Raw genomic sequence first — 57461 nt, forward strand, 5'->3', positions numbered from 1 at the left:
TGCTCGGCACCCTCGCCGCCACCTCGGTCTGCGCGCTCGCCGGCGCCCGGATCTACCGGGTCCACCAGGTCGTCGAGACCCGGCAGACCGTCGACATGGTGTGGTCCATCGCGGGGCGCCGGCCGCCGCTGCGCGCGATCCGGGGACTGCAGTGAGGGCGCTGGTGCCGGGCGTGCCGGCCCTGCTGCCGTCGTACGCGTCGCTGGAGGACCCGGTCGCCGAGCTGCGGGCGGCCTGTCTCGCCGCGGTCGCCGCGCTCGGGCCGCGGGTCCGGGTCCTCGCCTCCGGTCCGTCGGGCACCCGGGTCGCCGCGTCCCTGGTGGCCGCCGCCGGCGGTCTCGTCGTGGCGGAGGGCGAGACGGGGGTGCTCGTCGTCGGCAACGGCTCGGCCAAGCGCACCGAGAAGGCGCCCGGCCACCTCGACCCCCGCGCCGAGGCCTTCGACGCGGCACTGCGGGAGTCGTTCGCCGACATCGACGCCGAGCTGGCCGCCGAGCTGTGGGCGGACACCGCCTGCCTGGGCGGACTGCCGCCGCTGGCCGAGGCGGAGACGGCCTACGACGACGCGCCGTTCGGGGTGCAGTACTGGGTGGCGCTCTGGCGCTGACGCGCTGGCGTCAGTCCTCGTCCTCGTCCTCGCCCAGCACCGCCTCCAGTCGCGCCCGCGCGCCGTCGAGCCGGCCCTGGCACACGGTGGCCAGCGCCTCGCCGCGCTCCCACAGGGTGAGGGACTCCTCGAGCGTCGTACCGCCGGCCTCGAGCTGACGGACCACCTCGACCAGCTCGGCGCGCGCCTCCTCGTAGGACAGCTCCTCGCTCGGCTCCGGGGGCGTGGTGTCAGTCATGGATCTCCTCGGTCGTGGTGGCGGTGACGTGGATGCGGCCGTCGGCGACGCGGATCGTGAGGGCGGCTCCGGAGGCGACCTCGCCGACGGAGGTGACGACGTGGCCCTCGGCGTCCTGGAGGACGGCGTACCCGCGGCGCAGCGTGGCCAGGGGGGACAGGGCGCGGACCCGGGCGCGGCGGTGGTCGAGGTCGTCGGCGGCCCGGTCGAGCTGCCACTCGAGCTGACGGCGGATCCGGGAGCGCCAGTCGTCGAGCTCGTCGAGACGGGCGTCGAGCAGGGTACCGGGGTGGGCCAGGGCGGGGCGGGAGCGCAGGGCGTCGAGCTGGGCCTGCTCGCGGTCGAGGCGGTGGCCCACGGCGCGGCGCAGCGCATCGCGTGCCCGGTCGACCATCAGCCGCTCCTGTGCCATGTCGGGCACGATCAGCTTGGCCGCGTCGGTGGGCGTGGAGGCGCGGACGTCGGCGACCAGGTCGAGCAGGGGAGAGTCCGGCTCGTGGCCGATCGCGGAGACGACGGGGGTGCGGGCGGCGGCGACGACGCGGATCAGGCCCTCGTCGGAGAACGGCAGCAGGTCCTCGACCGAGCCGCCGCCGCGGGCCACGACGATGACGTCGACCTCGGGGTCGGCGTCGAGGCGGCGCACCGCCTCGATCACCTCCTCGGCGCAGCGCTGGCCCTGCATGGCGGCGTACGCGGTGGTGAAGGCGACCGCGGGCCAGCGCCGGGTGGCGTTCTCGAGGACGTCGCGCTCGGCGGCCGAGCTCGGGGCGGTGACCAGCCCGACCCGACGAGGTACGGCGGGCAGCCGCCGCTTGCGCTCCTGGGCGAACAGTCCCTCCGCGGCGAGCAGCTGGCGGCGCCGCTCGAGCCGCGCGAGCAGCTCGCCGAGGCCGACCATCCGGATCTCGCGGGCGTTGAGGGACAGGCTGCCGCGGTTGGCGTAGTAGGACGGCCGCGCGTGGATGACCACGCTGGCACCCTCGGTCACCGGCGTCGGCAGGCCGTCGAACATCACCCGCGAGCAGGTCACCGGCACCGAGATGTCGGCGACCGAGTCGCGCAGCGTCATGAACACCGTCGCCAGGCCCGGCCGCCGGCTGATCTGGGTCACCTGGCCCTCGACCCACACCGCGCCGAGCCGGTCGATCCAGCCGGCGAGCGCGTTCGCGATCGCCCGGACCGGAGCCGGTTTCTCCAGCGACGTCTCGAGAGCCACGGCCGCGAGCCTATGCCTGCTCGGGGCGGTCAGGCATGTGGGACAGTGTCGACATGACGGCGACGGCGCTCGTGATCGGCGAATCCGTGCTCGACGTGGTCGACGGCGACGAGCGGCCCGGTGGCTCCGCGGTCAACGCCGCGGTCGCGCTGGCCCGGCTGGGGCGGCCGGTCCGGCTCGCCACCGCGTACGCCGACGACGCGGCCGGGGCGCGGATCGCCGGGCACCTGCGGCAGGCGGGGGTGGCGCTCGCGGGTGACCCGCACGTGCTGGCGGCCACCCCGCGGGCGGAGGCGGTGATCGACGCGACCGGCGCGGCGTCGTACACCTTCGACATCGGGTGGCGGCTGCCCGAGGTCCCCGACGAGCCCGCGCACGTCGTCCACGTGACCTCGCTGGGGCCGCTGCTCGACCCCGGCGCGGCCGACGTGCTCGCGCTGCTGGAGCGGATCGCGCCCACCACCTGCGTGACCTACGACGTCAACCTGCGCCCCGCGATCACCGGCGCCCGACGGGAGGTGCTCGAGCGGGTGCTGCGGACCGCGTCCGCCGCGACCCTGGTGAAGGCGTCCGACGAGGACCTGCTCGCGCTGTGGCCGGACCGGTCGGTGGGAGAGTCGGCCGCGGCGCTGCTGGCGATGCCGGGACCGGTCGCGGTCATCGTCACCCACGGTGGTGAGGGCGCGTCCTGGCACGCCTGCTCCGGCCCGGACTGGTCGACCGGCGGCGTCCACGCCGAGCCGGCGGCCGTCGTCGACACGATCGGCGCCGGCGACACCTTCGCCGCCGCCCTCCTCGACCACCTGTGGCCGCTGCTCGGACCCGGCGCCCCCGATCGGCTCGCCGCGCTCGGGTCGGCGGAGTGGAGCGCCGCGCTGGCCTACGCCGCCCGGGCCGCCGCCGTCACCGTCGGCCGGCTCGGCGCCGACCCGCCGACCCGGGCCGAGCTCGCCGCCCCCGACCAATAGGCTTGCCCGGTGCGCCTGCGGATCGACCTCGCCTACGACGGAGGTGACTTCCGGGGCTGGGCGTCCCAGCCGGGCCTGCGCACCGTGCAGGCGGAGCTGAGCGCCGCGCTGACCACGGTGCTGCGGCTGCCGGAGGGCTCGCTGCGGGTGACCTGCGCGGGCCGGACCGACTCGGGGGTGCATGCGCGCGGCCAGGTGGTGCATGTCGACGTGCCGGAGGATCCCGAGGAGGGCTCGCCGACGGCGGCACGACAGGTGACCCAGCTCGACGTACTGGCGCGGCGGGTGAACGGGGTGCTCGACAAGACGGTGCGGGTCCGCCGGATCAGCGCGGCGCCGGCGGGGTTCGACGCGCGGTTCGCGGCGCTGTGGCGGCGCTACGCGTACCGGATCGTCGACGACCCGGCGCGGGTCGACCCGCTGACCCGCAACCACGTGCTGTTCTGGCCGCGCCCCCTCGACGTGGCCGCGATGGACCGGGCGGCGCGCTCGCTGGTCGGGCTGCACGACTTCGCCGCCTTCTGCAAGCACCGCGAGGGCGCGACGACGATCCGCACCCTGCTGGAGTTCGGCTGGACCCGCGCCGACGACGGGCTGCTCGTCGGGCACGTGCAGGCCGACGCGTTCTGCCACTCGATGGTGCGGGCGCTGGTCGGCTGCATGATCGCGGTCGGCGAGGGACGGCACGACCCGGCCTGGGCGGTGGAGATCCTCACCGGACGCCGGCGCGACCCGGGAGTGGTCGTCGTACCCGCCCACGGGCTGACCCTCGAGGAGGTCGCCTACCCCGACCCCGCCGGGCTGGCGGCCCGCGTGGCGCAGACCGCGGCCCGCCGTAGCGCCGAGGAGACCGAGGGGGCGCAGCGGTGAGCGACGAGCACTACTTCTCCGCCGACCCGTCGGTCGCCTTCCAACGCGCCCCGGTCGAGGCCGAGGTGTGGGGACACCGGCTGCGGCTGGTCAGCGGCTCCGGCGTGTTCGCGCAGGGCCGGCTCGACATCGGCACCTCGGTGCTCTTCCGCGAGACCGACCCACCCACCGGCGGCCGGATCCTCGACCTCGGCTGCGGGTACGGCGTGATCGGGCTCGCCTGCGCCGTCGCGGCGCCCACCGCCACGGTCACCGCGGTCGACGTCAACCAGCGCGCCGTGCTGCTGGCCAACGAGAACGCCGCCTCCCTCGGGGTCGCCGACCGCTACACCGCGCGGGCCCCGGAGCAGGTCGACCCGGCGCAGACGTACGACGAGATCTGGTCCAACCCGCCGATCCGGATCGGCAAGGCGGCGCTGCACGAGCTGCTGCTGGCCTGGCTGCCGCGCCTCGCGTCCGGCGGCCGGGCCGTGATGGTGGTCGGCAAGAACCTGGGCGCCGACTCGCTGCAGCGCTGGCTCGGCGAGCAGGGCCTCCCGACCGAGCGGATCGCGAGCGCGAAGGGGTTCCGGGTCCTCGAGACCCGCCGGGCCCGACCGGCCGGTCCCTAGAGTGAGCCCATGCCGACCGAGTTCACCGTGCGCGGGTCGCACTCCGCCTTCCAGCCGCCCGAGCGAGGCACCGCGCAGGTCACCCTGGCCTTCCAGGGCCCGGCGCTGCAGCCCGTCTACGACCGGGTCGTGGGCGACCTGGAGGCGGTCAAGGCGTCGGTCCAGGAGCTCCACGACCCCGCGAACGGGCCGGTCACCTGGTGGGCCACCCAGCACGTGCGGACCTGGGCGCAGCGGCCGTGGAACAAGGACGGCAAGCAGCTCCCGCTCGTCCACCACGCCAGCGTCGGCGTCCGGGTGAAGTTCCGCGACTTCGGCCGGCTCGCGACCTGGGTGGGCCGGCTGGTCAGCTCGGCCGAGGGCTTCCGGCTCGACGGCGTCGAGTGGGCGCTGACCGAGGCCCGTCGCGGCGAGCTCGAGCGCACCGTCCGGGCCCGCGCGGTGCAGGACGCCGCTCGTCGCGCCCAGGAGTACGCCGACGCGCTCGGCCTCGGTCCGGTCCGGCCGGTCGCGGTGGCCGATGCCGGCATGCTCAGCCAGGGCATCTCGCCGATGGGCGGCGGCGGCCCGGCGGGATACCTGCGGATGGCGGCCAAGGACACCGGCTCCGGCGACACCGAGCTGGACCTCTCGCCCGAGGACATCGAGGTCTCCGCGGAGGTCGACGCCCGCTTCGTCGTGGACTGACCTCCGTCGGCGGCGAACGGGGGACGCGGGTCGGCGCGCCGCTGGACATAGGGATACGCCGTATGCATACTCCGTACTCATGTCCATCAAACACGGTCTCCTGGCGCTGCTGGCGCCGGGCCCGAAGTACGGCTACCAGCTGAAGGCCGAGTTCGAGGCCACGACCGGGTCGGCCTGGCCGCTGAACATCGGGCAGGTCTACTCGACCCTCCAGCGCCTCGAGAAGGGCGGCCAGATCGAGGCCGACGGGGTGCCGGACGACGACGGGCGCGTGGTCTACGCGCTCACCCCGGCCGGACGCGACGAGCTCACCGGCTGGTTCCACTCGCCGATCGCGCAGGAGTCGCGACCCCGTGACGAGCTGGCGATCAAGCTGGCGATGGCGGTGAGCACCCCGGGCGTCGAGGCGCGCGAGGTGGTGCAGGCCCAGCGCCGCCAGGCGATGAGCTCGCTGCAGTCCCTGACCCGCGCCAAGGCGTCCATCCCCGACGAGGACCTGGCTCGGGTGATGGTGGTCGACTCCCTCATCTTCGCGGTCGAGGCCGAGGTCAGCTGGCTCGACCGCTGTGAAGCCCGGCTCCGCAAGGCCCGACCCACCCAGACCCCCGAGAAGGAGGCCGTCCAGTGACCGCCAACCCCGTCCTCGAGCTTCGCGACGCCGGCAAGGTGTACGGCGTCGGCGAGACCCTCGTCACCGCCCTGCACGGTGCCTCCCTGAGCGTCGCCCCCGGCGAGCTGGTCGCGGTCCGCGGCGCGTCCGGCTCGGGCAAGAGCACCCTGCTGCACCTGGCCGGCGGGCTCGACGCGCCGAGCACGGGCGACGTCCTGGTCGAGGGCCAGTCGCTGTCGGCGCTGTCCCGCAAGGACCTGGCCCGGCTGCGCCGCCGCTCCATCGGCTACGTCTTCCAGGATCTCAACCTGGTGCCGTCGCTGACCGCGGCCGAGAACATCGCGCTGCCCCGCGAGCTCGACGGCGCGCCCGCCGCCGAGGCGCGGACCGAGGCGCTCGCCGCGCTGGCCGAGATCGGGCTGGCGGGGGTCGCGGACCGGTTCCCCGACGAGATGTCGGGCGGCCAGCAGCAGCGGGTCGCGATCGCCCGGGCACTGATCGGCCCGCGCCGCCTGGTGCTGGCGGACGAGCCGACCGGCGCGCTCGACAGCGAGACCGGCGAGGGCGTGCTGCGCCTGCTGCGGGCGCGCTGCGACGCCGGCGCGGCCTGCCTGCTGGTCACCCACGAGCCCCGGCACTCGGCGTGGGCCGACCGCGTGGTGTTCATCAGTGACGGCGCGATCGTCGACGAGACCATCGCCGACGCGCCCGCCGTACTCGACCTCGGGGCGCTGACGTGAGCGTCTGGAGGCCCGCCCAGCGGATGGCGCGGCGCTCGATCCGCCGCAACCTGGCGCGGTCGGTCCTGATCGCGCTGCTCATCGGGCTGCCGGTCGCGGTCGCGACGTTCAGCGACGTGCTCTACCGCTCCAGCGACTCCCCGGCCCGGTACGCCTACCTCAACCTCGGCAGCGCCGACGCCAAGCTCGTCGTCACCGACGTCACGAGGCTCGAGGGCTTCGAGGTCTCCTCCGAGTGGGAGGGCTATGCCTACGAGGAAGGGGCGCAGAGGCGCGACCCGGCGAGCGTCGACGTCGCCGGCCTGCTGCCCGCCGGCACCGAGATCGAGGAGAGCGACGACGGTGGACCCGAGCTGCTCCTGGCGCGCGGCTCGGAGTACGAGGACGTGTCCCTCCAGAGCGCGGCGATGCCGTCGCGGTTCCAGCCCGACCGGCTGCGGCTGCGCGAGGGCAGGTACCCGAACGCGGGCGAGGTGGTCCTCACCGCGTCGGTCGCCGACGCGCTGGAGGTCGGGGCGGGCGACACCGTCACCGACGACCTCAGCGGCACCCGGCTGCCCGTCAGCGGGGTGGTCCGCGACAGTCACTGCCGCTCCTGTGCCACGGCGTACGCCCTGCCGGGGCAGACGCTCATCCCCGACGACCGGGGGGCCGGGGCGTACGGCTGGGAGCCGGCCCGGCCGACGTACCTGATCGACCTGCCGGCCGGTGTCGACGCCGACGCCCTCGCCGTGAGCCTCGCCGAGCAGGGCGTGGTGCTCTACCCGCGCGACACCTACCTGCACCGCGACCGCTACCGCACCTGGGACGAGCCGGCGCTGAGCGCCGACCAGGTCCGCGGCGCCGCGCTCACGACCCTGATCGTCGGCCTCGGCCTGCTCGAGGTGATCCTGCTCGCCGGCGCCGCCTTCGCGGTGGGCGCGCGCAAGCAGGTCCGCGACATGGGCCTGATCAACGCGGGCGGCGCCTCGCCCCGGCAGCTGCGAGCGGTGCTGCTGGTCCAGGGTGCCACCCTCGGCGTCCTCGGTACGACGGGCGGCGTGGCCGCCGGCTTCCTGGTCGCCCGGCTGGGCTGGCCACTGTGGGAGTGGCTCGACGGCTCGGTCCTGCCGGTGTTCCGGTTCGGTCCCGAGGTGCTGATCGCGGTCGTCGTCGGCGTCCTCTCGGGCGTGCTGGCCGCGGTGGTCCCGGCGGTCGTCGCGGCCCGCCAGCAGCCGCTGGACGCGCTGTCCGGCCGATTCCGGGTCACCGGCGCGCGCTCGCGACGGGCCGGCCTCCTCGGCGCCGCGGGCATCGTGGCCGGCGCGATCCTCGCCCTGGTCGGCAGTGCGCAGATGTCCGACGACTTCGAGCAGTACTCCGAGCTGCTCGCGACGGCCAGGCAGACCGGCAGGTACGTGTCGGCGCCGAGCCCCACCGTCCCGATCGCGCTGGTCCTGCTCGGCGCCGTCCTCGCGATCGCCGGGCTGGTGCTGGCCATGCCGGTGGTCATCGGTCGCCTCGGCCGGCTGGGCGCCCGGCTGCCGCTGTCGGGCCGGATCGCGCTGCGCGACGCCGACCGGCACCGTCACCGCACGGGTCCGGCGGCCAGCGCGATCATGCTCGCCGTGGCCGGCTCGGTCGTCGCGGCCTTCGCGATCACCGGCACCGCGCGGGGCGAGCAGGTGTCCTGGACCCCGCAGCTGCCGACCGGGATGATGCAGGTCTACCCGACCTACGTCATCGGCCCCGACGAGCAGGCGGCGGTCACCGACGAGGCCGCGGCCCGAGCCGCCGCGGCCCTGCCCGGCGGCACCGTGCTGGCGGCCGCCGAGCTGGGCTACCCGACCTCCGCGTCGCGACAGACCCAGGGCGGCTCCGCCGTCGAGCAGATCTGGTTCAACGGCGGCATCGACTGTCCCTCCACCTGCATGAGCTACGGCGCCAGCGGGACGGCGGCGATCGCGGACCCGGCGCTCGCCCGCGCCGCCCTGGGCCGTGACCTCAGCGCCGAGGAGACCGCCGCCCTCGCCGACGGCGAGGCACTGGCGCTGATGCCCGGACTCGTCGGCGGCGACGGCCGGATCACCGCCGACCTCGAGGGCCAGGGGGAGGCCGGCGCCGACGGCGTCCTCGACGAGGAGGACGTCCCGAAGCTCTCCCTGCCGGCCCGGGCGGTGGAGGTGAGCACCACCTACGCCTCGCTGCCCGCCGTGCTGATGAGCGCCGAGACCGCCGCCGAGAACGGGCTCGTGGTGTCCCCGACGAGCCGCTTCGTCGGCTTCGACGCCGACGCGACCCGCGCCCAGGTCAGCGCGGGCCTGCGGGCCGCGGCGCAGGGACACCGGGCGGGTGCGTCCGTCGAGCGGGGCTACCACTCGGACAGCCGGCTCGCCCTCCTCGCCGTGGGCGGCCTGGCCGGGCTGGTCACCCTGATCGGCGTCGCGATCGCCATCGCGCTCTCCGCCGCCGAGGGCCGCCGGGAGCTGACGACCCTGTCCGCGGTGGGCGCCGATCCCGCCGTACGCCGTCGCCTGGCCGGCGCGCAGGCCCTGGTCATCTCGGGGGTCGGCGCTCTGGTCGGGGTGGCGCTGGGGACCTTCGTGTCCTACGCCCTGCGGGCGACCTTCGGGGCGCCGTCGTTCACGGTGCCGTGGGCGAACCTCGCGGGCGTGGGGCTCGGGGTCCCGGTGCTGGCGGCGCTGATCACGGCGGCCTGCACCCGCTCGCGGGTCCCGATGCTGGAGCGGCGGGCGTAACCCGCTCGCCCGTCGGCGGCCTCGTGGCGGAGAATCGACCCTCGTGGGTCATGTGGAGGTCGCCGGCGTCCGGTACGAGCTGCCCGACGGGCGGGTGCTGCTCGACGACGTGTCGTTCCGGGTCGGCGAGGGCGCCAAGGTCGCGCTGGTCGGGGCCAACGGCGCGGGCAAGACCACGCTGTTCCGGATCATCACCGGCGACCTGAGGGCCCACGCCGGAGCGGTCACCCGCTCCGGCGGGCTGGGCGTGATGCGGCAGATGGTGGACCGCGGGGTCTCGACGGGCTCGACCAGCGAGGGGTCGCCGACGATCGCCGACCTGCTGCTCGGCCTCGCGCCGGCCCGGGTGCAGCAGGCGGCCGCGGAGGTCGACCGCTGCGAGCTGGCGCTGATGGACACCGACGACGAGGCCACCCAGCTGGCCTACGCCCACGCGCTCGCCGAGTACGCCGACGCCGGCGGGTACGACGTCGAGGTGGTCTGGGACGTGTGCACCGTGAAGGCGCTGGCGCTGCCCTACGACCGCGCGAAGTATCGCGAGCTGCGCACGCTCTCGGGCGGTGAGCAGAAGCGGCTGGTGCTGGAGTACCTGCTGGCCGGGCCCGAGGAGGTGCTGCTCCTCGACGAGCCCGACAACTTCCTCGACGTACCCGGCAAGATCTGGCTGGAGCAGCGGATCGCGGCCTCGGACAAGACGATCCTGTTCATCAGCCACGACCGCGAGCTGCTCGCGAACGCCGCCACGCACGTGGTCACGGTCGAGCTCGGGGCGGGTGGCGCAGGCAACGGCGTCTGGACGCACCCGGGCGGCTTCGCGTCGTACCACGAGGCGCGCAAGGACCGGTTCGCCCGCTTCGCCGAGCTGCGCCGGCGCTGGGACGAGGAGCACGCCAAGATCAAGGCGCTCGTGCTGCGGCTGAAGGTCAAGGCGGAGTACAACGACGGCATGTCGTCGCAGTACCGGGCCGCCCAGACCCGGCTGCGCAAGTTCGAGGAGGCCGGGCCGCCGACCGAGCAGCCGCGCGAGCAGCAGGTGACCATGCGCCTGTCCGGCGCCCGCACCGGCAAGCGCGCGGTCGTGTGCGAGTCGCTGGAGCTCACCGGTCTGATGAGGCCGTTCGACCTCGAGGTCTGGTACGGCGACCGGCTGGCCGTGCTCGGCTCCAACGGCTCCGGCAAGTCCCACTTCCTTCGCCTGCTCGCCGCGGGCGGCTCCGACCCGGACGTCGAGCACCGCCCGGTCGGCGACGTGCCGATCGCGCCGGTCGCCCACGCCGGCCGGGCCCGGCTGGGCGCGCGGGTGCGGCCGGGGTGGTTCGTGCAGACCCACGAGCACCCCGAGCTGGTCGGGCGGACGCTGCTGGAGATCCTGCACCGCGGCGACGGCACGCCCCAGGGGCGCCAGGGGATGGGCCGGGAGCAGGCGAGCCGGGTGCTCGACCGCTACGAGCTGGCCGACAGCGCCGAGCAGCCTTTCGAGTCGCTCTCGGGCGGCCAGCAGGCGCGCTTCCAGATCCTGCTGCTCGAGCTCTCCGGCGCCACGCTGCTGCTGCTCGACGAGCCGACCGACAACCTCGACGTGCAGTCCGCCGAGGCGCTGGAGGAGGGCCTGGAGGCCTTCGACGGCACCGTCGTCGCCGTCACCCACGACCGCTGGTTCGCCCGCGGCTTCGACCGGTTCTGCGTGTTCGGCGCCGACGGCACGGTCTACGAGTCCGACGGCCCGGTGTGGGACGAGGGACGGGTGGCGCGCGCCCGATAACCCCTTGGCTCCGGGCCGTCCGGATGACACGGTGGGGGTGTCACCCCCCCCGCTGCGGAAGGACGACCATGGCTGCCAACGGCGCGAACGACGATCTGAAGGCCAAGATGCGCGAGGCCCTCGACCGCAAGAACCACAAGGAGCAGGGCGTCCACGACGACGGACCGACCAAGGAGAAGGCCCACGGCTCCGAGGTGGTCGGCGGTGCCCCGAAGATGCACCGCCGCAAGGCCGGGGGCGGTGGCTCCTAGGAGTCGGACCCGAGCTTGAGCTCGGCGCTGCTCTCCTTGCCGCCGCGCAGATAGGTCACCTTGACCTGGTCGCCGGGACGGTAGGCCCGGATCGTCGCGATCAGCGACTCGCTGTCGTCGATGCGGTGGGAGTCGATCGCGGTGATGACGTCGTCCTGCGCGAGGCCGGCGTCGGCCGCGGCCGAGCCCTTCTCGAGCGCGGCGATCCGGGCGCCGCTGAGGGTGGTGTCGCTCGAGCCCGCCGTACCCGCCATGTCGGCGACCTGGATGCCGAGCCGCGCGTGGGTCGGGGTCTCGCCCGCCTTGAGCTGGTCGATGATCGGCAGCACCTCGTCGATCGGGATCGCGAAGCCGAGGCCGATCGAGCCCGACTCGGCGCCCTGGCCCGACGACGTCGAGCGGATCGAGGCGTTGATGCCGACCAGCTGGCCGTCCATGTTGACCAGCGGACCGCCGCTGTTGCCGGGGTTGATCGCGGCGTCGGTCTGGATGGCGGGGTACGCCGTGGCGTTGCCTTGCGCGTCCCGGGCGACCTCGACGGGCCGGTCGAGCGCGCTGACGATGCCGCTGGTGACCGTGGCGTCGAGGCCGAACGGCGACCCGATCGCGACCACCTGCTCGCCGACGTCGAGGTTGCTCGACTTGCCGATGGTGATCGGCTTGAGATCGGCCACGCCCTCGACCTTGACCAGGGCGGTGTCGGTGAGCGGGTCGGTGCCGACGATGGTGGCGCGCACCTTCTTGCCGTCGTTGAACGACACGGTCACCTCCGCCTGGTCGGCCGGGATCTGGCCACCCAGGGTGACCACGTGGTCGTTGGTGAGGATCAGCCCGTCGGTGTCGAGCACGACCCCCGATCCGCTGCCGGCCGCGCCGCCGCCGCTGACGCCGAGCGCCACGACCGACGGCAGCACCGCCGCGGCGACCGACTCCACGCTGCCCGAGGCCGCGGGCGGGTTGCCGTTGTCGACGACGTTGAGCGATGACGAGCCGCCGGCACCGGCCGAGCCGCCGTTGGAGCTGTCGTAGAGGGCCGCCGTGGCGACCCCGGCCCCACCCCCGACGACCAGTGCGCCGGTCAGCACCGCCACCGCGAACCCGGCCCGCCTCGGTCGCCGGTGTGGGGCCGGCGTCCTCTCGAAGGACGGGGGCGGGAACGCCGGAGGAGCGGGCGGAACCGGCGGAGCCGGCGGGGTCGGGGGCAGGGCCTGGGTCATGTCCCCACTGTGCGAGCCGTCCCTGTGATCCGGCTGAGGACGGGGTGAGGAGTTCCTCTGAGGTCGGACTGTGCTTGCGGGGTGGGTGTGGCGGGGTGCAGGTTTCTCAAGGGATGCAGCCACACCTGCGCTTCCCAGTTCAAATATGGCCAGGGGAGCGCACGTTTGGCTGCATCCCTTGAGAAACCTGCAGCCCGAGCCCCGAGCCCCCGACTCAGACCTGCCGCTCCCGCTCCTCCCAGTACGGCTTGCGCAGCTCCCGCTTGAGGATCTTGCCGGTGGGGTTGCGGGGGAGGGCGGCGACGATGTCGACGGACTTGGGCGCCTTGAAGTGGGCGAGGCGCTCGCGGGTCCACTCGACCAGCTCGACCTCACTGGCATCCGAGCCCTCGCGAAGCGCCACGACGGCCTTGACCGACTCGCCCCAGGTCGGGTCCGGTACGCCGATCACGGCGACCTCGAGGACGCCCGGGTGCTCGGAGAGGACTCGCTCGACCTCGGGGGAGTACACGTTCTCGCCGCCGGTGATGATCATGTCCTTGAGCCGGTCGGAGACGAAGACGTAGCCCTCGGAGTCGACGTGGCCCATGTCGCCGGTGCGGAACCAGCCGTCGGGGGTGATCACCTCGGCGGTGGCCTCGGGCTTGTTGAGGAAGCCCTTCATCAGCTGCGGGGTCCTCAGCCAGATCTCGCCGTGCTCGCCCGCGTCGACGTCCGACAACGAGGCCGGGTCGACGATCCGGACCTCGCACTCCGGCAGCGGCTTGCCGGCCGACACCAGTCGCTCGGGGTGGCCGGACGCCTCGGCGGTGCGGTGGTCCTCGGGCATCAGGTGGGTGGCGACGCCGGCGACCTCGGTGAGGCCGTAGACCTGGATGAAGTCGGTGTCGGGCCAGGCCTGCATCGCGGCCCGCAGCAGCGGGGGCGGCATCGGCGCGGCGCCGTAGGTGTAGGTCTTGAGCAGCCCGAACAGCTTGATCGCGTCCGGGCCGGCCTGGAGCACCTGGGCCAGGACGGCGGGCACCAGGAAGGTGCGGTTCGCGCCGGCCATGATCGCGCCGGCCAGCGAGGCCGCGTCGGGCTCGCGGGTCATCACGCTGGGGATGCCGTCGTGGAGCCCGAACAGGACGTACGACGACCCGCCGACGTGGAACAGCGGCATGGCGACCATCGACTTGTCGCCGGGCTCGAATCCCCAGCCGTCGTGGGCGTTGATGGTGTGCCGGACCATGTTGCGGTGGGTGAGCATCACGCCCTTGGGCCGGCCGGTCGTGCCGGAGGAGTACATCACCAGGCACACGTCGTCCTCGAGCACGTCGGGGCCGTCGTCGCACGGTGTCGACTCGGCGAGGAAGCGCTCGTACGGGTCGTCCTCGCCGCCCTCGGGAGTGACCTCGATGATCCTCTCGACCCGGGGCAGCCGGTCGCGGATCGCCTCGATCGTGGGCATCAGCTCGCGCCCGACGAAGAGCACCTTCGCGCCGGAGTCGTTGACGGCGTAGTCGATCTCGTCGCCCGCCGAGCGCCAGTTGATGATCGCGTTGGCGGCGCCGATCGAGCCGGCGGCGAGGCTGATCTCGACGCAGGCCGGGTGGTTCTTGTCGAGGAAGGAGACGACGTCGCCGCGCGCCACACCGAGATCGCGCAGACCACCGGCGGCCCGGTGGACCCGGTCGTGCCACTCCTTCCAGGTCCAGGTGCGGCCGAGATAGGTCATCGCCTCGGCGTCGGGCGTGGCCTCGGCCCAGTAGTTGAGCCGGTCGTCCACGTAGGTCGGCTCGGGCGGCGTGGCCGGCGGCCAGGCCCTGGTCGCAGGGGCGGGGGACTCGGACTCCGTCGTCGCGCTCATCGCCAGATTGTGGCCCACATCACAAATCGGCACAACGCGCCGCGCATCGGGCGGTCACCTCGCGTTCACCTGCGTCGATGAGGATCGAGAGGTGAACCCCCTGCTCCGCGGCGCCGAGGCACCCGCGCCGCGCACGCTCGTCGACATCCTGCGTCGTACGGCGGCCGACCACCCGGACGCGATGGCGCTCGACAGCGGCAACGACACGGTCACCTACGCCGAGTTCGCGGAGGCGGCCGAGACGGTGGCCGGCGACCTCGCCGAGCTCGGCATCGGGCCGGGGGACAAGGTCGGGGTGCGGCTGCCGTCGGGCACGACCGACCTGTACGTCGCGATCATGGGCATCCTGTTCGCCGGCGCGGCCTACGTGCCGGTCGACGCCGACGACCCGGAGGAGCGCGCCCGGCTGGTGTTCGGCGAGGCCCGGGTCGCGGCGATCGTCGGTGTCGGCCTGGTCATCGAGTCCCGCCGCGACGCCGCTGCCCGCGCCCGCCGCGACCCGGGCGTCGACGACGACGCCTGGGTGATCTTCACCTCCGGCTCGACCGGCACCCCCAAGGGCGTCGCCGTCACGCACCGCAACGCCGCGGCCTTCGTCGACGCCGAGGCCGGCATGTTCCTGCAGGACCAGCCGATCGGCCCGGCCGACCGGGTGATGGCGGGCCTCAGCGTCGCCTTCGACGCGAGCTGCGAGGAGATGTGGCTCGCCTGGCGCTACGGCGCCTGCCTGGTCCCCGCGCCCCGCGCGCTGGTCCGCAGCGGCGTCGACGTCGGTCCCTGGCTGAGCGCCAACGACATCACCATCGTCTCCACCGTCCCGACCCTGGTCAGCCTGTGGCCCGACGACGCGCTGGAGCGGGTCCGGATGGTGATCTTGGGCGGCGAGGCGCTGCCGCCCGAGCTGGCCGCCCGTCTGGCCGAGCCCGGGCGCGAGGTCTGGAACACCTACGGCCCGACCGAGGCCACGGTCGTCGCCTGCGGCGCGTTGGTCGACGCCGAGGGCCCGGTCCGGATCGGCCTGCCGCTCGCCGGCTGGGACCTGGTCGTGGTCGACCCGGCGACCGGTGAGCCGGTCGCGGAGGGGGAGCGCGGCGAGCTGATCATCGGCGGCGTCGGCCTGGCCCGCTACCTCGACCCGGCCAAGGACGCCGAGAAGTACGCCGCGATGCCCACGCTGGGCTGGGAGCGCGCCTACCGCAGCGGCGACATCGTGATCAACGACCCCGCCGGCCTGCTCTTCGCCGGCCGCGCCGACGACCAGGTCAAGGTCGGCGGGCGCCGGATCGAGCTCGGCGAGATCGACTCCGCGCTGCTGGCGCTGCCCGGCGTGAGCGCGGCGGCGGCGGCCGTCCGCCGCACGTCGACCGGGAACCAGCTGCTCGTCGGCTACCTCACCACCACCGCGGCGTACGACGGCGCCGCCGCGACCGCGCACCTGCGCGCCACGATGCCGGCGGCGCTGGTGCCCCGCCTCGCGGTCGTCGACGACATCCCGACCCGCACCTCCGGCAAGGTCGACCGCGACGCGCTGCCGTGGCCGCTGGCCGCCGCCGACCCCGCCGACGCGGGCCTGCACGGCACCTCCGCGCGGATCGCCGAGGTCTGGCAGAAGGTGATCGGCGCGGCGCCGGACGGCCCGAGGTCCGACTTCTTCGACCTCGGCGGCGGCAGCCTGACCGCCGCGCAGGTGGTCACCCTGCTGCGCGCCGAGCACGCCGAGCTGACCGTGGCCGACCTCTACGAGAACCCGACGGTCGACGGGCTCGCCGCCTTCCTCGACTCGCTGGAGCCGAGCGCGCTGGCCGAGCAGAGCCGCAAGGTGATGCCGATCCCGCGCAAGACCCAGATCGGCCAGGTGGTCGCGATCCCGCTGCTGCGCGCGCTCGCGGCGCCGCGCTGGATCGCCGGGATCTCGACCCTGGCCCGGCTCGGGCACGACGTCCTCGACGTCGCCTGGCTGCCGGCCGTGCCGTGGTGGCTGCTGGCGCTGCTGCTCGTCGTCTTCGTGAGCCCGCCGGGCCGGATGCTCGTGGCCGCCCAGCTGGCCCGGGCGGTCCTGGCCGGGGTGACGCCGGGCGCGTACCCGCGCGGCGGCAAGGTGCATCTGCGGATCTGGACGGCCGAGCGGCTGGCCGACGAGCTGGGCGCGACCCGGCTCGCCGGGGCGCCGTACATCACCTGGTATGCCCGGCTGCTCGGCGCCAGGGTCGCCCGCGGCGCCGACCTGCACTCGCTGCCGCCCGTGACCGGTCACCTCAGCGTCGGCAAGGGTGCGTCGATCGAGCCCGAGGTCGACCTCACCGGCTACTGGATCGACGGCGACACCCTCCACGTCGGCGGCATCCGGGTCGGCCGCCGAGCCCGGGTCGGCACCCGCTCGATGCTGTGCCCCGGCGCGGTCGTCGGCGACGACGCCGAGGTCGCGCCGGGCTCGGCGGTCTTCGGCGAGGTCCCGGCCGGCGAGTTCTGGTCCGGCGCCCCGGCCGCCCGGATGAGCTCCGTCGCCCGCGGCCCGTGGGCCGAGCGCCCACCGGCGTCGCGTGGCTCGCTGCGCACCTGGGCCGTGGCGTACGGCGCCGTGGCGGGCCTGCTGTCGTGCCTGCCCGCGCTCGCGGTGCTGGTCGTGGCGGTGCCGGTCCTGCTGCTGGCCGACATCGGCGCCACGACGAGCGCCGGGGAGGCGGCCGACGCGCTGCTGCCCTGGCTGGTGCCCGCGGTGCTGGCCGGCTTCGTCGTGCTCGCTCTCGTGATCCTCGCCTCCGTGCGCCTGCTCGCGCTCGGCGTGAAGGCCGGCGCGCACCCGCTGCAGAGCCGCCCGGCCCTGTGCGTGTGGTCCACGATCCGGGTGCTCGACGAGGCCCGGACCTGGCTGTTCCCGCTCTACAGCTCCCAGCTCACCCCCGGCTGGCTGCGGCTGCTCGGTGCGAGGATCGGCAAGGACGTCGAGGCGTCGACGGCGCTGATGATCCCGTCGCTGGTCAGTGTCAGCGACCAGGCCTTCCTCGCCGACGACACCCTGATCGGCGGCTACGAGCTCGGCGGCGGCTGGCTGCGCGCCGAGCGGGTCAAGGTCGGCAAGCGCGCCTTCGTCGGCAACTCCGCCATGGCCGCGCCCGGCCGCAAGGTGCCGAAGCGCTCGCTGGTCGCGGTCCTCTCGGCCGCCCCGGCCCGGGGGACGGTCAAGGCCGGCGAGTCCTGGCTCGGCAGCCCGCCCGCCCCGCTGCGCCGGGCCGCGCAGGGCTCCGCCGACGAGCGCACCTACGCGCCGCCGACCCGGCTCAAGGTCGCCCGCGCCTGCTGGGAGGTCGCCCGGCTGCTGCCCGTCACGCTCGCGGTGTCGCTGCACCTCGCCGTCGTCCTCGGGACCCTCGCCGTGGGGGAGCGGCACGGCGCGGTGGCCGGGTTGCTCGTCGTACCGGTGCTGTTGTGGGCGGCCGGCCTCGTCGCCGGCCTGATCGCCGTGCTCGCGAAATGGCTGCTCGTGGGCCGGGTCCGCGCCGGCTCGCACCCGCTGTGGAGCTCGTTCGTGTGGCGCAACGAGCTCGCCGACACCTTCGTCGAGGTGCTCGCCACGCCGTGGTTCGCCGGGCTCGCGACCGGCTCGCCCCTGATCGCGCTGTGGTTCCGGGCGATGGGCGCGCAGGTCGGGCGCGGTGTGTGGTGCGAGTCGTACTGGCTGCCCGAGCCCGACCTCGTCCAGCTCGGCGACGGCTCAGTCGTCAACCAGGGCAGCGTCGTGCAGACCCACCTCTTCCACGACCGGCTGCTCGCCACCGACACCGTGCGGCTGCACCGTGGGGCGACCGTCGGCCCCAACTCCGTGGTGCTGCCCGCGGCGTCGTTGGGCAAGCACGCTACGGTCGGGCCGGTGTCCTTGGTGATGAGGGGGGAGTCCGTGCCGGACAAGACGCGTTGGATCGGCAACCCGATCGGTCCGTGGGCAGACTGAGCCGTGCCGAGCCTGCCCTCCGCTGACCCGTACCTGCCCGGCCACGGCGACCCGTCGTACGCCGTGCGGCACTACGACCTCGACCTCGCCTACGTCCCCGACGGCAACCGGCTGACCGGCACCGCGGTCCTCGACCTCGTGACCCGCGAGGAGACCTCCCGGCTGGTGCTCGACCTCGCCCACCTGCGGGTGTCGAGGCTGCGCCTCGAGGGCGCACGCGTGAGGAAGTGGTCGGCGCGCGAGCACCGGCTGATCCTCCAGCTCGACCGCCCGGTCGCTGCCGAGACGGCGCTGCGGCTGAGCGTGATGTACGGCGGCGCGCCGAAGCCGGTGATCGACAAGTGCCACGGCGACGCCGGCTGGGAGGAGCTCGAGGACGGCGTCATCGTCGCCGCGCAGCCCCACGGCGCCCCCACCTGGTTCCCCTGCAACGACCGGCCCGACGACAAGGCGACGTACCGGATCGCCCTCGCGGCGCCCGCCGGCTACACCGTCGTCGCCAACGGCACCCTGGCCGCCCACCAGCGCCGCGCGAGCGGCGAGAGCTGGACCTGGGTGATGGACCGGCCGATGTCGACCTACCTCGCGACGGTGCAGATCGGCCGCTACGCGAGCGTGGAGCACGACGCGCGCACCCGCACCATCGCGCCGCCGGACGCCGACCTCGCCGGCTCCTTCGACCAGCAGCCGGCGATGCTCGCGTTCTTCGAGCGCGTCTTCGGCCCCTACCCCTTCGACGCGTACGCCGCCGTGATCACCGACGACGACCTCGAGATCCCGCTGGAGAGCCAGAGCCTGTCCACCTTCGGCCGCAACTTCTGCTACTCCGACTGGTCGCAGGTCCGGCTGATCGCCCACGAGCTCGCCCACCAGTGGTACGGCAACGCCGTCACCCTGCGCCGCTGGCAGGACATCTGGCTGCACGAGGGCTTCGCCTGCTACGCCGAGTGGCTCTGGTCCGAGGAGAGCGGCGGTCCCCGCACCTGCGACGAGTGGGCCCGTCACCACCACGCCCGCCTCGCGGACCTGCCCCAGGACCTGGTGCTCGCCGACCCCGGCCCGGAGCTGATGTTCGACGACCGCGTCTACAAGCGCGGCGCGCTGGCACTGCACGCGCTACGGGTGACCGTCGGCGACGACGCGTTCTTCGGCGTGCTCCGCGACTGGGCCTCCTCACGCGCGGGGGAGTCGGTCACCACCGAGGACTTCCTCGGGTTCGCCTCCGCCCACACCGGCGCCGACGTGGCGGCGTTGCTGCGGCCGTGGCTGTACGACGCTGGTCTGCCGGGTTCTCCACAGGGCTGAGGGTCCCGCTTGCGACCGCCGACCCGGTTGCGTTGAGCGGATCCTCGACGACCACCTTCCGCCTGGAGCGGAGACGTTCACCAACTGGGGTTGGTCTCCGGAGGGGGTTCGGGAGGAGGTCGGGCCGGACATCATGGTGGTTCCCGCCACGCATGAAGCGGCGCGATTCAGTGGAGTCCCGCTCCTGGTCGTGGAGGTGCTGTCGAGCAACCGGACGGTCGACCTGGTGGAGAAGTCGCAGCGCTACTTCGCGTGGGGATGCGCCCACTACTGGGTCGTCGATCCCCGCGACGAGGTCGTCCTCGCCTACGCGATGGTCGACGGTCAGGTCCAGCAGGTCGGGCGCTTCATCTCGGGCCGGGCGACCCTGTGCTACGGCGACGTCGAGGTCCCCGTCGACATCGACGCCCTGCTCGCCTGAGGCCTGACCTCAGAGAAGGCGATCGACCCCGGTCACCAGGTGACCGGGGTCGAGACGGGCGGGTGGCCTCAGGCCCAGCGCTCCTCGGCGGGAACGAAGGTCAGGCCGCGGTCGCCGGTGTAGATCTGCTTCGGGCGGGCGATCTTCTGCTCCTTGTCGCCGGTCAGCTCCAGCCACTGCGCGAGCCAGCCGGGGGTGCGGCCGATCGCGAACAGGACCGTGAACATCTCGGGCGGGAACTCGAGCGCCTCGTAGATCAGGCCGGAGTAGAAGTCGACGTTGGGGTAGAGCTTGCGCTTGACGAAGTACTCGTCCTCCAGCGCGATCTTCTCCAGCTCCATCGCGACCTCGAGCAGCGGGTTGACCCCGGTGACCTCGAAGACGTCGTCGCAGGCCTTCTTGATGATCTTGGCGCGCGGGTCGTAGTTCTTGTAGACCCGGTGGCCGAAGCCCATCAGGCGCTCGTCGCCGTTCTTCACGCCCTCGATGAAGGCGGGGATGTTCTCCTTGGTGCCGATCCGGCGCAGCATCCGCAGCACCGCCTCGTTGGCGCCACCGTGGAGCGGGCCGAAGAGGGCGCCGATGCCGGCGGCCACGGCCGAGTAGGGGTCGACCTGCGAGGAGCCGACCGAGCGGACCGCGTTGGTCGAGCAGTTCTGCTCGTGGTCGGCGTGCAGGATGAAGAGCACGTCGAGGGCCTTGACGATGCGCGGGTCGCCGGCGTACTTCGACTCGCTCATCTTGAAGAGCATCGAGAGGAAGTTCTCGGCGTACGACAGCTCGTTGTCGGGGTAGACGTACGGCTTGCCCTGAGCGTGCCGGAACGCCCAGGCGCCGAGGGTCGGCATCTTGGCGATCATCCGGACGATCTGGATGTGCCGGTTCTCCGGGTCCTCGATCCGAGCGGACTCCGGGTAGAACGTCGAGAGGGCCCCCACCGACGCCATCAGCATCCCCATCGGATGCGCGTCGTAGCGGAAGCCCTCCATGAAGCCCTTCACGTTCTCATGGACGAACGTGTGGTAGGTGATCTCATGCACCCAGGCGTCGTACTGCTCCCTGGTGGGCAGCTCGCCGTGGATGAGGAGATAGGCCACCTCGAGGAAGTTCGACTTCTCGGCAAGCTGCTCGATCGGGTACCCGCGGTACTCGAGGATGCCCTTGTCGCCGTCGATGTAGGTGATGGCGCTTCTGCAGGAGGCCGTATTCACGAAGCCCGGGTCGTAGGTCGCGATGCCCGGCTCGTCGTCGTTGAGCTTGATCTGCCCGAGGTCCGCGGCCTTGATGGTGCCGTCGGTGATCGGGATCTCGTACTCCGCGCCGGTGCGGTTGTCGCGTACGGTGAGAGAGTCAGTCACCCTTGCAACCTAGTCGCCCACGTCTCGCCACCAAAAGGCGGTGTCCCGAAGCGTGGTTCCGCGGCCCGGGATTTGGCCCTCCGTGGGACGGGCCCGTAGCCTTGCAGGTCGCGTCTTCTGCCGCTTCGTACGCCGTCCTCCGGGATGGCCGTCGGGGCAGATCCGGATCGCTCATGGATCGTCGAGAGACGAGCGTGCGTGGGCCGGGCTGAGTTCGTCAGGAGACGCCGCCCGAGCGGTTCGCCGCGAAGGCACCCGGGTCGGCGACCGCCGGAATCGGGAAACGAACTAGCAAGGAGGGTGCATTCTCATGCGCACCTACGCTCCGAAGCCCGGCGACGTCGAGCGCGCCTGGCTCGTGATCGACGCGACCGACGTCGTCCTCGGTCGCCTGGCTGTCACCGCCGCCAACCTGCTGCGCGGCAAGCACAAGCCGATCTTCGCGCCCAACGCCGACACCGGTGACTACGTCATCGTCGTCAACGCCGACAAGGTCGCCCTGTCCGGCAACAAGCGTGCCGACAAGATGGTCTACCGTCACTCGGGCTTCCCGGGCGGTCTGACCGCGACCCCCATCGGCGACGTCATCGACAAGGACGCCCGCAAGGCCGTCGAGAAGGCCGTGTGGGGCATGCTGCCGAAGAACCGCCTCGGCCGGCAGATGATCAAGAAGCTGAAGGTCTACAGCGGCCCGGCTCACCCCCACCAGGCCCAGCAGGCCGTGCCCTACGAGATCTCCCAGATCTCCCAGTGACCTCTCGACTGATCTGAACGGACTGACAAGTGACTGACAACGTGAACGAGGTCGAGGAGACCTTCGAGACCGACGAGCAGGGTGTCGCCTACACCAGCGAGACCTCCCCGTCGGCCGCCGCCGACAACCGCCCGGTGACCGTCGCCCCCGGCGCCGCCACCGGTCGCCGCAAGGAGGCCGTGGCCCGCGTGCGGATCGTCCCCGGCACCGGCAACTGGACCATCAACGGCCGGACCATCGACGACTACTTCCCCAACAAGCTGCACCAGCAGGTCGTCAACGAGCCCTTCGCGGCGCTCGGCCTCGAGGGCCGCTTCGACGTGATCGCCCGCATCCACGGTGGCGGCATCACCGGCCAGGCCGGCGCGCTGCGCCTCGGTGTCGCCCGCTCCCTCAACGGGGTCGACCTCGACGCCTACCGCCCGACCCTGAAGAAGGCCGGTCTGCTGACCCGCGACGCCCGGGCGACCGAGCGCAAGAAGGCCGGTCTCAAGAAGGCCCGTAAGGCCCCGCAGTACAGCAAGCGCTGATCCTGCGCCGCGTGCCGGGTACCGCAGCGAGCGACTGTCGCCACTCGACGACCGCTCCGCTCCAAGGTCGCCTTCGTGGCTCCGCCTTGCGAGGCACTCCGGCACGCGACGCAGCCAGGATCACCACGACAGGGCCACGCACCGCAGCCGCGGTCCGTGGCCCTGTCGGCATTTCCACCGCACCACCCACACCCGCAGGGAGAGCACGTGCCGCGCATCTTCGGGACCGACGGCGTCCGTGGCCTGGCCAACGACAAGCTGACCGCCGAGCTGGCGCTCGACCTCGGCAGCGCCGCGGCTCGGGTTCTGGTCGAGCACGGCGGCTACAGCCGCCCGCGCCCGCTGGCCGTGGTCGGCCGGGACACCCGGATCTCCGGGCAGTTCCTCGAGCATGCCGTGGTCGCGGGCCTCGCCTCCGCCGGGGTCGACGTGCTGCGCCTGCGGGTGCTGCCGACGCCCGGCGTCGCGTACTTCACCGACGCGCTCGGTGCCGACGTCGGCGTCGTGATCAGCGCGTCCCACAACCCGATGCCCGACAACGGCATCAAGTTCCTCGCCCGCGGCGGCGTCAAGCTCGACGACGCGCTCGAGCGCGAGATCGAGGCGCTGCTCGGCCAGGACTGGGACCGGCCGACGGGCGCCTCGGTGGGCCGGGTGACGCCGTACGGACCCACGGTCAAGGAGTACGTCGACCACCTGGTCCGCACCCTCGACGCGCCCGCCGGCCGGCCCCTGGCCGGGCTGAAGCTGGTGCTCGACTGCGCCCACGGCGCGGCCAGTGAGGTCGGCCCCCGGGCACTCACCGCGGCCGGTGCCGAGGTGGTGACCATCGGCGCCTCTCCCGACGGCCTCAACATCAACGACGGGTGCGGCTCCACCCACCTCGAGCCGCTGCGCAAGGCCGTGCTCGAGCACGGCGCCGACGCCGGCTTCGCGGTCGACGGCGACGCCGACCGGTGCCTCGCGGTCGACCACACCGGCGAGGTCGTCGACGGCGACCAGATCATGGGCATCCTGGCGCTCGCGCTGCGCGAGTCCGGGGGCCTGGTCGGCGACACCCTGGTCGCCACCGTGATGAGCAACCTCGGCCTGCTGCAGGCGATGGCGGCCGCCGGGGTCGAGGTCGTGCAGACCGCGGTCGGCGACCGCTACGTCCTCGACGAGATGCGCCGCGGCGGCTTCAGCCTCGGCGGCGAGCAGTCCGGCCACGTGATCATGCGCGAGCACGCCACCACCGGTGACGGCATCCTCACCGCCCTCCACGTCGCCCGCCGGATGGCCACCACCGGCCGCTCGCTGCGCGAGCTCGCCGGCGTGATGACCCGCCTCCCGCAGGTGCTGGTCAACGTCGCCGGCGTCGACCGGACCCGCACCGACGATGCGGCCCTGCTCGAGGCCGTGGCCGGCGCCGAGGCCGAGCTCGGTACCACGGGCCGGGTGCTGCTGCGCCCCTCCGGCACCGAGCCGCTGGTCCGGGTGATGGTGGAGGCGCCGAGCGCCGAGCAGGCCGACGCGGTCGCGCAGCGGCTCGCGGACGTCGTACGGGAGCGCCTGGCGCTCTGACCCCGCGGTGCCTGGCGCCCAGCCGACTGGCAAGGTGTCACCATGAGCGCCCCCACGCTGGCGATCGACGGGCTCACCAAGCAGTTCGGTGCGGTCCGCGCGGTCGACGACCTGAGCTTCACCGTGCGTCCCGGCACGGTCACCGGCTTCCTCGGCCCCAACGGCGCCGGGAAGACCACGACCCTGCGGATGCTGCTCGGCCTGACCCGGCCGAGTGCCGGACGGGCGCTGGTCGGCGACCGGGAGTACGCCGCGCACGCCCGGCCCGGCCGCGTCGTCGGCGCCGCGCTCGAGGCGTCCAGCTTCCACCCCGGGCGCACCGGGCTCGCGCACCTGGAGGTGTTCGCGCCGCAGGTCGGCGTCTCCCGCACCCGGTGCCGCCAGGTGCTCGAGGCGGTCGGGCTCGACCACGCCGCGAAGCAGCGGGTCGGCCGGTACTCGCTCGGCATGCGCCAGCGGCTCGGCCTCGCGACCGCGCTGCTCGCCGACCCGCCCGTCATCGTCCTCGACGAGCCGACCAACGGACTCGACCCCGAGGGCATCGTGTGGATTCGGCGGCTGCTGCGTCAGTTCGCCGACGAGGGCCGCACCGTGCTGGTCTCCAGTCACCTGCTCCGCGAGGTCGAGGCCAGCGTCGACGAGGTGGTGATCATCGCGCAGGGCCGGCTCCGGCACGCCTCCTCGCTGGCCGAGCTGCGCACCCGGGCCACGCCCGCGGCGTACGTCGTCGCCCCGCGTGCCGACGCGCTGAGTGCCCTCGCCGCGGACCGCGGCTGGACCGCGAGCCCGGACGGCGACGGCTTCGTCGTCGACGGCGCGACCGCCGCCGACGTGGGCGCGGCCGCGCACGCGGCCGGTCTCGAGCTGCACGAGCTGGTCCGCCGCGACGTCGACCTGGAGGCGCTCTTCTTCGAGCTCACCCGGACGGAGGCGGACCGATGAGGGCGGCGCTGGTCTCCGAGTACCGCAAGCTGGTCACCACCCGGATCTGGTGGCTGCTGCTGATCGTGATGGTCGGCTACCTCCTCTTCGTGGGCGCCGCCGTCGCCGCGACCTTCGTGTTCGTGCCCGACGGCGCCGAGCCGCCGCTGGCCGGGAAGGACGCCGCGCAGGCGACGTACTCGCTGGTCAACGGGGTCGGCTACGTCTTCCCGCTGGTCATCGGCAGTCTCGCGATGACCACCGAGTTCCGGCACAAGACGATCACCCAGAGCCTGCTCGTCGAGCCGGACCGCACCCGGTTCCTCATCGCCAAGCTGCTCTCCGTGGTCCCGATCGGGCTCGCCGCCGGCGTCGTCGGCCAGCTGGCGGTGGTCGCCGCCGGCGCGCCGCTGCTCGCGGCCAAGGGCGACGGCTCCTACCTCGGCGACGGCGACGTGGTCGCCGGCCTGGTGCTCGGCGTGGTCGTGGTCGCGCTGTGGGCGGTGATCGGCGTCGCCTTCGGCGCCGTCCTGTCCAACCAGGTCGCCGCGATCGTCGTGATCCTCGCCTTCACCCAGTTCGTCGAGCCGATCGTCCGGGTCGGGCTCGGTCAGGTCGACGCGCTCGCCAACGCCGCGGCGTACCTGCCCGGCGGCGCCGCGGACTCGCTCATCGGCGCCTCCTTCCTCGGCAGCGCCGGCGCCGTCGACCTGCTGCCGCGGTGGGCGGCGGTCCTGGTCCTGCTGGCGTACGCCGCCGGGTTCGCCGTGATCGGGAGACTGACGACGCTGCGTCGCGACATCGGCTGAGCAGGAGCCCCCACCACCAGATGACCGACTCCGAGGGATCGTGCAGGCGAGCGGCGCTCGACGTGCGCCCAGCATGCCTTCGCGCCGGCGCCTGGCCATCGCACGCGCCGGACGACCTGGCCATCCACCGAGGAAGGGGAGACACGGCCTAGGCTCAATACCGTTCAGTTAGCCGCGCGACGGAGATGGTTGTGGTGTTGCCGGGTTGGGGCCAGGTGGCGTGGGCGGCGCGTTTGACGTGCCACTTGGTGTACTTCCTCTTCACGACGCGCGGTGCTGCCCGTCGTCGCCGCTCTGGGTTGAGTCGTCGCAGCAGCCGGCGTAGGAAGTCCAGCCAGCCGGGACTGTCTCGCCCATGCTGGTCAGGGGGGAAAGGCGCCCGGGTGGGCGAGGGTCTGGCGGGTGATCCGTAGCGCGGCAACGAAGCTGACCCGGTCGGGATCATGCCCGGAGTGTGCGGCGGCTTCGGCCATCAGCGAGCGGATCGCGAAGTGGCAGCACAGGTGGCCCCAGATCTCCTGGAGCACCAGGTCCGGCGACTTGGATCGCAGCACAGTCCTCGGGCCGCGTTGGTGGGTCTTGAGCTCGTCGAAGGTCGACTCGATCTCCCACCGTTGCGCGTAGGCCGCGGCCAGATCGGTCGCGCTCGCCTCGCCCGGGTCCACGATGGTGGTGAAGAGCCGATACGACGTGGTGTTCTCGCGGCCGTCGTCGAGGGTGTAGTCGATGACGCGCACTCGCATCGGCTCCGCAGCCCGCGCGGCCTTGGAGTGGGTCTGTTGTAGGTCGGCCAGCCAGGAGCCGTCGGGCAGGTCTTCGACATGGACCGGCTTGGGGGCGGATTTGTCGGTGCGGATCCGCCACAGCAGGTCCGCCCCGGTCGCGATTGCCTTGCGCCACAGGGCGTAGGAGAAGAACCCGCGATCCGCGGTCAGCAGCATCCCTGGCGCCAACCGGTCCACGAGACGATCAGCAAAGACGGCCTCGGATGTCGAGTAGGTGCCGACCTCGGCGGCGAACACCGCGTGCGTGCCACACTCGGCCAACGCGACCACGCGAGCCTGGGGGAAGGCTGCCTGCTCGCCCTTGTTCACCCCCGGCCGGCCGAAGTGCTCGGCATTGACTGCCGTGTCGGCGACATCGAGACACGTGCCGTCGATCGCAACCAGCCGCCGACCGGCGAGCCAGACTCCTGGCATCTCATCGGTGCCGATCGGCTTGGCAACCCGCTCGAACAACTCCTTCAGCGGTTCAGCGCCCAGCCTGGCCCGGGCCTGGAAGATCGCGGACTTGCTCGGCGGGGAGTACTCCTCGGTCCAGCCCGAGGCCCACGAAAGACCATCGGTCAACTGAGCCAGCACGTCCTCATAAGAGCCCTCCGAGTACAGCGCCATCCCGATCGAGAAGTACGCCATCACCCGCGCCGGCAACGACCGATGCCGACGCTCGGTCCGCCCCACTTTGGCGATCACATCGTCGACCAACTCCGGCGGGAACACCCGCGTCAGCACCCCCACCGACACCAGATCAGACAAGCGTCGCTCGGTCTCCGGCTTCCTCCATCCAGCACGCGGCATGCCACCAAACTACACCGTCGTAACCTTAACTGAACGGTATTGGGCCTAGGCTAGCCCCCGGTCTCGGGCTGACCGTGGGGGTAGGCATGTCGAGGCTGCGAGCATTGGCCCTGGCGAGTGGTGGGGTGCTGGCGGGGAGCCTGCTGGCCGTCGTGGGAGCCGCGTCCCCGGCGACGGCCGCGACCGGCTGCACCGGCACCCTCACCGGCGACCAGGTGCGCTTCACCTGGACCGGTGGCAGCGGTGCGTGGAACGACCCGAGCCACTGGTCGGTCTCCGGAGCCGCCGTCGGGCACACGGTGCCGACCTACTACGGCGCCAACGGTGAGACCGACGACAGTCTGCGCGGCTTCGTCTGCATCGCGCCCGACGCCCCGGTCACGATCACCCTCGACGCCAGCTCCCACGTCCACGTCCAGGCCCTCGAGGTGTCCAACGCGACCCTGGTCGCGACGAACGCGCGGGTGATGGTCTACGGCGCCGCCGCCAGCCACACCTCGGCGATCCACGCGAACGCCACCGTCCGGCTGCGCCAGAGCACCCTGGGCGGTCCCGGCCGACTCGACGTCGAGGGCCGCGTCGTCTGGGGCGAGTCGGGGTTCGGGGTCGGCACCCTCGACAACGACCATTGCGCCGACTTCCCGGCGAACGAGGCGGTCGACGCCTGTCCCGCCGCGACGACCGGGACGCTGCGGGTCGCCTCCGGCGGTCTGCTCGAGGTCGTCGGCCGCGGCGTCAACCTGTCCGACGGCTACTCCGTCGACGTCGCCTCGGGCGGCCGGCTGCTGGTCTCCGGCGCGGGCTACGTCGCCGCCGACCGCGACACGGCGATCACCGTCGAGCCGGGTGGCACCCTCGAGCTGGCCGGCGACGCCGGCGTGTTCGAGGGCAAGGCCAACGGCCGGCCCGACACCGACCTCGCGTCGTTCACCAACGACGGGATCGTGCTGAAATCGGCCGGCGGCGGAGCCAGCGCGCTCAACGTCGGCTACACCGGGAGCGGCCGGGTCGACGTCCGCACCGGCGGGCTCAGCATCGCCGGCACGGCGCCGATCACCGCCGACCTGCGCGCCGGCGCCCGGCTCGGCACGGCGTCCTGCGGCGACTCCGGCGCGGCGACCGACGCCGCCCGCCCCTGCCTGCCCGCCACCAGCGCGAAGGACCGCCAGATCGCGGTCCTCGCGCCGCAGCGGGCCGCGTCGGGAGTCGTGCTGCAGGAGGGCTCGACCCTCACCCAGAGCGGCGACCTCCAGCCGGCGGTGAGCATCACGGCCCCGGCGGTGCCGAGCACGCTGTACCTGGAGCTCCAGGACCCGCGTCCGGCCGCCGAGCTCGTGGTCTTCCGCTCGCGGCCGGGTCTCCAGCAGCGGATCCCGCTGTGCGGCGCGGGCGGCGCGCTGCCGCCGCGGGTCACCGCCTGCATCGTCGGGCGCCGCGGCGCCGGCGGGAGATCCCAGCTCGAGGTCGTCACGACCGACCCCAACGGGCTGTGGAGCCTGCGCCCGTCAGCGGTCGACTTCGTGCGTCTGGTCGACCCGCTCGTCGGGGCCCGCGAGGGCTGCGCGGTCAGCCAGCCGGCGTACCCCTTCGTCGCGCGCGAGCAGATCCGGCTCCTCCAGCCCGGCGGCTACGCGCTCTACTTCTCCACGGTCGAGAACGACCCGTCCGGCGGCGCGCTGGTCCAGACCGGGGCCGGCGGGGCGGGCGTCAGCCAGGTGTCGATCCCGGTGACGGGCAACGGCTGGGTGGCGGTCGTCGCGACGGGTGTCGACGGCCGGCCCGAGTCGACCGGGTCGTTCCGGGTGGTGGCCACGCCCGCGGTCACCTTCCGCAAGCGCAGCCGTGCCGCGATCGCCGGCCGGCCGTTCGTCATCGAGGGCCGGGTCAAGCCGAAGGGACGTCGTACCGTCGACCTGTATGCCGTGCGCGTCACCGGCCGCAGCGGCATCCTCGCCCGCACCAAGGTGCATGTCCGCACGGACAAGAAGGGCCGGTTCCGGATCGTCCACCGCCCGAAGCGGGCCGGGCGCTGGGTGTACGCCGTCCAGGTCCGTGGCAAGGGCGCGCTGACCACGGCCATGTCGCGGCAGGCGGTGCGGGTGCGCGTCCGTGCGCCGGCGCCCGCACCGGCGCCGACGGTGGTCCGCAACGTTCGTGCCACCGAGACCACCACGACCACGCAGTCCGCCCAGACCCCGCCGCCGGTCGACCCGCTGGACCTGATCGGCCCGTTCTACCCGGGCCGGGTGCAGCGTGCCGCCGCGGCCTGCCGGTTCCAGGTCGCGCGGTGACGTCGCGGTGATGTTCGGGGTCGTCGCCGAGCGCTACGAGCTGCTCGAGATCGTCGGCAGCGGCGGCATGGGGGTGGTCTACCGCGCCCGCGACCGGGTGCTCGGCCGCACCGTCGCGGTGAAGGTGATCCGCCAGGACCTGGTCGACGAGGAGTTCGTGCGGCGCTTCGCGCGCGAGGCCGCGATCCTCGCGCGCGTCCGGTCGCCGCACATCGTGGTGGTCTTCGACTACGGCAGCAGCGACGGCCAGTTCTACCTGGTGACCGACTTCCACGCCGACGGCGACCTGGTCGGCTGGCTCGAGCAGCACGGGCCGATGCCGCCGCGGCTCGCGGCGGAGGTCGCCGCGGCGGTGGCCGACGGCCTCGCCGACGCGCACGCGCACGGCGTCATCCACCGCGACGTGAAGCCGGGCAACATCCTGCTCTGGCGCCGCGGGGAGCAGCTGCTCCCGGTCCTCGCCGACTTCGGCATCGCCACCGCCGAGGACGGCGGCCTCACCGTCACCGGCGGCGTCCCCGGGAGCCCGCCGTTCATGGCACCCGAGCGGCACCTGGGGCGGGCCGCGACCGCGGCCACCGACGTCTACGCCCTCGGCTGCCTGCTCTACAACCTGCTCACCGGCCGGCCGCCGTACGACGGCACCAGCTTCCAGGCGGCCAACGCCCACATCAACGACCCGGTGCCGCGACTGCCCGCCGAGCTCGAGCGGGTCGCGGGCCTCGACGCGATCGTCGCGCGATGCATGGCCAAGGCGCCCGAGGACCGCTACCCGAGCGCGGCCGGGGCCGCCGCGGCGCTGCGGGCCTGGATCGCCGCCGGGACGCCGCCCGCGGTCGTGGCGCCGACGACGACGGTGACCACGCCGCCGGTGCCTCCGCCGGAGCCTCCCACGGCACGGCGGCGGGCGCTGCCCGTGCTGGTCGCGGTCGTGGCTCTCGCGGCCGTGCTCGGAGGTGGCGGCTGGTGGCTGCTCGGTCGCGACGAGCCGTCGGCGGCGGGGCCTCGGGACCCGGTGACGACCACGACGCCCCCCGCCGAGGCGACGCTCGACATGACGGTCGTGACTGAGGCGGCGTGCAGCTTCCGCAAGAGTGTGGGCGGACAGGTGCATGTCGTGGACTGCGCGTGGTTCGACGTCAGCGCCTCGGGCCTCCCGCCGGGTGCCTCGGTCACGGTCGAGGTGCGGCTCGCGATCGACGGGCAGTACGCCACCGACGTGGCTCGGCTCACCGACACGACGACGGCCGGGGGCAGTCTGGACGCCGCCGGGCACGAGGTGGCGACCGACTACGACGGGCTCTGTCCCGATCGGCGGTGCCCGGGTGGATTCCCGCTGGCGAACGACGCCACGACGGCGCGGGTGAGCGTGGTCGCCCAGGACACGTCCACCCTGGTCGAGCGGGAGTTCGCGCTCGCCGAGCTCAGATCTTCCTGAGCCGCACGTACTGCACCGCGTGGTTGGCCGCCTTGCGCAGCACCAGCGTCGCCCGGGACCGGGTGGGCAGCACGTTCTCGGCGAGGTTGGGCCCGTTGATCGAGTCCCAGATCCGGCGCGCCTCGTCGACCGCGGAGTCGTGGCTCAGCGCGGCGTAGCGGGCGAAGTAGGAGTTGGGGTCGCGGAAGGCGGTCTCGCGCAGGCGCAGGAACCGGTCGACGTACCACTCCCGGATGTGGTTGGTGTTGGCGTCGACGAAGATGGAGAAGTCGAAGAAGTCCGACAGACCCAGGCCGGTGCGGCCGTCCTCGCGGACCCGGGCCGGCTGGAGCACGTTGAGGCCCTCGACGATGACGATGTCGGGCCGCTTGACGACCACCCGCTCGTCGGGGACGACGTCGTAGACCAGGTGGGAGTAGACCGGTGCCTCGACCTCGTCGATGCCGGACTTGATGTCGATGACGAACTTCAGCAGCGCCCGCCGGTCGTAGGACTCCGGGAAGCCCTTGCGCTGGAGCAGGCCGCGCGCCTCGAGCTCGGCGTTCGGGTAGAGGAAGCCGTCGGTGGTGACCAGTGCGACGTTGGGGTGCTCGGGCCAGCGGGCGAGCATCTGCTGCAGGACGCGCGCGGCGGTCGACTTGCCGACCGCCACCGAGCCGGCCAGGCCGATCACGAACGGCGTGCGCGGGGGAGTACGGCGGTGCAGGAACTGCTCCTGCTCGTGGTGCAGCCGGGTCGCCGCGTTGACCCGCAGCGACAGCAGCCGGGACAGCGGGAGATAGACGTCGCGGATCTCATCGAGGTCCAGGGACTCGCCGATGCCGCGCAGCCGGACGACCTCGTCGCTGGTCAGCGGGCTGCCCTGCTGGTGCCACTCGTGGGCCAGGTCGGCCCAGGTCGCCCGGTCCAGCTCGACGTACGGCGAGGCCTCCCGCGACGAGTCCTCGCCGTGGTGGGTGCCCGCCGGGGTGCCCGTCGTCATGGCGCCGATTGTTCCAGCCGTGCTCGCGGCGGGGGCAGGCGCGTCCCCGATCCGGACGCGACAGGTCCTAGACTGGCCGATCATGTGCGGGATCGTCGGATACGTCGGGCCACGGTCGGCCGAGGACGCGGTGATCGACGGTCTGCGCCGGCTGGAGTACCGCGGCTACGACTCGGCCGGCATCGCCGTCGTCCACGGCGGCGCGCTCACCGTCGAGAAGCGGGCCGGCAAGCTGGCCAACCTGGAGAAGGTGCTCACCGAGTCCCCGATCCCGGTCGCCGAGATCGGCATCGGGCACACCCGCTGGGCCACCCACGGCCCGCCCAACGACCTCAACGCCCACCCCCACACCGGGCCCGAGCGCCGGGTGGCGCTGGTCCACAACGGCATCATCGAGAACTTCCTCGACCTGCGGGCCCGGCTCGAGGCCGACGACCACGAGCTGCTCTCCGACACCGACACCGAGATCGTCGCCCAGCTGCTCGAGCTGCAGGTCCAGTCCGGTGAGGACCTGACCACCGCGATGCAGCGCGTGTGCCAGACGCTCGACGGCGCCTTCACCCTGGTCGCGATCGACGCCCAGGAGCCCGGCAAGGTCGTCGCCGCCCGCCGCAACTCCCCGCTCGTCGTCGGGCTGGGGGAGGGCGAGAACTTCCTCGGCTCCGACGTCGCCGCCTTCATCGAGCACACCCGCGAGGCGCTCGAGCTCGGCCAGGACCAGATCGTCGTGATGACGCGCGACCGGGTCGAGGTCACCGACTTCTGGGGCCGTCCGGTCGAGGCGCGCCGCTTCCACGTCGACTGGGACCTGTCGTCGGCGGAGAAGGACGGCCACGACTGGTTCATGCGCAAGGAGATCTTCGAGCAGCCGCGAGCCGTGGCCGACTCCCTGATCGGGCGTCGTACGCCGGCCGGGCAGCTGCAGCTCGACGAGATGCGCCTGGCCGACGAGGAGCTGCGCGACGTCGACAAGATCATCATCATCGCGTGCGGCACGTCGTTCTATGCCGGCATGGTCGCGAAGTACGCCATCGAGCACTGGACCCGCACCCCCGTCGAGGTCGAGCTCGCCTCCGAGTTCCGCTACCGCGACCCGATCATCGACGCGACCACCCTGATCGTCGCGATCAGCCAGTCCGGGGAGACCGCCGACACGCTGCAGGCGATCCGCCACGCCCGTAGCCAGCGGGCGAAGGTGCTGGCGATCTGCAACACCAACGGCTCCTCGATCCCGCGCGAGTCCGACGCGGTGATCTACACCCACGCCGGCCCCGAGATCGGCGTCGCCTCGACCAAGGGCTTCCTCACCCAGCTGGTCGCCTGCTACCTGCTCGCGCTCTACATCGCGCAGGTCAAGGGCACCCGGTTCGGCGACGAGATCGACGAGATCATGCGTCACCTCGAGGCGATGCCCGACCACATCGAGACCGTCCTCGGCGCCGCGGAGCAGGTCTACGGCCTCGCCGCCGACCACGCGACGACCCGCTCGGTGCTCTTCCTCGGCCGCCACGCCGGGTACCCGGTCGCGCTCGAGGGCGCGCTCAAGCTCAAGGAGCTGGCCTACCTCCACGCCGAGGGCTTCGCCGCCGGCGAGCTCAAGCACGGTCCGATCGCGCTGGTCGAGGAGGGCCTGCCGGTGCTGTGCGTCGTCCCACCCCGAGGGCGCGACCACCTCCACGGCAAGATGCTCAGCGGCATCCAGGAGGTCCGCGCCCGCGGCGCGCGCACCATCTGCCTGGCCGAGGACGGCGACCACTCCATCGAGCCGTACGCCGACGCGCTGATCCGGCTGCCGAACGTGCCGGTGCTGCTGCAGCCGCTGGTCGCGATCGTCCCGCTCCAGCTGTTCGCCTGCGAGCTGGCCACCGTGCTCGGCCACGACGTCGACCAGCCGCGCAACCTCGCCAAGTCCGTCACCGTGGAGTGACGCGATGCCTGTGGTCGGCGTCGGCATCGACGTGTGCGAGATCGCCCGCTTCGAGGAGTCCTGCCGGCGTACCCCGGCCCTGGTGGCCAAGCTGTTCACCAAGTCCGAGCGCGACCTCCACATCCGCTCCCTGGCGGCCCGGTTCGCGGCCAAGGAGGCGCTCGCCAAGGCGCTCGGCGCCCCGCGGGGGATGTCCTGGCACGACGCCGAGGTGGTCTCGGAGGACTCCGGCCGGCCGCGCTTCGTGATCCGCGGCACCGTGCTCGCCGAGGCCGACGCGCTCGGGGTCACCTCGGTCCACCTCTCGCTGACCCACGACGGCGGCATCGCCTCGGCCGTCGTCGTGCTGGAGTCCTGATGATCGGCGCGCACACCGTCGAGCAGGTCCGCGCCGCCGAGGCGGAGCTGCTGGCGCGGCTGCCCGAGGGGGCGCTGATGCAGCGCGCCGCCGCCGGGCTGGGGTACGCCGTGCTCGACCTGCTCGGCTCGGCGTACGGTCGCCGGGTGCTGCTGCTCGTCGGATCCGGCGACAACGGCGGCGACGCCCTGTACGCCGGCGCGCTGCTCGCCCGGCGCGGCGTCCAGGTCGAGGCGTGGCTGCTGTCCGCGTCGGCCCACGAGGGCGGGCTCGCCGCGCTGCGCGCCGCCGGCGGACGTCTCGGCACGCCGGGACCGGCGGCCTTCGACGTGGTCGTGGACGGGATCGTCGGCATCGGCGGGCGCCCCGGGCTGCGGTCGGACGCGGTGGGCGCCCTGGCCCACGTGGCGGGGATCCCGGTCGTCGCGGTCGACACCCCCTCGGGCGTCGACGTGGACAGCGGCGAGATCAGCGGGCCGCACGTCACGGCCGACCTGACCGTCACCTTCGGCACCCACAAGACCTGCCACCTCCTCGACCCGGCCGCGCAGGCGTGCGGCGCGGTCCACCTCGTCGACCTCGGGCTCGAGCTGCCGGAGGCGCCGGTCGAGGCGCTCCAGGCCGCCGACGTCGCCGCGCTGCTGCCGCGTCCCTCGGCCGATGCCCACAAGTACGCCCGCGGGGTGGTGGGCGTGCGCGCCGGCTCCGCCGCCTACCCCGGCGCGGGCCTGCTCAGCGTGGCGGGTGCGGCGTGCGGGCTCGCCGGCATGGTCCGCTACGACGGCGACCCGGCCACCCTCGACCTGGTCCGCGCCGCTCACCCCGAGGTGGTCGGCCCCGGCCGGGTGCAGGCCTGGGTGGTCGGCTCGGGGAGCGATGCCGGGGCCGAGGACGCGGTACGCCGGTCGGTGGCCGACGGCGTCCCGCTGGTCGTCGACGCCGACGCGCTCGCCTTCGCCGGCACCACCCGCGGCCGCCCCGCCGTCCTCACGCCCCACGCGGGCGAGCTGGCCCGGCTGCTCGACGTCGACCGGGCCGAGGTCGAGGCGCGCTGGCTCGAGCACGCCCGCCTCGCCGCCCGCCGGTACGACGCCGTGGTGCTGCTCAAGGGCCGCCACACCGTCGTCGCGCGACCCGACGGCCGGGTCCGGGTCACCACGACCGGCACCCCGTGGCTGGCCACGGCCGGCGCCGGCGACGTGCTCGGCGGTGTCATCGGCGCCCTGCTCGCCGCCGGCCTGGACCCGTACGATGCCGCCTCGGCGGGCTCCTGGCTGCACGGCGCCGCGGCCACCCTGGCGTCCCGATCCCAGGCGCTGGCCTCCCGCGGCGGCCCGATCGTCGCGGGCGACGTCGCCGCCGCCCTCCCGGCCCTGCTCGCCGACCTGATGGGACCATAGCCCCATGGAACGCCCGCCCCTCGGCCCGGCCGGGATCGTCGTCGACCTGGCGGCGGTCCGGGCCAACGCGCGGCTGCTGCGCGCCACGGCCGGGGTGCCGCTGATCGCGGTGGTGAAGGCCGACGGCTACGGGCACGGCATGGTCGAGTGCGCGCGCGCCGCGCAGCAGGGCGGGGCGGAATGGATCGGCACGGCCACCGTCGAGGAGGCGCTCGCCCTCCGGGCCGGCGGGATCGAGGGACCGCTGCTGTGCTGGATCGGGGGGCCGGAGGCCGACTACGCCGCCGCGGCCGCCGCCGGGATCGACGTCAGCGCCCACGGCGTCGCGCAGCTCGACGCGCTGGCCGCGGCCTTCGCCGGCCGCACCGAGCCGGCGCGGGTCCAGCTCAAGCTCGACACCGGCATGTCCCGCGCCGGCGCCGGCCGTGGCGAGTGGGCGGCGCTGTTCGCCCGCGCCGCCGCGGGCGAGGCGGCGGGCAGCTGGCGGATCACCGGGATCTGGACCCACCCGGCCTGCGCCGACGAGCCCGAGCACCCCGCCAACGACCGGCAGGAGCAGGCCTTCCGCGAGGCTCTCGCGCTCGCCGACGAGCGCGGCCTGCGCCCCGAGCTGCGGCACTTCGCCAACTCGGCGACCGCGCTGCTGCGCCCGAGCGCCCGCTTCGACGCGGTCCGCTGCGGCATCGCGCTCTACGGCCTGGACCCCGCGCCCGGACAGGCCACCGACATCGGGCTGGTGCCCGCGATGACCGTCCACGCGCCCCTCGTCCTGGTCAAGGACCTCGCCCCCGGAGACGCGGTGTCCTACGGTCACCGCTGGGTCGCGGAGCGGGCCACGACCGTGGGCCTGGTCCCCGTCGGCTACGGCGAGGGCATCCCCCGGCACGCGTCATCCCCGGGGGCCCCCCGGCAGGCCACCGTCGGCATCGACGGCAGGCTGCGCCCCGTGCGCGGCACCATCTGCATGGACCAGTTCGTCGTCGACCTCGGGGGCGACCGGCCGCCGATCGGCAGCGAGGTCGTCGTCTTCGGCCCGCCCGCCGCCGGCGGCCCGACCGCCCAGGACTGGGCCGAGGCGTGCGGGACCATCAACTACGAGATCGTCACCAGGATCGGGGGCCGGATGTCCCGCAGATACGTGGACTCCGACGGAGCCGACGCATGAGCCGCCGGGGCCGGGTGGTCGGGTCGCTGGCCGGCGCTCTCGGCGTGGCGGCCGGTACGGCGGCCGTCGGGATCGTGCGCCAGCAGCGGGCGATCAGCCGGCGGGCCGGCGAGGAGATCCCGTTCGGGTCGCTGCGCTCGACGCCGGTGACCGTGGTCGCCGACGACGGCCTGCCGCTGCACGTCGAGGTCGACGAGGTCGAGCCGGTCTCCACGACCGGTGGCCCGGTCGAGCGGCTGCTGCGGCGTACCAGGGACGACACGCCCCCGGTCACCGTCGTGTTCGTCCACGGCTTCTGCCTCAACCTCGACTGCTGGCACTTCCAGCGCGCGGCGTACCGCGGCCTGGTCCGCACCGTCTACTACGACCAGCGCTCCCACGGGCGCTCCGGCAACTCCGACCGGGCCCACTCGAACATCGACCAGCTCGGGCGCGACCTGCACCGGGTGCTCGAGGAGGTCGTCCCCGACGGGCCGGTGGTGCTGGTCGGGCACTCGATGGGCGGGATGTCGATCGTCGCGTTCGCCGAGCAGTTCCCCGAGCTGATCGGTGCCCGCGTCGTCGGCATCGGGCTGATCTCCACGACCGCGGGCGGCCTCGACCCGAGCCGGCTGCTGCTGCCGATGCTGCCCGCCCGGCTGGCCGGTCCGGTGACCCGGCGCGCGATGCGCACCCTGCATCTGGGCCACCGCGCGGTCGACTCGCTGCGCCGGGCAGGCGGCGCCGTCGCGACCGTCGCCACCGACCGGTTCGCGTTCGGCGGCGACGTGCCGCGCGGCTACGTCGAGTTCGTCGACGACATGCTCGCCGCGACCCCCTTCGAGGTGGTCGCCGACTTCTTCCCGCACTTCGCGGGCCTGGACAAGTTCGACGACGTCGAGGTGCTCGGCCGGGTGCCGACCTCGGTCGTCTGCGGCACCGCCGACCGGATCACCTCGATCGGGCACTCTCGCAAGCTGCAGTCGCGGATCCCCGGCTCGCGGCTGCTCGAGTGCGAGGGCGCCGGTCATCTGGTCATCATGGAGCGCCACGAGCTGGTCAACGCCGAGCTCGACCAGCTGATCACCGCCGCCTCGGTGAGGGCGGCGACGCGATGACGCCGGCCCGAGCTACGCCGTTGGAGACCAGACGCGTCGGTCCCGAGGCCGCCGCTGAGGTGCTGACCGTGGTGAAGGCCGCCTTCGCCAGCCGCCCGGTCCTCGACCCGCCGACCGATGCCCTGGCCGAGACCGAGGACTCCATCGCCGCGCTGCTCGCTCCGGGCGGAGGCCTGTTGGCATTCGACGACGGACGGCCCGTCGCCGCCCTGGTCCTCGACCCGGTCGACGACGCGGTCTATCTGCGCCGGGTCAGCGTCGACCCCGCCGCCCAGGGACACGGCATCGCCCATGTCCTGGTCCGTGCCGCGCTGCTGGAGACCGCGCGCGCCGGCGCCCGCCGGGTCCGGCTGCTGGCGCGCGAGGAGCTGCCGCGCACGATCGGCTTCTGGCGCGAGCTGGGCTTCGTCGAGACCGGTCGCCATGCGCCGTACGTCGAGATGGCGCGGCCCGCGCCGGTCCTCCTCGACGTACCCGGCGCCGACGACATGCGCGAGCTCGGGCGCCGGGTCGCGGGCCGGCTGAGGGGCGGCGACGTGCTGGTCCTCAGCGGCGAGCTCGGCGCGGGGAAGACCACCTTCACCCAGGGTCTCGGGGAGGGCCTCGGCGTCCGCGGCCAGATCACCTCGCCGACGTTCGTGATCGCCCGGGTCCACCCCTCGCTCGGCACCGGGCCGGAGCTGGTCCATGTCGACGCCTACCGTCTCGGCGGGCAGGCCGAGCTCGACGACCTCGACCTCGACACCGACCTCGACGAGGCGGTCACGGTGGTCGAGTGGGGGACCGGGATCGCCGAGGGCCTGGCCGACGCCCGGCTCGAGGTCCGGATCAGCCGCGCCACCGGGGACGCCGCTCCCGAGGCCGACCCGCGCGTCGTCGAGCTTGACGCGATCGGCACCCGGTGGCTCGACGTGGACCTCCGGCCGATCGGCTGACCGAAGCCGGGACCTTCGTCCCGCAGCGATCGGGACCCCTGCCCGGATCCGATGGCCCGTCGAGGGCAGCGCAGTAGGTCCGCACACCCGATTCGTCGCCCCCTTCCTGATTCCTACGGTGAGAGCCGAGGAAAAGTCTTGGGGGAACGAACCATGCGTTCATTGCGAGTGCTCCTGGTCGCCGTGCTGGTGGCCACTGTCATCGGTCTCGTGGACGGCCCGGCCATCGCGGGCGAGTCCAAGCGACCGGTGCTGAACCACGCGACGCCGCGTCAGCAGGCAGTCGTCTTCAAGGGCCGCGCCAAGCCGCGACAGGTCGTGAGGCTGCAGGCCCGCGGGCCGTCGTCCTGGACGACCGTGGGCAGGTCCCGCGCGTCGCGCAAGGGCACCTTCCGGATCGCGGTGCCCTATCCCGACCAGCCGCGCACCTACCGCGTCCTGGCCGGCGGGAAGGCCAGCAAGACCCGTCGCGTCGTCCCGCCCGCGCAGTCCGCGATCCAGCCGGTGCAGCCCAAGGCGCCCGCGCCGAGCGACTCCTGCGGGGTCCGGCCCGAGCGGGCCGAGGGCGGCTACTACGCCTGCACCTTCCGTGACGACTTCGACGGCAGCTCACTCGACCGGACGCGATGGGTCGTCCAGCAGACGTCGTACAGCGGGATGACCGGCGGGAGCCAGGGCTGCTATGTCGACAACGACCGCACCGTCCGGGTGTCGGCCGGAACCCTGAAGCTGACCTCCAGCATCCTCGACCACCCGTTCACGTGCGCGAACCCCTACGGGTCGTTCGTCACCAACGCGGAGGTGTCGACCGTCGCCACGACCACCAAGTTCACGCAGGCCTACGGCCGGTTCGAGGCACGACTGCGGATGCCCGCGGAGGCGGGGACGCCGGGATCCCACGCGGGCTTCTGGCTCTACCCCCAGCAGCACACCTACGGCGCCTGGCCGCTGTCGGGTGAGGTGGACGTCGCGGAGTGGTTCAGCGCCGCTCCCGAGAACACCTATCCGTCGGTTCACTACGCGGGCGAGAACGTCGCACTCAGCACGGGATACTCCTGCGCGGTTCCCGAGGTCTCGACCGCGTTCCACACCTACGCCGTCGAGTGGACCCCGCGGGTGATGCGCTTCTACTACGACGGCCAGTTGTGCTACAGCCACGCGTGGACGCCGAGCAATGTCGCCGCCCCGGCTCCCTTCGACCAGCCCTTCTACATGATCCTCACCCACTCCTGGGGATCGGAGTGGAACGCGCGGACGGCCGCCTCCCCGGACACGTCGACCGTGGAGGTCGACTACGTCAAGGCCTGGCTGTAGCCGTGCGGGGCGGCCGGTAGCCGCCCGGTAGCCTCGGGGGGTGCTGCTCGCCTTCGACACCGCCTCCTCGACGGTCACCGTCGCGCTCCACGACGGGACCGACGTCGTCGCCGCGGCGAGGTCCGACCAGGGCATGAAGCACGGCGAGCAGCTGGCGCCGCTCGTCGAGCGGGTGCTGGCCGCCGCCGGGGTGCGGCCGGCCGACCTGACCGGCATCGCCGTCGGCGTCGGACCGGGCCCGTTCACCGGACTCCGGGTCGGCCTGGTCACCGCGCGCACCATGGCCCACGTGCTCGACGTCCCCGTCCACGGCGTGTGCTCGCTCGACGCGCTCGCCCTCGAGGCGGTCGAGACCGGTGCCGTCGCCGACTCCTTCGTGGTCGCCTCGGACGCCCGACGCAAGGAGGTCTACCTCGCGTCGTACGACGCCCGCGGGACGCGTCTCGACGAGCCGGTCGTCGACAAGCCGGCGGTGCTCGCCACCGACGGCCCGGTGGTCGGCGAGGGTGCCCGGCTCTATCCCGCGGCGTTCCCGGACGCGCGCGGACCGGAGCGGCCGGACGCGGCCTGGTTGGCGCGCGGCGTGGTCGCCGGGCGGTTCGCCGTGCTCGGCTCGGAGCCGCTCTACCTGCGGCGTCCCGACGCGGTCGCACCCGGACGATGACCACCGTCCGCCCGGCGCGGGCCGCCGACGTCGCGGCGATCGTCGCCCTCGAGGCCGCGTCCTTCCCGCTCGACCCGTGGTCGGAGAACCTGGTCGCCGAGGGGGTCGCGGGCGGGCTGCCGACGGTGAGCCACCTCGTCGCGGAGGAGTCCGGCGGGTTCGCGGGCTACGCGGTCCTCAGCGTGGTCGACGTCGACGCCGAGCTGCAGCGGATCGCGGTCCCGGTGCCGCGGCGGCGTACCGGCGTCGCGACGGCCCTGCTCGCCGCCGTGCGCGCGGTCGCGGCCGAGGGGGGTGCGGAGCGGCTGCTGCTCGAGGTCCGCGAGGACAACGGGGCGGCCCGGCTGTTCTACGAGCGGCACGGGTTCGCCGAGCTCGGCCGCCGCCCGCGCTACTACCGCGACGGGACCACCGCGCTGGTGCTGAGCGTGCCCGTCACAATGGAGCCATGAGCGAACCCCTGGTCCTCGGCATCGAGACGTCGTGCGACGAGACCGGTGTCGGCATCGTCCGCGGCCACACCCTGCTCGCCGACGCCGTCGCGAGCAGTGTCGAGGAGCACGCCCGGTTCGGGGGCGTCGTACCCGAGGTCGCGAGCCGGGCCCACCTCGAGGCGATGGTCCCGACCATCCAGCGGGCCTGCGACACCGCGGGCGTCGCGCTGTCCGACATCGACGCGATCGCGGTGACCCACGGCCCCGGTCTCGCCGGGGCCCTGCTGGTCGGCGTCGCGTCGGCCAAGGCGCTCGCCCTCTCGCTGGGCACGCCGATCTACGGCGTCAACCACCTCGCGGCGCACGTCGCCGTCGACCAGCTCGAGCACGGCCCGCTGCCCGAGCCGTGTCTCGCGCTGCTGGTGTCCGGCGGCCACTCCAGCCTGCTCAAGGTCACCGACATCACCGGCGCCGACGGCGGCGTGGACCCGATGGGCGCCACCATCGACGACGCGGCCGGCGAGGCCTTCGACAAGGTCGCGCGGCTGCTCGGACTGCCCTTCCCCGGCGGTCCCCACATCGACCGGGTGGCCCGCGAGGGCGACCAGGTCGCGATCGACTTCCCCCGCGGCCTCAGCACCCGCCGCGACCTGGAGCGACACCGCTTCGACTTCTCCTTCTCCGGCCTCAAGACCGCCGTCGCCCGCTGGGTCGAGGCCCGCGAGCGCTCGGGCGAGCCGGTGCCGGTCGCCGACGTCGCCGCCTCCTTCCAGGAGGCCGTGTGCGACGTGCTGGTCCGCAAGGCCCTCGACGCCGCCGGCAGCGAGGGGATCGAGGACCTGATGATCGGCGGCGGGGTCGCCGCCAACTCCCGGCTGCGCGCGCTCGCCGAGGAGCGGGCCGCCAAGCTCGGCATCCGGGTCCGGGTGCCGCGCCCCGGCCTGTGCACCGACAACGGCGCCATGGTCGCCGCCCTCGGCTCGACCATGGTCGAGCGCGGCCGAGCGCCGTCGCCGCTCGACCTGCCCGCCGACTCCAGCCTGCCCGTCACCGACGTCCTAGCGGGCTGACAACGGCTCGACCAGCAGCGCCGTACCCTCGCCGGAGACCCGGGTCAGCACGATCGTCGCCTCGCCGTCGCCGTGGAGCGCCAGCCGCCTGCGCAGCGCCTCGGGCGACACGTCGACGCCGCGCTTCTTGATGGTCAGCCGGCCGATGCCGCGCTCGCGCAGCGCGGCCTTGAGCTGCTTCTCGCGGTAGGGGAGGGTCTCGAGGACCCGGTAGCTGCGGGCGAACGGCGTGTGGAACGGCTGGTCGGCGGTGACATAGGCGATCCTCGGGTCGACCAGGCCGCCGCCGACCCCGGCGGCCACGGCGGTGACCAGCCCGGCCCGGATCACCGCGCCGTCGGGCTCGTAGAGGTAGCCGCCGACCGCGCGCACGCCGACGGCGTCGGGGCCCGGGTCGTCCTCGTCGGTGAGCGTGGCCAGGCCGCCCGTGCCGATCACGGTCGCCCGCCGGGCGACGCTCGCCGTCCGCCCGGCCCACAGCGCCGCCTCCTTGACCTCGCCCTCGTCGCTGACCCACTCGGCCTCGACGCCGCCGGGCACCAGGGCGTGCGGGATGCCGGGCGCGACCTTGACGCACGCGTCGCGGGCGAGCAGTCCCTCCACCCAGGTCCACGGCGGCGTCCAGTCCTCGACCCGGAAGCTGCGCCCGGCGCCTGAGCGGCGGGCCGGGTCGGCGAAGGCCAGGTCGAAGCCACGGTGGTCGACGGTCGTGGCGTCGGCGACCTGCACCGCGCCGGGCAGGCCGAGCGCCGCCAGGTTGGCCTCCGCGACCGCCACCCGCACCGGGTCCACGTCGACGCCCGCGCACACGATCCCCGCCGACGCCGCGGCGATCAGGTCACCGCCGATCCCGCAGCCCAGGTCCACCAGGCTCCGCGCCCCGAACGCCGCGGCCCGGCCCGCCCGGTGCCGCGCCACCCGCAGCCGGGTCGCCTGCTCCAGCGCGTCGGGCGTGAAGTACATCCGCGGCGCCAGATCGGCGAACTTCGCGACCGCACGCGTGCGCAGCTCGACCTGGGTGAGTGCGGTCGCCGCGCGCTGCGGCGTCGTCGTACGACGCAGCGCGGAGCCGGCCGCGAGCGGGGCCGCGCCCTCGGCGACCAGGGCGGTGGCCTCGGCGAGCAGCGCCTGCCCCTCGTCGGTCAGCAGCCACCGGAAGTCGTCGAGGTCCACCCCCCGATCCTGTCAGGTCGTGGAGGCGAGCTCCTGCTCCGGCTCGTCGTCGGCGTCCTTGGCGCGCTTCTCGTCGCCGTGACCCGGCCACCAGGCCGCGTGGCCCAGCAGGGAGGTCAGCGCCGGCGTGAAGAACATCGACATCACGAACGAGACGATCAAGATCCCGACCGCGAGCGCGAAGCCCATCGACACGATCAGCGTGTTGCCGCCGAGCATGAGCGAGGCGAAGGTTCCCGCCAGGATCACGCCCGCGGCCGCGATCGTCGGCCCGGCATGGGTGACCGCATGGCGGGCGGCGTCGTGCGGGTCGCGTCCCTCGCGGGCCTCCTCGCGGAGCCGGGCGATCATCAAGATGTTGTAGTCGGTGCCGAGTGCGGTGACGAACAGATAGATGTAGATCGGCAGCATGAAGATCAGACCGGACTCGCCGCCGATGTGCTGGAACGCGATCACGGTCAGGCCGAGGGTCGCGGCGAAGCCGAGTCCGACCGCGGCCATGAGGAACCACGGTGCGACCAGGCTGCGCAGCAGCAGGGCGAGGATCAGCATGATGATGACGGCCGCGACCGGGAAGACCACCTTGTAGTCGCGCGCCATCGCCGCGGACATGTCGGCGAAGATGCCGGGCGTGCCGCCGACGTAGGCCTCGGTGCCGTCCGGCGCCGCCTCATGGGCCGTGTCGCGGATCGGTCCGGCGACATTGTCCTGCGCGGCGTCGGAGACCGGGTCGTCGGACAGGGTCAGGTAGAACTGGTAGGCCGTCCCGTCCTTCGACGGCAGCGGACCGGCGACCGCGTCGACGCCCTTGGCCTTGCCCAGTGCCGCCCCGAAGGCGGCCAGCTGGTCGGGCGTGACGTCGGCGCCGTCGGCGTCCACCAGCACCGGCACCGGCTCGGCCGCGCCGGCCGAGAAGTGCTCGGTGAAGGTCGTCATCGCCTCGGTGGACTCGACGCCCTTGGGCAGGCTGGAGTTGAAGTCGAAGGACGGATTGAAGCTGAGCGCGAAGATCGCCAGCACCGTCATCGCGCCACCCGAGACCAGCGCGGTCAGGCCGGGACGACGTCCGACGGTGTTGCCGAGCTTGATGAAGGTGCCGTGCTTGGGCTCCTTCTGCCACGCCTTCGACGGCCAGAACAGGGCCTTGCCGAGCAGGGAGACGACGGCCGGCACCAAGGTGAGCGCGGCGAGCAGGGTGACGAACACGGCGATCGCCAGCGCCGGGCCGATCGCCCGGAAGATGCTGAGCGAGCTGAGGATCAGCGCCATGAAGGCCACGATCACGGCACCACCGGCCGAAGCGATCGCCTCACCGGCGCGGTCGAGGCTGTAGACGACCGAGTCCTTGACGGGGGCTCCGGTGCGCAGGCGCTCGCGGTGGCGGAACAGGAAGAACAGGATGTAGTCGGTGCCGACGCCGTACAGGACGACGATCAGGATCTGCTGGACCGAGGCGTCGGCCTTGAGGTCGAAGATGTCGTTGGCCCAGGCGATGGCGCCGGTGGCGATCGAGGAGACCAGGCCGACCACGACGATCGGCAGCAGGCAGATCAGCACGCTGCGGAAGATCAGGGCGAGCAGTCCGACGATGAGCACGACGGTCGCGATGCCGACGATGAGCAGGGTGTCGGCGCTGGACTCCTGGGAGTCGAGGCCCTGGGGCACCGCGCCGGTGGCGCGGATCTCGAGGTCGGTGCCGGTGACGAGCTTCTCGACGTCCTTGCGCAGCAGCTTGGCGTCGTCCATCGCCTGGGTGTCGTAGCCGGTGGCTCCGTCGGCCAGCGGCAGCACCGCGAACATCACCGTGCCGTCCTCGGAGAGGTTCGGCGCCCCGGTCTCGCCCTGGGTGATGACCAGCGGCTGGAAGGTCTTCGGGCCGAGCTCGGGGCCGAGCTTCGCGGCGATGTCGGCGACCGTGGCCTGGTCGTCGGACGTCAGCTTCTCGTGGTCCTTGCGCTCGATCACCAAGATCGCGCCGGGCGAGAAGGAGTCGGAGAACTTGGCGTCCTGGAGCTTCAGCGCCTGGATCGACTCGTAGTGGTCGGGGAGGAACTCCGAGTTGTCCTGGGTCGACTCCAGGGCCGGAGCGGTGGCGCCGACGACCACGGCGATGAGCACCCAGGCGGCGATGACGTACCAACGGAAACGGGTCACGAAGCGACCGAGCGCAGCGAACATGACAGGAACGCTATCGGCGCTCGGGTGCGCCGGGCCACCGACTTTGGTAGGACCTCGCCGCCGTACACCAGGGTGCCTCTGGCACTCCCTTGCAGAGAGTGCTAGTTTCGTTTCTGGCACTCTCACCGCGAGTGTGCCAACGCAGGTCACCTGCAGGACACACCCAGACAGTCTTAGAAAGTGGAGGTCGACATCGTGTCGGTCAACATCAAGCCGCTCGAGGACCGGATCGTCGTCAAGCCCCTCGAGGCCGAGCAGACCACCGCCTCGGGTCTGGTCATCCCCGACACCGCCAAGGAGAAGCCCCAGGAGGGCGAGGTCCTGGCCATCGGCCCCGGCCGCATCGACGACAACGGCAACCGCGTCCCGCTCGACGTCGCCGTCGGTGACAAGGTCATCTACAGCAAGTACGGCGGCACCGAGGTCAAGTACGCCGGCGACGAGTACCTCATCCTCTCGGCCCGCGACGTCCTCGCGGTCATCGCCTGACCTGAGCCTCGCATCGCCCGGGACGTCCGCATCCGTGCGTGACGCCCCGGGCGTTCGGCTTTCCATCTAAGGAGCTAGCAGCATGCCCAAGATCCTGGAGTTCGACGAGAACGCCCGGCGCGCCCTCGAGCGCGGCGTCGACGCCCTCGCCAACACCGTCAAGGTGACCCTCGGCCCCAAGGGCCGCTATGTCGTACTCGACAAGAAGTGGGGCGCCCCGACCATCACCAACGACGGCGTGACCGTCGCGCGTGAGGTCGAGCTGGACGACCCGTTCGAGAACCTCGGTGCCCAGCTCACCAAGGAGGTCGCGACCAAGACCAACGACGTCGCCGGCGACGGCACGACCACCGCCACCGTCCTCGCGCAGGCGCTGGTCCACGAGGGCCTGCGGGCCGTCGCGGCGGGCGTCAACCCGATGGGCCTCAAGCGCGGCATGGACGCCGCCGCCGCGGCGGTGGGCGACGCCCTCAAGGCTGCCGCCCGCGACGTCGACGACGCCCAGGACATCGCCTCCGTGGCGACCGTCTCCTCGCGCGACAGCCACATCGGCGAGCTGCTCGCCGAGGCCTTCGGCAAGGTCGGCAAGGACGGCGTCATCACCGTCGAGGAGTCCAACACCCCCTCGACCGAGCTCGAGTTCACCGAGGGCATGCAGTTCGACAAGGGCTACATCTCGGCGTACTTCGTCACCGACGCCGAGCGTCAGGAGGCCGTCCTCGACGACCCGTACATCCTCATCCACCAAGGCAAGATCGGCGCGATCGCCGACCTGCTGCCGCTGCTGGAGAAGGTCGTGCAGAGCGGCAAGCCGCTGTTCATCCTCGCCGAGGACGTCGAGGGCGAGGCGCTCTCGACCCTGGTCGTCAACAAGATCCGCGGCGCGTTCAACGCCGTCGCGGTGAAGGCTCCGGCCTTCGGCGACCGCCGCAAGGCGATCCTGCAGGACATCGCGGTGCTCACCGGCGCTCAGGTCATCGCGCCCGAGGTCGGCCTCAAGCTCGACCAGGTCGGTCTCGACGTCCTCGGCCAGGCCCGCCGGATCGTGATCACCAAGGACAACACCACGATCGTCGACGGCGCCGGCTCCGAGACCGAGGTGTCGGGCCGCGTCGAGCAGATCAAGAAGGAGATCGAGGCCTCCGACTCCGACTGGGACACCGAGAAGCTCCAGGAGCGGCTGGCCAAGCTCTCCGGCGGCGTCGTGGTGATCAAGGTCGGCGCGCACACCGAGGTCGAGCTCAAGGAGAAGAAGCACCGGATCGAGGACGCCGTCTCCGCGACGCGCGCCGCGATCGAGGAGGGCATCGTCCCCGGAGGTGGCTCCGCGCTGGTCCACGCCGTGTCGGTCCTCGACGACGACCTCGGCCTCACCGGTGACGAGGCGTTCGGTGTCCGCATCGTCCGCAAGGCTGCCGACGAGCCGCTGCGCTGGATCGCCGAGAACGGTGGCGAGAACGGCTACGTCATCACCAACAAGGTGCGCGAGCTCGGTGTCGGCAACGGCTACAACGCCGCGACCGGCGAGTACGGCGACCTGGTCGCCCAGGGCGTCATCGACCCGGTCAAGGTGACCCGCTCGGCCCTCGCCAACGCGGTCTCCGTCGCCGGCATGCTGCTCACGACCGAGACCCTGGTCGTGGAGAAGCCGGTCGAGGAGGAGCCCGAGGCGGCCGGTCACGGCCACGGGCACGGCCACGGCCACTGAGCCCCGCTCACCCCTGTCCGGCCCGGCGTCCTCCTCGGAGGGCGCCGGGCCGGTCTGTTTCGCCGACCCGGCGCAAAGTGACGCATCACTTTGGGCCGGCTCGCTGATGGGGAGACCGGTGCGAAACATCGATGATCGCGCCGCGTGACCTTCGTCCGGCATAGTGTGGGCATGCTGTGGCGTGTGCGAGCCGGACTGCCCGACCGCCCCGGAGCCCTGGCGGAGCTGGCGGCAGCCTGCGGCCGGGCCGGGGTCAACATCCAGACCGTCCAGGTCTTCCCCGAGGGGACCTCGGTGACCGACGAGCTGGTCCTGCAGGTGCCCCCGGACTGGACCGCCGAGCAGCTCCATGAGCTGGTCGGTGCGGCGGGTGGCGAGTCGGTGGGCGCCGTACCGGTGACATCGGCGGCGCTCGAGGACCAGCCGACCCGCTATGTGCAGGCGGTGCGCGCGATCATCGCGCAGCCGGCGCGGTTCCCGGAGGTGGCGGCGCACCTGTTCGACGCCGACGTCGCGCCCAGCGACGGGTCCGAGGACGTGCTGGAGATGACGATCGGCGCCTCGACCACGATCCAGGTACGCCGTGACACGCCCTTCACCTCGATCGAGCGGGCCCGGGCCGCGGCGCTGGCCGAGCTCGTCGGGGAGGTGCTCGACGCGCAGGTGCCGCCGGCGCCGCAGCAGCCGGCGGCGGGCGATCCCGACTTCGTCACGACGGGCGCCGTCGTGTCCGCGCTCGCCGCGGGCAAGGTGGCCGGCCGGGCCGAGTTCACCTCGACGGAGGGCGACGAGCCGTGGCCGGTGGACCTGTGGGTCGACCCGGCCTGGCACCGCCGCGGCGTCGGCACCCGGCTGCTCGCCGACGTCGCCCGCGCGGCGCGCTCGGCGGGCGCGGAGGAGATCGTGCTGACCGCGCCCTCGGACACCAAGGCGGTGCTGCCGATGGTGCTGGCGGCCGGCATGCGCGGGCGGATCCGGATGGCGGGGGAGTCCCTCACCGTGCGGATCGCCCTCACCGACCTGCGTCGCTGAGCCGGTGCGTGTGGCGGACCTGACACCCGCCACGACTTTGTGAACGCATTCACAAGCGCTACGGTCGAGGAGTGCTGACCCCCCACGTCGTCACCGCCCTCACCCGCCTCGCCACCGAGGCGGAGCCCCCCGGCCTGTTGCCCGCCCGCGAGCAGATGGCGCTCTCGCTCGGCTGGCACATCGTGCTGGCCTGCTTCGGCGTCGCGTTCCCCGCGATGATCTTCGTGATGCACCTGCGCGGCATCCGCCGCGACGACCCGGTCGCGCTCGGTCTCGCCAGGCGCTGGGCCAAGGTGTCCGCCGTGCTCTTCGCCATCGGCGCGGTCTCCGGCACCGTCCTCAGCTTCGAGATGGGCCTGCTGTGGCCCGGCCTGATGGGGACCTACGGCGACGTGCTCGGCCTGCCCTTCGCCTTCGAGGGCCTGGCGTTCTTCCTGGAGGCGATCTTCCTCGGCATCTACCTCTACGGCTGGGGCCGGATGCCACCGACGCGGCACGTGCTGATGGTGCTCCCGATGGCGGTCACCGGGATCATCGGCGCCTACTGCGTGCTGGCGGTCAACGCCTGGATGAACGTGCCGACCGGCTTCGACATCGTCGGCGGCGAGGTCACGAACGTGCAGCCGTGGGCGGTGCTGTTCAACCAGCACGCCTTCCTCCAGTTCGCGCACATGTGGGTCGGCGCCTACATGCTCGTCGGCTTCACCATCGCCGGCGTGTACGCGGTCGGCATGCTCCGCGGCCGTCGCGACGCCCACCACCGGCTCGGCTTCCTGGTCCCCTTCGTCTTCGCGTCGATCGCCGCGGTCACCCAGCCCTTCGTCGGGCACGTCCTCGGCTTCGGCCTCGACGAGCGCCAGCCGGCCAAGCTGGCGGCCTTCGAGCTCGCCGAGACCACCGAGAGCCCCTCGCCCCTGCGGCTCGGGGGCGTCCTGGTCGACGGCGAGGTGAAGTGGTCGATCGACATCCCGCGGCTGGGCTCGCTGATCGCGATGAACTCGCCCGACAGGCCGGTCCCCGGGCTCGACACCATCCCGGAGAAGGACCGGCCGCCGGTCAACCTGACGCACCTGGCCTTCCAGACCATGGTCGGCATCGGCACCCTGCTCGCCGCCACGGTCGTGCTCTTCTGGTTCCAGCGCCGACGCGGGCGCGACCTGCTCGAGAGGAGGTGGTTCCTGCGCTTCGCCGCGGCCGCCGGCCCGCTGGCGGTGGTCGCCCTCGAGGCCGGCTGGATCGCCACCGAGGTCGGCCGCCAGCCCTGGATCGTGTACGACGTCATGCGCACCACCGACGCTGTCGGCGACTACACCGCCGGCCTGTGGTGGCTGCTCGGCATCAGCACCGTCGTCTACACCGCGATGACGGTCGGCGCGGTCGTCGTCCTGCGCTCGATGGCCCGCCGCTGGCGGGCCGGTGACGCCGACCTGCCGAGCCCCTACGCGCCGGAGGTCTCGTCGTGACCCTCGAGCTCGCCGTCGCCGCGGCGCTCTTCGTCGGCGTCATCGCGTACGCCGTGCTCGGCGGCGCCGACTTCGGCTCCGGCTTCTTCGACCTCACCGCCGGCAGCAGCAGGCGTGGCGCCGAGCTGCGCACCCTCGTGGACCACAGCATCGGGCCGGTCTGGGAGGCCAACCACGTCTGGCTGATCTACGTGCTGGTGATCTGGTGGACCGGCTTCCCCGAGTCCTTCGCGGCCGCGATGTCGACGCTGGTCCTCCCGCTGCTCCTCGCCCTGCTCGGGATCGTGCTGCGCGGCGCGAGCTTCGCGTTCCGCAAGTACGCCGCCACGCTCGCCCAGGCCCGGCTGTTCGGCATCGTGTTCGCCACCTCGTCGATCATCACGCCGTTCTTCCTCGGCACCGTCGCGGGCGCGATCGCCTCCGGGCGGGTCCCGCTCGACGGCACCGGCGACCGCTGGTCGTCGTGGGTGAACCCGACCTCGCTGTTCGGGGGCGTGATCGCGGTCGGCACCTGCGCCTTCCTCGCCGGCGCCTTCCTGGTCGCCGACGCCCGTCGCAGCGGGCAGGACCGGCTCGCCGACGAGCTGCGCGTGCGCGCCCTCGGCGTCGGCGCGGCCACCGGCGCGATCGTGTTCGCCGCGCTGGTCCCGCTCGACCACGACGCCCCGACGCTGGCCGCCGGGCTCGAGGGCCGCGCCGCGCCGCTCGTCGTGCTCGCCGGCCTGGCCGGTCTCGCCACGATGGTGCTGCTCTGGACCCGGCGGTACGCCGTCGCGCGGATCACGGCCGTCCTCGCCGTCGCCGCCGTGGTCTCGGGGTGGGGCGTGGGCCAGTACCCGTGGCTGCTCGTGGACGAGGTGACCATCGCCGACGCGGCGGGGGCGACCGCGACCCTGCAGGGGCTGCTCGTCGCCGTCGGGCTGGCGGTGGTGGTCGTCGTACCGCCGCTGGCCTATCTGTTCCGGCTCACCCAGTCGGAGGAGTGGTCGCGCCCCGATCACTGACCGTTCGGTGCGGCCGGGTGGTTGCCCAGGCGCCACCCGCCCAGCGGCAGCTGGAGCGCCGGCGCGGGTCCCCAGGTGCCGGGGGCGTACGGCTCGACCGGCGGGCGGCGGTCGAGCACGGGCTGGAAGATCTCCCAGAGCCGATCGACCTCCTCGGAGCTGATGAACAGCGTCCGGTCGCCGCGCATCACGTCGAGGAGCAGTCGCTCGTAGGCCTCCAGCGGGTCGGCGCCGGGGACGTCGCCGACGAGGTCGAGCCGGAACACGCCCTCCACGAGGGCCATGTCGGGGCCGGGCCGCTTCGCGCGCACGTCGATCGCGATCCGGGGCTGGTCGGCCAGGTCGATGACCAGCTCGTTGGGTGCCGGGATCCCGCCGTCCTCGGGCTTGAGCCAGCGGTGCCGCGGGTCGCGGAAGCGGACGGTGATGGTGCGGCTGCCCTCGGCCAGGGCCTTGCCGGTGCGCAGGTAGAACGGGACGTCGCGCCAGCGGTCGTTGTCGATCCAGACCTCGGCGGCGACGAAGGTCTCCACCGGGGAGTCGGCGGCGACGTCGGGCTCGTCGCGGTAGCCGTCGTACTGCCCGAACACGACCCGCTCGGGGTCGATCGGCCGGACCGCGGAGAAGGTCGCGGCCTTCGCGGCGCGGATCGCGGACGCGCGGAACGCGTGGGGGTCCTCGAGCGCGACGAAGCCGAGCAGCTGGGCCAGGTGGGTGGTGACCATGTCGCGCAGGCAGCCGGTGCCCTCGTAGAAGCTGCCGCGGCCCTCGACCGTGAGCCTCTCCGGCACGTCGATCTGCACCGACTCGATCGAGTGGCGGTTCCACGCGGGCTCGAACAGGCCGTTCGCGAAGCGCAGCGCGAGGATGTTCTGCACGGCCTCCTTGCCGAGGAAGTGGTCGATCCGGAACACCTGGTCGCCGTCGAACGCCGAGGACAGCACGGCCTGCAGGTCGCGGGCGGTCGCGAGGTCGGTGCCGAACGGCTTCTCGGTGACCAGCCGCGAACGGGCGACCAGGTCCTCGCGATCGAGCATCCCGACCATGCCCTTGACCGCGCCGGGCGGGACCGACAGATAGAGCAGCCGGCGCACGTCGCCCAGCAGGCAGCCGCAGGTCGCCAGGATCCGGTCCTCGGCCTCCTCGACCGCCCGGGCCAGCGCGCTGCCGTCGTCGGCGGAGGACGCGACGAAGCGGGTCCGCTCGAGCAGCGGCCCGGCCACGGACTCGTCGACGTCGCCGACGAACTCGGCCAGCGCGTCTCGCACGTGACGCCGGAAGTCGTCGTCGCTGCCGGGGGAGTGGCGCCCGCTGCCGATCACCTCGACGTGGTCGGGCAGCCGGCCGGCGGCGGCCAGCCGGTAGAGGCCGGGGAAGAGCTTTCGGGCGGCCAGGTCGCCGGTCGCGCCGAACAGGACGAGGACGTGCGGGGACAAGTCGGAGGCCACGCCCCCAGCCTCTCGGACCCGTCAAGGGGTGAGCCCGATCACGGCCTAGACTGGTCGGGTGGAGGTCCCCGACAAGTTCGCCGCGCTCGGTCTCACCTACGACGACGTCCTGCTGCTGCCCGGTCATTCCGACCTGGCGCCGGACGAGATCGACACCACCTCGCGGCTGACCCGCGAGATCTCCCTCAAGTCGCCGCTGGTCAGTGCCGCGATGGACACGGTGACCGAGTCGCGGATGGCCATCGCCATGGCGCGCCAGGGCGGCATCGGGATCCTGCACCGCAACCTGTCCGCCGAGGAGCAGGCCTACCAGGTCGACCTCGTGAAGCGGACCCAGACCGGCATCATCTCCAACCCGGTCACCATCGGCCCCGACGCGACGCTCGAGGAGCTCGACCGGATCTGCGGCGAGTACCGCGTCTCCGGACTCCCCGTCGTCGACGCCGACAACCGCCTGCTCGGCATCTGCACCAACCGCGACCTGCGCTTCACCCCCGTCGCGGAGTGGGCGACCACCAAGGTCGACGAGGTGATGACGCCGATGCCGCTGTTCACCGGCGCCGTCGGCATCAGCCGCGACGAGGCGACCGCGCTGCTGCGCAAGCACAAGCGCGAGCGGCTCCCGCTGGTCGACGACCAGGGGCGGCTCGGCGGCCTGATCACGGTCAAGGACTTCGTGAAGTCCGAGCAGTTCCCGCTCGCCTCCAAGGACGGCGACGGTCGGTTGATGGTCGGCGCCGCGATCGGCTACTTCGGCGACGCCTGGGAGCGGGCCACCGGCCTGATCGAGGCGGGTGTCGACGTCCTCGTCGCCGACACCGCGCACGGCCACGTCACCCTGCTGCTCGACATGGTCCGCCGGCTCAAGTCCGACCCGGCCACCAAGCACGTCCAGGTCATCGGCGGCAACGTCGCCACCCGCGAGGGCGCCCAGGCGTTCGTCGACGCCGGCGCGGACGCGGTGAAGGTGGGCTTCGGGCCCGGCTCGATCTGCACGACGCGCGTGGTCACCGGCTGCGGCGTCCCCCAGGTCACCGCGGTCTACGAGGCCTCCCTCGCGGCCGGGCCGGCCGGCGTCCCGGTCATCGCCGACGGCGGCCTGCAGCAGTCCGGCGACATCGCCAAGGCCATCGTCGCCGGCGCCGAGTCGGTGATGATCGGCTCCATGCTCGCCGGCTGCGAGGAGTCGCCCGGCGAGGTCGTCTTCCACCAGGGCAAGCAGTACAAGGCCTACCGCGGCATGGGCTCGCTCGCCGCGATGTCCTCGCGCGGCAAGAAGTCCTACTCCAAGGACCGCTACTTCCAGGCCGAGGTCACCAGCGACGACAAGATCGTCCCGGAGGGCATCGAGGGCCGGGTCGCCTACAAGGGCCCGCTCGCCGGCGTCGCCCACCAGCTGCTCGGCGGCCTGTCCCAGTCGATGTTCTACGTCGGCGCGCAGACCATCCCCGAGCTGCAGGAGAAGGGCCGGTTCATCCGGATCACCTCGGCCTCGCTCAAGGAGAGCCACCCGCACGACATCGAGATGACCGTCGAGGCGCCCAACTACCACCGGTGACCACCGCTGTGCGGCGGCCTGTGGATGAGTTCGGCTAGTGTCGGCCATCTGAGGTGTACTTCCTGACGACCTGATCTCGGGTCCGTCCTGGAAGGAGAACCGATGTGTCCGTCGCACTCGCTGGAGATCCTGTGGAAACACTGCTGCGCATCCCCATGTCGTACGAGGAGTACCAGGCGCTGCCCGAGCATCCCCGTGCGGAATGGGTCGACGGGATCGTGGTCATGAGCCCGCAGTCGCCTTCCGTCCGCCACCAGCAGGCGGCAAGACGACTGGCGAACGTGGTGGAGGACGCGCTGCCCATGCTGACGGTCGTCGAGGCGGTTGACGTGCGTCTGCCGCGCAACCGCGAGCGGGTTCCGGACATCGTGGTGACGCTCGTCGAACCGGAGTCGCTGCCGATCGAGGCGGCCGAGCAGCCGCCGATCCTGGTGGTGGAGGTGCTCTCGCGCTGGACGCGGGGCGAGGACCTGCTCCGCAAGGCGCCGGAGTACGCCGAGGCGGGGATCGGTCAGTACTGGGTCGTCGACACCGACACTCGCACCATCGAGGTCCAGGCCAACGTCGAGGGCCGCTGGGAGCTCGTGGCCACCGTCGATGACGCGAACCCGACCGCCGACGTACCGGTCGGCGACCACGGCACCGTGACGGTCGACCTGGCCGCCGTCCTGCGCTGAGCGCGGGTTCTGCGGCGCCGCCCGATATCCTCCTCGGCGTGAGCGACATCGAGATCGGCCGCGCCAAGCGGGCCCGGACGGCGTACTCCTTCGACGACATCGCGATCGTGCCCTCCCGGCGCACGCGCGACCCCGAGGAGGTCAGCGTCGACTGGCAGATCGACGCCTACCGGTTCTCCCTGCCGATCCTCGCCGCGCCGATGGACTCGGTGATGTCGCCGAGGACCGCGATCGACTTCGGCCGCTTCGGCGGCCTGGGCGTGCTCAACCTCGAGGGCCTGTGGACCCGGTACGACGACCCGCAGCCGCTCCTCGACGAGGTCGCCGGGCTGCAGGGGGTCGAGGCCACCCGGCGCCTGCAGGAGATCTACGCCGAGCCGATCAAGGCCGAGCTGATCACCGAGCGGCTGCGCGAGGTGCGCGAAGCCGGCGTGACGGTGGCGGGCTCGCTGTCGCCGCAGCGGACCAAGGAGTTCGCCAAGACGGTGACCGACGCGGGCGTCGACCTGTTCGTCATCCGCGGCACCACCGTGTCGGCCGAGCACGTCTCCAGCCAGGCCGAGCCGCTGAACCTCAAGGAGTTCATCTACGAGCTCGACGTGCCGGTCATCGTCGGCGGCTGCGCCACCCACCAGGCCGCGTTGCACCTGATGCGCACCGGCGCGGCCGGCGTGCTCGTCGGCTTCGGCGGCGGCGCCGCCCACACCACCCGCACCGTCCTGGGCATCTCGGTGCCGATGGCCAGCGCGGTGGCCGACGTCGCCGCCGCGCGCCGCGACTACCTCGACGAGTCCGGCGGCCGCTACGTCCACGTCATCGCCGACGGCTCCATCGGCACCTCCGGCGACCTGGCCAAGGCGATCGCCTGCGGCGCCGACGCCGTCATGGTCGGCTCGCCCTTCGCCCGCGCCACCGACGCCCCCGGCCGCGGCTTCCACTGGGGCGCCGAGGCGCACCACGCCGACCTGCCGCGCGGCCAGCGGGTGCAGTTCGACCAGGTCGGCACCATCGAGGAGATCCTGTTCGGTCCCTCCCGGGTCGCCGACGGCACGATGAACCTGGTCGGCGCCCTCAAGCGCTCGATGGCCACCACCGGCTACACCGAGCTCAAGGAGTTCCAGCGCGTCGAGGTCGTCGCGCACTGAGCGTGACTCGAGGCTCGGTCACGGTCGCACGCTGCGCGCCAGCGTGCCGGTCAGCCGCTCCACCCAGGCGTCGTCGAGCTGCCCGGGCGTGAGCATCACCCCGGACAGCACGGCGCCGATGACCAGCCGGAGCAGGTCGTCGGCGCGGGTGGCGGGGTGGGCCTCGCCGGCCTCGACGGCGAGCCGGATCCGCTCGTCGAAGGCCAGGAAGACCCCGGCGAAGCGCTGCATCATCGCCTCGTGCAGGTCGGGCCAGGTGGTGACCTCGGCGAGCAGGGCGGGGAGGGCGGCCGCGCCGACAGGGGAGCAGAGGGCGTCGCGGGTGCCGCGGACGACGCCGGCCAGGTCCTCCGCCAGCGAGCCGCCGAGGTGCATCTCGAGGGCCAGCTCGCCGGGAAAGGCGGCCTCGTGGACCAGGTGGGGGAGCGCGGGCCAGCGGCGGTAGAGGGCGGCCTTGGTGGTTCCGGCGCGGGCAGCAACAGCGGCGACGGTCACCGCGGCGTACCCGCCCGAGGCCAGCAGCTCGCGGACGGCGTCCAGAGCGGCCTGCTCGATCCGGGGATCGCGCGGGCGACCGGTGGCGCGCTTCTCGGACTGGGTCCCCACGACCTCTTCCCCTCTTTCGATACCGAGGGTACCGTAACGCTCGTCGTGACATAGAACACGTTCTATTGACGTGGGCGTCAGGAGGATCCGTGAGCGAGTCGTTGCCCGCAGAGATGGCCGAGCTGACCCTGCAGCGGTCCAGCCGCGGCCAGAGCGCGGTCCATGACCGCCTCGAGGAGTGGCTGACCCGCGTGCTGCCCGAGGGGGCCGCGCCCGAGGTGACCCTCCATGACGGGATCCAGACCAACGGCATGTCGAGCGAGACGGTGCCGCTCGCGATCACGACCAGCGAGGACGGCGACCGCGTCACCCGGGAGTACGTCGCCCGCGTGGCGCCGGCGGCGAGCGACC

General features: G+C 73.1%; 51 protein-coding genes (2 of these 51 running past the window's edge). 40 read left to right on the forward strand and 11 right to left on the reverse strand.

What is annotated here, in order from left to right:
* Together folP and ACUP6Y_RS05100 are read left to right on the forward strand one after the other, a co-directional pair.
* Positions 1-155: the end of a dihydropteroate synthase gene (folP, locus tag ACUP6Y_RS05095; protein ID WP_462554563.1), read on the forward strand. It extends 703 nt beyond the left edge of the window; the window shows 155 of its 858 coding nt (coding positions 704-858); the start codon falls outside the window, past its left edge; it ends in the stop codon at positions 153-155.
* A complete protein-coding gene (locus tag ACUP6Y_RS05100; protein ID WP_462554564.1) occupies positions 152-607 on the forward strand; it encodes a hypothetical protein in 456 nt (151 codons plus the stop codon). Before folP ends, ACUP6Y_RS05100 begins: the two co-directional genes overlap by 4 nt.
* Before the next feature lie 10 nt (positions 608-617).
* On the opposite strand, the gene ACUP6Y_RS05105 is transcribed toward ACUP6Y_RS05100, so the two are convergent.
* Both ACUP6Y_RS05105 and xseA read right to left on the reverse strand, forming a co-directional pair.
* A complete protein-coding gene (locus tag ACUP6Y_RS05105; protein ID WP_462554565.1) occupies positions 618-845 on the reverse strand; it encodes an exodeoxyribonuclease VII small subunit in 228 nt (75 codons plus the stop codon).
* A complete protein-coding gene (gene xseA / locus ACUP6Y_RS05110) occupies positions 838-2064 on the reverse strand; it encodes an exodeoxyribonuclease VII large subunit (protein WP_462554566.1) in 1227 nt (408 codons plus the stop codon). Before xseA ends, ACUP6Y_RS05105 begins: the two co-directional genes overlap by 8 nt.
* A 53-nt stretch (positions 2065-2117) precedes the next feature.
* Here xseA and ACUP6Y_RS05115 point away from each other — a divergent pair, with 53 nt between their 5' ends.
* From ACUP6Y_RS05115 to ACUP6Y_RS05155, 9 genes are all read left to right on the forward strand, one after another.
* Positions 2118-3032 carry a PfkB family carbohydrate kinase gene (locus ACUP6Y_RS05115; protein ID WP_462554567.1) on the forward strand — a complete coding sequence of 305 codons (915 nt, stop codon included), beginning with the start codon at positions 2118-2120 and terminating at the stop codon, positions 3030-3032.
* A 9-nt stretch (positions 3033-3041) separates the two neighbouring features.
* The gene (gene truA, locus ACUP6Y_RS05120; protein ID WP_462554568.1) at positions 3042-3902 is read left to right on the forward strand and encodes a tRNA pseudouridine(38-40) synthase TruA; all 861 of its coding nucleotides are present in this window, start codon (positions 3042-3044) and stop codon (positions 3900-3902) included.
* Complete coding sequence (locus ACUP6Y_RS05125) at positions 3899-4513, forward strand: class I SAM-dependent methyltransferase (protein ID WP_462554569.1); 615 nt, start codon at positions 3899-3901, stop codon at positions 4511-4513. The genes truA and ACUP6Y_RS05125 overlap by 4 nt, the downstream gene beginning before the upstream one ends.
* 9 nt (positions 4514-4522) lie before the next feature.
* The gene (locus ACUP6Y_RS05130; protein ID WP_462554570.1) at positions 4523-5200 is read left to right on the forward strand and encodes an SIMPL domain-containing protein; all 678 of its coding nucleotides are present in this window, start codon (positions 4523-4525) and stop codon (positions 5198-5200) included.
* A gap of 79 nt (positions 5201-5279) precedes the next feature.
* Positions 5280-5828: a PadR family transcriptional regulator gene (locus ACUP6Y_RS05135; RefSeq protein ID WP_462554571.1), complete on the forward strand. Its 549-nt coding sequence runs from the start codon at positions 5280-5282 to the stop codon at positions 5826-5828.
* Entirely contained in the window at positions 5825-6550 is a 726-nt protein-coding gene (locus tag ACUP6Y_RS05140) for an ABC transporter ATP-binding protein (protein ID WP_462554572.1), read from the forward strand. The genes ACUP6Y_RS05135 and ACUP6Y_RS05140 overlap by 4 nt, the downstream gene beginning before the upstream one ends.
* Complete coding sequence (locus ACUP6Y_RS05145) at positions 6547-9288, forward strand: FtsX-like permease family protein (protein WP_462554573.1); 2742 nt, start codon at positions 6547-6549, stop codon at positions 9286-9288. The genes ACUP6Y_RS05140 and ACUP6Y_RS05145 overlap by 4 nt, the downstream gene beginning before the upstream one ends.
* A 43-nt stretch (positions 9289-9331) precedes the next feature.
* On the forward strand, positions 9332-11050 hold the full coding sequence (locus tag ACUP6Y_RS05150; RefSeq protein ID WP_462554574.1) for an ABC-F family ATP-binding cassette domain-containing protein: 1719 nt from the start codon (positions 9332-9334) through the stop codon (positions 11048-11050).
* A gap of 68 nt (positions 11051-11118) precedes the next feature.
* On the forward strand, positions 11119-11301 hold the full coding sequence (locus ACUP6Y_RS05155; protein WP_462554575.1) for a DUF5302 domain-containing protein: 183 nt from the start codon (positions 11119-11121) through the stop codon (positions 11299-11301).
* On the opposite strand, the gene ACUP6Y_RS05160 is transcribed toward ACUP6Y_RS05155, so the two are convergent.
* Both ACUP6Y_RS05160 and ACUP6Y_RS05165 read right to left on the reverse strand, forming a co-directional pair.
* A complete protein-coding gene (locus ACUP6Y_RS05160) occupies positions 11298-12518 on the reverse strand; it encodes a S1C family serine protease (protein WP_462554576.1) in 1221 nt (406 codons plus the stop codon). The two genes, ACUP6Y_RS05155 and ACUP6Y_RS05160, sit on opposite strands and share 4 nt — an antisense overlap.
* 214 nt (positions 12519-12732) lie before the next feature.
* Positions 12733-14367, reverse strand: a complete 1635-nt coding sequence (locus ACUP6Y_RS05165; RefSeq protein ID WP_462554577.1) for a long-chain-fatty-acid--CoA ligase — start codon at positions 14365-14367, stop codon at positions 12733-12735.
* Between the two features lie 91 nt (positions 14368-14458).
* Here ACUP6Y_RS05165 and ACUP6Y_RS05170 point away from each other — a divergent pair, with 91 nt between their 5' ends.
* Genes ACUP6Y_RS05170 through ACUP6Y_RS05180 form a run of 3 tightly spaced genes read left to right on the forward strand, consistent with a single transcriptional unit; the run spans position 14459 to position 20042 of the window.
* The gene (locus ACUP6Y_RS05170) at positions 14459-18316 is read left to right on the forward strand and encodes a Pls/PosA family non-ribosomal peptide synthetase (RefSeq protein ID WP_462554578.1); all 3858 of its coding nucleotides are present in this window, start codon (positions 14459-14461) and stop codon (positions 18314-18316) included.
* A gap of 3 nt (positions 18317-18319) precedes the next feature.
* Positions 18320-19621, forward strand: coding sequence for a M1 family metallopeptidase (locus tag ACUP6Y_RS05175; protein WP_462554579.1), 1302 nt, complete (start codon positions 18320-18322; stop codon positions 19619-19621).
* A 40-nt stretch (positions 19622-19661) separates the two neighbouring features.
* On the forward strand, positions 19662-20042 hold the full coding sequence (locus tag ACUP6Y_RS05180; RefSeq protein WP_462556630.1) for a Uma2 family endonuclease: 381 nt from the start codon (positions 19662-19664) through the stop codon (positions 20040-20042).
* Positions 20043-20110: 68 nt separating this feature from the next.
* Here the strand turns inward: ACUP6Y_RS05180 and ACUP6Y_RS05185 are convergent, their stop codons facing one another.
* A complete protein-coding gene (locus tag ACUP6Y_RS05185; RefSeq protein WP_462554580.1) occupies positions 20111-21400 on the reverse strand; it encodes a citrate synthase in 1290 nt (429 codons plus the stop codon).
* 310 nt (positions 21401-21710) lie between these two features.
* On the opposite strand from ACUP6Y_RS05185, the gene rplM reads away from it, so the two are divergent.
* From rplM to ACUP6Y_RS05210, 5 genes are all read left to right on the forward strand, one after another.
* On the forward strand, positions 21711-22154 hold the full coding sequence (gene rplM / locus ACUP6Y_RS05190; protein ID WP_462554581.1) for a 50S ribosomal protein L13: 444 nt from the start codon (positions 21711-21713) through the stop codon (positions 22152-22154).
* 29 nt (positions 22155-22183) lie between these two features.
* Positions 22184-22684: a 30S ribosomal protein S9 gene (gene rpsI, locus ACUP6Y_RS05195; RefSeq protein WP_462554582.1), complete on the forward strand. Its 501-nt coding sequence runs from the start codon at positions 22184-22186 to the stop codon at positions 22682-22684.
* Between the two features lie 207 nt (positions 22685-22891).
* Positions 22892-24247 carry a phosphoglucosamine mutase gene (gene glmM, locus ACUP6Y_RS05200; RefSeq protein ID WP_462554583.1) on the forward strand — a complete coding sequence of 452 codons (1356 nt, stop codon included), beginning with the start codon at positions 22892-22894 and terminating at the stop codon, positions 24245-24247.
* Positions 24248-24289: 42 nt separating this feature from the next.
* Entirely contained in the window at positions 24290-25189 is a 900-nt protein-coding gene (locus ACUP6Y_RS05205; protein ID WP_462554584.1) for an ABC transporter ATP-binding protein, read from the forward strand.
* A complete protein-coding gene (locus ACUP6Y_RS05210; protein ID WP_462554585.1) occupies positions 25186-25977 on the forward strand; it encodes an ABC transporter permease in 792 nt (263 codons plus the stop codon). Before ACUP6Y_RS05205 ends, ACUP6Y_RS05210 begins: the two co-directional genes overlap by 4 nt.
* A gap of 362 nt (positions 25978-26339) precedes the next feature.
* Here the strand turns inward: ACUP6Y_RS05210 and ACUP6Y_RS05215 are convergent, their stop codons facing one another.
* A complete protein-coding gene (locus ACUP6Y_RS05215) occupies positions 26340-27554 on the reverse strand; it encodes an IS4 family transposase (RefSeq protein WP_462551601.1) in 1215 nt (404 codons plus the stop codon).
* A gap of 86 nt (positions 27555-27640) precedes the next feature.
* Here ACUP6Y_RS05215 and ACUP6Y_RS05220 point away from each other — a divergent pair, with 86 nt between their 5' ends.
* Positions 27641-29845 carry a hypothetical protein gene (locus ACUP6Y_RS05220; RefSeq protein ID WP_462554586.1) on the forward strand — a complete coding sequence of 735 codons (2205 nt, stop codon included), beginning with the start codon at positions 27641-27643 and terminating at the stop codon, positions 29843-29845.
* Positions 29846-29855: 10 nt separating this feature from the next.
* Positions 29856-31283 carry a serine/threonine-protein kinase gene (locus ACUP6Y_RS05225; protein WP_462554587.1) on the forward strand — a complete coding sequence of 476 codons (1428 nt, stop codon included), beginning with the start codon at positions 29856-29858 and terminating at the stop codon, positions 31281-31283.
* Here ACUP6Y_RS05225 and coaA read toward each other — a convergent pair.
* Positions 31270-32265: a type I pantothenate kinase gene (gene coaA, locus ACUP6Y_RS05230; RefSeq protein WP_462554588.1), complete on the reverse strand. Its 996-nt coding sequence runs from the start codon at positions 32263-32265 to the stop codon at positions 31270-31272. The genes ACUP6Y_RS05225 and coaA overlap by 14 nt on opposite strands.
* An 82-nt stretch (positions 32266-32347) precedes the next feature.
* Between coaA and glmS the strand changes: the two genes are divergently transcribed.
* From glmS to tsaD, 10 genes are all read left to right on the forward strand, one after another.
* Positions 32348-34192 (forward strand): glutamine--fructose-6-phosphate transaminase (isomerizing), encoded by a 1845-nt coding sequence (glmS, locus tag ACUP6Y_RS05235; RefSeq protein WP_462554589.1) that lies wholly within the window; start codon positions 32348-32350, stop codon positions 34190-34192.
* A gap of 4 nt (positions 34193-34196) precedes the next feature.
* On the forward strand, positions 34197-34550 hold the full coding sequence (locus ACUP6Y_RS05240) for a holo-ACP synthase (protein WP_462554590.1): 354 nt from the start codon (positions 34197-34199) through the stop codon (positions 34548-34550).
* Positions 34550-35950 (forward strand): NAD(P)H-hydrate dehydratase, encoded by a 1401-nt coding sequence (locus tag ACUP6Y_RS05245; protein WP_462554591.1) that lies wholly within the window; start codon positions 34550-34552, stop codon positions 35948-35950. Before ACUP6Y_RS05240 ends, ACUP6Y_RS05245 begins: the two co-directional genes overlap by 1 nt.
* Positions 35951-35954: 4 nt before the next feature.
* Positions 35955-37115 (forward strand): alanine racemase, encoded by a 1161-nt coding sequence (gene alr / locus ACUP6Y_RS05250; RefSeq protein ID WP_462554592.1) that lies wholly within the window; start codon positions 35955-35957, stop codon positions 37113-37115.
* Positions 37112-38212, forward strand: a complete 1101-nt coding sequence (locus tag ACUP6Y_RS05255; RefSeq protein WP_462554593.1) for an alpha/beta fold hydrolase — start codon at positions 37112-37114, stop codon at positions 38210-38212. The genes alr and ACUP6Y_RS05255 overlap by 4 nt, the downstream gene beginning before the upstream one ends.
* A 20-nt stretch (positions 38213-38232) precedes the next feature.
* A complete protein-coding gene (gene tsaE, locus ACUP6Y_RS05260) occupies positions 38233-39147 on the forward strand; it encodes a tRNA (adenosine(37)-N6)-threonylcarbamoyltransferase complex ATPase subunit type 1 TsaE (protein ID WP_462554594.1) in 915 nt (304 codons plus the stop codon).
* Positions 39148-39300: 153 nt separating this feature from the next.
* Positions 39301-40461 carry a glycoside hydrolase family 16 protein gene (locus tag ACUP6Y_RS05265; RefSeq protein ID WP_462554595.1) on the forward strand — a complete coding sequence of 387 codons (1161 nt, stop codon included), beginning with the start codon at positions 39301-39303 and terminating at the stop codon, positions 40459-40461.
* A 40-nt stretch (positions 40462-40501) separates the two neighbouring features.
* Positions 40502-41125 (forward strand): tRNA (adenosine(37)-N6)-threonylcarbamoyltransferase complex dimerization subunit type 1 TsaB, encoded by a 624-nt coding sequence (tsaB, locus tag ACUP6Y_RS05270; protein WP_462554596.1) that lies wholly within the window; start codon positions 40502-40504, stop codon positions 41123-41125.
* Positions 41122-41577, forward strand: a complete 456-nt coding sequence (gene rimI, locus ACUP6Y_RS05275) for a ribosomal protein S18-alanine N-acetyltransferase (RefSeq protein ID WP_462554597.1) — start codon at positions 41122-41124, stop codon at positions 41575-41577. The genes tsaB and rimI overlap by 4 nt, the downstream gene beginning before the upstream one ends.
* Positions 41574-42629, forward strand: coding sequence for a tRNA (adenosine(37)-N6)-threonylcarbamoyltransferase complex transferase subunit TsaD (tsaD, locus tag ACUP6Y_RS05280; protein ID WP_462554598.1), 1056 nt, complete (start codon positions 41574-41576; stop codon positions 42627-42629). The genes rimI and tsaD overlap by 4 nt, the downstream gene beginning before the upstream one ends.
* Here the strand turns inward: tsaD and ACUP6Y_RS05285 are convergent.
* Complete coding sequence (locus tag ACUP6Y_RS05285; RefSeq protein WP_462554599.1) at positions 42618-43802, reverse strand: class I SAM-dependent methyltransferase; 1185 nt, start codon at positions 43800-43802, stop codon at positions 42618-42620. The genes tsaD and ACUP6Y_RS05285 overlap by 12 nt on opposite strands.
* Positions 43803-43814: 12 nt before the next feature.
* Positions 43815-45980, reverse strand: coding sequence for an MMPL family transporter (locus tag ACUP6Y_RS05290; RefSeq protein ID WP_462554600.1), 2166 nt, complete (start codon positions 45978-45980; stop codon positions 43815-43817).
* A gap of 195 nt (positions 45981-46175) precedes the next feature.
* On the opposite strand from ACUP6Y_RS05290, the gene groES reads away from it, so the two are divergent.
* The 5 genes from groES to ACUP6Y_RS05315 all read left to right on the forward strand — a co-directional run bounded on the left by groES (position 46176) and on the right by ACUP6Y_RS05315 (position 51676).
* Entirely contained in the window at positions 46176-46469 is a 294-nt protein-coding gene (gene groES / locus ACUP6Y_RS05295) for a co-chaperone GroES (RefSeq protein ID WP_462556632.1), read from the forward strand.
* 82 nt (positions 46470-46551) lie between these two features.
* A complete protein-coding gene (gene groL, locus ACUP6Y_RS05300) occupies positions 46552-48177 on the forward strand; it encodes a chaperonin GroEL (RefSeq protein ID WP_462554602.1) in 1626 nt (541 codons plus the stop codon).
* Between the two features lie 171 nt (positions 48178-48348).
* A complete protein-coding gene (locus tag ACUP6Y_RS05305; protein ID WP_462554604.1) occupies positions 48349-49209 on the forward strand; it encodes a GNAT family N-acetyltransferase in 861 nt (286 codons plus the stop codon).
* A 71-nt stretch (positions 49210-49280) separates the two neighbouring features.
* Positions 49281-50672: a cytochrome ubiquinol oxidase subunit I gene (locus ACUP6Y_RS05310; protein WP_462554605.1), complete on the forward strand. Its 1392-nt coding sequence runs from the start codon at positions 49281-49283 to the stop codon at positions 50670-50672.
* A complete protein-coding gene (locus tag ACUP6Y_RS05315; protein WP_462554606.1) occupies positions 50669-51676 on the forward strand; it encodes a cytochrome d ubiquinol oxidase subunit II in 1008 nt (335 codons plus the stop codon). The genes ACUP6Y_RS05310 and ACUP6Y_RS05315 overlap by 4 nt, the downstream gene beginning before the upstream one ends.
* Here the strand turns inward: ACUP6Y_RS05315 and zwf are convergent.
* Positions 51670-53124, reverse strand: a complete 1455-nt coding sequence (gene zwf / locus ACUP6Y_RS05320) for a glucose-6-phosphate dehydrogenase (protein ID WP_462554607.1) — start codon at positions 53122-53124, stop codon at positions 51670-51672. The genes ACUP6Y_RS05315 and zwf overlap by 7 nt on opposite strands.
* 58 nt (positions 53125-53182) lie before the next feature.
* Here zwf and guaB point away from each other — a divergent pair, with 58 nt between their 5' ends.
* From guaB to ACUP6Y_RS05335, 3 genes are all read left to right on the forward strand, one after another.
* On the forward strand, positions 53183-54682 hold the full coding sequence (gene guaB, locus ACUP6Y_RS05325) for an IMP dehydrogenase (protein WP_462554608.1): 1500 nt from the start codon (positions 53183-53185) through the stop codon (positions 54680-54682).
* A 131-nt stretch (positions 54683-54813) separates the two neighbouring features.
* Complete coding sequence (locus ACUP6Y_RS05330) at positions 54814-55359, forward strand: Uma2 family endonuclease (protein ID WP_462554609.1); 546 nt, start codon at positions 54814-54816, stop codon at positions 55357-55359.
* 38 nt (positions 55360-55397) lie between these two features.
* Positions 55398-56504: a GuaB3 family IMP dehydrogenase-related protein gene (locus tag ACUP6Y_RS05335; RefSeq protein WP_462554610.1), complete on the forward strand. Its 1107-nt coding sequence runs from the start codon at positions 55398-55400 to the stop codon at positions 56502-56504.
* An 18-nt stretch (positions 56505-56522) separates the two neighbouring features.
* On the opposite strand, the gene ACUP6Y_RS05340 is transcribed toward ACUP6Y_RS05335, so the two are convergent.
* Positions 56523-57110 (reverse strand): TetR-like C-terminal domain-containing protein, encoded by a 588-nt coding sequence (locus tag ACUP6Y_RS05340; protein WP_462554611.1) that lies wholly within the window; start codon positions 57108-57110, stop codon positions 56523-56525.
* 89 nt (positions 57111-57199) lie between these two features.
* On the opposite strand from ACUP6Y_RS05340, the gene ACUP6Y_RS05345 reads away from it, so the two are divergent.
* Positions 57200-57461: the start of a phosphotransferase family protein gene (locus ACUP6Y_RS05345; RefSeq protein ID WP_462554612.1), read on the forward strand. It continues 893 nt past the right edge of the window; 262 of the gene's 1155 nt are visible here — the first part of the coding sequence; its start codon is at positions 57200-57202; its stop codon lies off the right edge, out of view.

It is taken from the genome of Nocardioides sp. S5-5 (assembly GCF_054954065.1).

Bases quoted from the DNA above. Each gene is read 5' to 3' on its own strand.
- ACUP6Y_RS05105 (WP_462554565.1), bottom strand. From the start codon at position 845: ATGACTGACACCACGCCCCCGGAGCCGAGCGAGGAGCTGTCCTACGAG.
- ACUP6Y_RS05115 (WP_462554567.1), top strand. From the start codon at position 2,118: ATGACGGCGACGGCGCTCGTGATCGGCGAATCCGTGCTCGACGTGGTC.
- ACUP6Y_RS05130 (WP_462554570.1), top strand. From the start codon at position 4,523: ATGCCGACCGAGTTCACCGTGCGCGGGTCGCACTCCGCCTTCCAGCCG.
- ACUP6Y_RS05135 (WP_462554571.1), top strand. From the start codon at position 5,280: ATGTCCATCAAACACGGTCTCCTGGCGCTGCTGGCGCCGGGCCCGAAG.
- ACUP6Y_RS05155 (WP_462554575.1), top strand. From the start codon at position 11,119: ATGGCTGCCAACGGCGCGAACGACGATCTGAAGGCCAAGATGCGCGAG.
- ACUP6Y_RS05160 (WP_462554576.1), bottom strand. From the start codon at position 12,518: ATGACCCAGGCCCTGCCCCCGACCCCGCCGGCTCCGCCGGTTCCGCCC.
- ACUP6Y_RS05165 (WP_462554577.1), bottom strand. From the start codon at position 14,367: ATGAGCGCGACGACGGAGTCCGAGTCCCCCGCCCCTGCGACCAGGGCC.
- rplM (WP_462554581.1), top strand. From the start codon at position 21,711: ATGCGCACCTACGCTCCGAAGCCCGGCGACGTCGAGCGCGCCTGGCTC.
- ACUP6Y_RS05205 (WP_462554584.1), top strand. From the start codon at position 24,290: ATGAGCGCCCCCACGCTGGCGATCGACGGGCTCACCAAGCAGTTCGGT.
- ACUP6Y_RS05210 (WP_462554585.1), top strand. From the start codon at position 25,186: ATGAGGGCGGCGCTGGTCTCCGAGTACCGCAAGCTGGTCACCACCCGG.
- ACUP6Y_RS05215 (WP_462551601.1), bottom strand. From the start codon at position 27,554: ATGCCGCGTGCTGGATGGAGGAAGCCGGAGACCGAGCGACGCTTGTCT.
- ACUP6Y_RS05220 (WP_462554586.1), top strand. From the start codon at position 27,641: ATGTCGAGGCTGCGAGCATTGGCCCTGGCGAGTGGTGGGGTGCTGGCG.
- ACUP6Y_RS05225 (WP_462554587.1), top strand. From the start codon at position 29,856: ATGTTCGGGGTCGTCGCCGAGCGCTACGAGCTGCTCGAGATCGTCGGC.
- coaA (WP_462554588.1), bottom strand. From the start codon at position 32,265: ATGACGACGGGCACCCCGGCGGGCACCCACCACGGCGAGGACTCGTCG.
- glmS (WP_462554589.1), top strand. From the start codon at position 32,348: ATGTGCGGGATCGTCGGATACGTCGGGCCACGGTCGGCCGAGGACGCG.
- ACUP6Y_RS05240 (WP_462554590.1), top strand. From the start codon at position 34,197: ATGCCTGTGGTCGGCGTCGGCATCGACGTGTGCGAGATCGCCCGCTTC.
- ACUP6Y_RS05245 (WP_462554591.1), top strand. From the start codon at position 34,550: ATGATCGGCGCGCACACCGTCGAGCAGGTCCGCGCCGCCGAGGCGGAG.
- alr (WP_462554592.1), top strand. From the start codon at position 35,955: ATGGAACGCCCGCCCCTCGGCCCGGCCGGGATCGTCGTCGACCTGGCG.
- ACUP6Y_RS05255 (WP_462554593.1), top strand. From the start codon at position 37,112: ATGAGCCGCCGGGGCCGGGTGGTCGGGTCGCTGGCCGGCGCTCTCGGC.
- ACUP6Y_RS05265 (WP_462554595.1), top strand. From the start codon at position 39,301: ATGCGTTCATTGCGAGTGCTCCTGGTCGCCGTGCTGGTGGCCACTGTC.
- rimI (WP_462554597.1), top strand. From the start codon at position 41,122: ATGACCACCGTCCGCCCGGCGCGGGCCGCCGACGTCGCGGCGATCGTC.
- tsaD (WP_462554598.1), top strand. From the start codon at position 41,574: ATGAGCGAACCCCTGGTCCTCGGCATCGAGACGTCGTGCGACGAGACC.
- ACUP6Y_RS05290 (WP_462554600.1), bottom strand. From the start codon at position 45,980: ATGTTCGCTGCGCTCGGTCGCTTCGTGACCCGTTTCCGTTGGTACGTC.
- groL (WP_462554602.1), top strand. From the start codon at position 46,552: ATGCCCAAGATCCTGGAGTTCGACGAGAACGCCCGGCGCGCCCTCGAG.
- ACUP6Y_RS05305 (WP_462554604.1), top strand. From the start codon at position 48,349: ATGCTGTGGCGTGTGCGAGCCGGACTGCCCGACCGCCCCGGAGCCCTG.